Origin of the sequence: Streptomyces olivochromogenes (assembly GCF_021538895.1) — a bacterium.
GTDB lineage: Bacteria > Actinomycetota > Actinomycetes > Streptomycetales > Streptomycetaceae > Streptomyces > Streptomyces olivochromogenes_A.
Genome location: NZ_JADDRL010000015.1, coordinates 57,672 through 112,621, shown reverse-complemented (window position 1 = coordinate 112,621; position 54,950 = coordinate 57,672). Strand labels below are relative to the sequence as shown.

At 71.3% G+C, this 54,950-nt stretch carries 57 protein-coding genes (2 of these 57 cut by a window edge); 22 read left to right on the top strand and 35 right to left on the bottom strand.

Translation table 11 applies throughout. The features are described from left to right. From IPZ69_RS10280 to IPZ69_RS10265, 4 genes are all read left to right on the top strand, one after another. Nucleotides 1-443: the 3' portion of a hypothetical protein gene (locus IPZ69_RS10280; protein ID WP_235453731.1), read on the top strand. It extends 109 nt beyond the left edge of the window; the window shows 443 of its 552 coding nt (coding positions 110-552); its start codon lies off the left edge, out of view; its stop codon occupies nt 441-443. A 193-nt stretch (nt 444-636) separates the two neighbouring features. Then, nucleotides 637-1,287, top strand: coding sequence for a class F sortase (locus IPZ69_RS10275; RefSeq protein ID WP_235453730.1), 651 nt, complete (start codon nt 637-639; stop codon nt 1,285-1,287). Nucleotides 1,288-1,322: 35 nt separating this feature from the next. Continuing rightward, entirely contained in the window at nt 1,323-1,796 is a 474-nt protein-coding gene (locus IPZ69_RS10270) for an SRPBCC domain-containing protein (protein ID WP_235453729.1), read from the top strand. 175 nt (nt 1,797-1,971) lie between these two features. Next, nucleotides 1,972-2,478, top strand: a complete 507-nt coding sequence (locus IPZ69_RS10265; RefSeq protein WP_235453728.1) for a hypothetical protein — start codon at nt 1,972-1,974, stop codon at nt 2,476-2,478. A gap of 45 nt (nt 2,479-2,523) precedes the next feature. Here IPZ69_RS10265 and IPZ69_RS10260 read toward each other — a convergent pair whose 3' ends face one another. The 4 genes from IPZ69_RS10260 to IPZ69_RS10245 all read right to left on the bottom strand — a co-directional run bounded on the left by IPZ69_RS10260 (nt 2,524) and on the right by IPZ69_RS10245 (nt 7,016). After that, on the bottom strand, nt 2,524-3,600 hold the full coding sequence (locus tag IPZ69_RS10260; protein WP_235453727.1) for a glycerophosphodiester phosphodiesterase family protein: 1,077 nt from the start codon (nt 3,598-3,600) through the stop codon (nt 2,524-2,526). A gap of 124 nt (nt 3,601-3,724) precedes the next feature. After that, nucleotides 3,725-4,366: a GNAT family N-acetyltransferase gene (locus IPZ69_RS10255; RefSeq protein WP_235453726.1), complete on the bottom strand. Its 642-nt coding sequence runs from the start codon at nt 4,364-4,366 to the stop codon at nt 3,725-3,727. An 83-nt stretch (nt 4,367-4,449) separates the two neighbouring features. Beyond that, entirely contained in the window at nt 4,450-5,439 is a 990-nt protein-coding gene (locus IPZ69_RS10250) for an aldo/keto reductase (protein WP_235453725.1), read from the bottom strand. A gap of 125 nt (nt 5,440-5,564) precedes the next feature. Beyond that, entirely contained in the window at nt 5,565-7,016 is a 1,452-nt protein-coding gene (locus IPZ69_RS10245) for a purine-cytosine permease family protein (RefSeq protein WP_235453724.1), read from the bottom strand. Between the two features lie 229 nt (nt 7,017-7,245). Here IPZ69_RS10245 and IPZ69_RS10240 point away from each other — a divergent pair, with 229 nt between their 5' ends. From IPZ69_RS10240 to IPZ69_RS10230, 3 genes are all read left to right on the top strand, one after another. Beyond that, complete coding sequence (locus IPZ69_RS10240; RefSeq protein ID WP_235453723.1) at nt 7,246-9,933, top strand: LuxR family transcriptional regulator; 2,688 nt, start codon at nt 7,246-7,248, stop codon at nt 9,931-9,933. A 74-nt stretch (nt 9,934-10,007) separates the two neighbouring features. After that, nucleotides 10,008-10,529 carry a hypothetical protein gene (locus tag IPZ69_RS10235; RefSeq protein WP_235453722.1) on the top strand — a complete coding sequence of 174 codons (522 nt, stop codon included), beginning with the start codon at nt 10,008-10,010 and terminating at the stop codon, nt 10,527-10,529. Nucleotides 10,530-10,699: 170 nt separating this feature from the next. Continuing rightward, nucleotides 10,700-10,906, top strand: a complete 207-nt coding sequence (locus tag IPZ69_RS10230; RefSeq protein ID WP_235453721.1) for a hypothetical protein — start codon at nt 10,700-10,702, stop codon at nt 10,904-10,906. A gap of 24 nt (nt 10,907-10,930) precedes the next feature. On the opposite strand, the gene IPZ69_RS10225 is transcribed toward IPZ69_RS10230, so the two are convergent. After that, nucleotides 10,931-11,593: an ion channel gene (locus tag IPZ69_RS10225; RefSeq protein ID WP_235453720.1), complete on the bottom strand. Its 663-nt coding sequence runs from the start codon at nt 11,591-11,593 to the stop codon at nt 10,931-10,933. Nucleotides 11,594-11,855: 262 nt separating this feature from the next. Between IPZ69_RS10225 and IPZ69_RS10220 the strand changes: the two genes are divergently transcribed. The 3 genes from IPZ69_RS10220 to IPZ69_RS10210 all read left to right on the top strand — a co-directional run bounded on the left by IPZ69_RS10220 (nt 11,856) and on the right by IPZ69_RS10210 (nt 13,601). Further along, nucleotides 11,856-12,494, top strand: a complete 639-nt coding sequence (locus IPZ69_RS10220) for an HdeD family acid-resistance protein (protein ID WP_235453719.1) — start codon at nt 11,856-11,858, stop codon at nt 12,492-12,494. A gap of 120 nt (nt 12,495-12,614) precedes the next feature. Further along, nucleotides 12,615-13,085, top strand: a complete 471-nt coding sequence (locus IPZ69_RS10215; RefSeq protein ID WP_235453718.1) for an SHOCT domain-containing protein — start codon at nt 12,615-12,617, stop codon at nt 13,083-13,085. Nucleotides 13,086-13,142: 57 nt separating this feature from the next. Beyond that, complete coding sequence (locus IPZ69_RS10210) at nt 13,143-13,601, top strand: DUF7144 family membrane protein (protein ID WP_235453717.1); 459 nt, start codon at nt 13,143-13,145, stop codon at nt 13,599-13,601. Between the two features lie 78 nt (nt 13,602-13,679). Here the strand turns inward: IPZ69_RS10210 and IPZ69_RS10205 are convergent, their stop codons facing one another. The 5 genes from IPZ69_RS10205 to IPZ69_RS10185 form a co-directional block, all read right to left on the bottom strand. Further along, nucleotides 13,680-14,843: a methyltransferase domain-containing protein gene (locus IPZ69_RS10205; protein WP_235453716.1), complete on the bottom strand. Its 1,164-nt coding sequence runs from the start codon at nt 14,841-14,843 to the stop codon at nt 13,680-13,682. A gap of 294 nt (nt 14,844-15,137) precedes the next feature. Beyond that, nucleotides 15,138-15,632 carry a DUF6415 family natural product biosynthesis protein gene (locus IPZ69_RS10200; protein ID WP_235453715.1) on the bottom strand — a complete coding sequence of 165 codons (495 nt, stop codon included), beginning with the start codon at nt 15,630-15,632 and terminating at the stop codon, nt 15,138-15,140. Then, complete coding sequence (locus IPZ69_RS10195; protein WP_235453714.1) at nt 15,629-15,838, bottom strand: hypothetical protein; 210 nt, start codon at nt 15,836-15,838, stop codon at nt 15,629-15,631. Before IPZ69_RS10195 ends, IPZ69_RS10200 begins: the two co-directional genes overlap by 4 nt. A gap of 381 nt (nt 15,839-16,219) precedes the next feature. Continuing rightward, nucleotides 16,220-17,407, bottom strand: coding sequence for a helix-turn-helix domain-containing protein (locus tag IPZ69_RS10190; RefSeq protein WP_235453713.1), 1,188 nt, complete (start codon nt 17,405-17,407; stop codon nt 16,220-16,222). Nucleotides 17,408-17,509: 102 nt separating this feature from the next. Beyond that, nucleotides 17,510-18,151, bottom strand: coding sequence for an HAD family hydrolase (locus IPZ69_RS10185; protein WP_235453712.1), 642 nt, complete (start codon nt 18,149-18,151; stop codon nt 17,510-17,512). 227 nt (nt 18,152-18,378) lie between these two features. On the opposite strand from IPZ69_RS10185, the gene IPZ69_RS10180 reads away from it, so the two are divergent. Further along, complete coding sequence (locus IPZ69_RS10180; RefSeq protein ID WP_235453711.1) at nt 18,379-18,654, top strand: PadR family transcriptional regulator; 276 nt, start codon at nt 18,379-18,381, stop codon at nt 18,652-18,654. Then, nucleotides 18,651-19,310, top strand: coding sequence for a hypothetical protein (locus IPZ69_RS10175; RefSeq protein ID WP_235453710.1), 660 nt, complete (start codon nt 18,651-18,653; stop codon nt 19,308-19,310). Before IPZ69_RS10180 ends, IPZ69_RS10175 begins: the two co-directional genes overlap by 4 nt. Before the next feature lie 917 nt (nt 19,311-20,227). Here IPZ69_RS10175 and IPZ69_RS10170 read toward each other — a convergent pair. Next, nucleotides 20,228-21,682, bottom strand: a complete 1,455-nt coding sequence (locus IPZ69_RS10170; RefSeq protein WP_235453709.1) for a glyceraldehyde-3-phosphate dehydrogenase — start codon at nt 21,680-21,682, stop codon at nt 20,228-20,230. A gap of 119 nt (nt 21,683-21,801) precedes the next feature. Then, on the bottom strand, nt 21,802-22,017 hold the full coding sequence (locus IPZ69_RS10165) for a hypothetical protein (protein ID WP_235453708.1): 216 nt from the start codon (nt 22,015-22,017) through the stop codon (nt 21,802-21,804). A 172-nt stretch (nt 22,018-22,189) separates the two neighbouring features. Between IPZ69_RS10165 and IPZ69_RS10160 the strand changes: the two genes are divergently transcribed. Together IPZ69_RS10160 and IPZ69_RS10155 are read left to right on the top strand one after the other, a co-directional pair. Next, on the top strand, nt 22,190-23,149 hold the full coding sequence (locus IPZ69_RS10160) for a LysR family transcriptional regulator (protein ID WP_235453707.1): 960 nt from the start codon (nt 22,190-22,192) through the stop codon (nt 23,147-23,149). Between the two features lie 149 nt (nt 23,150-23,298). Further along, nucleotides 23,299-25,221, top strand: a complete 1,923-nt coding sequence (locus IPZ69_RS10155) for a collagenase (RefSeq protein WP_235453706.1) — start codon at nt 23,299-23,301, stop codon at nt 25,219-25,221. A 66-nt stretch (nt 25,222-25,287) separates the two neighbouring features. On the opposite strand, the gene IPZ69_RS10150 is transcribed toward IPZ69_RS10155, so the two are convergent. The 9 genes from IPZ69_RS10150 to IPZ69_RS10110 form a co-directional block, all read right to left on the bottom strand. Further along, nucleotides 25,288-25,890 (bottom strand): GTP-binding protein, encoded by a 603-nt coding sequence (locus IPZ69_RS10150; protein ID WP_235453705.1) that lies wholly within the window; start codon nt 25,888-25,890, stop codon nt 25,288-25,290. Nucleotides 25,891-25,988: 98 nt separating this feature from the next. Beyond that, complete coding sequence (locus tag IPZ69_RS10145; protein WP_235453704.1) at nt 25,989-26,348, bottom strand: DUF742 domain-containing protein; 360 nt, start codon at nt 26,346-26,348, stop codon at nt 25,989-25,991. Nucleotide 26,349: 1 nt separating this feature from the next. After that, nucleotides 26,350-26,781 (bottom strand): roadblock/LC7 domain-containing protein, encoded by a 432-nt coding sequence (locus IPZ69_RS10140; protein WP_235453703.1) that lies wholly within the window; start codon nt 26,779-26,781, stop codon nt 26,350-26,352. A 1-nt stretch (nt 26,782) separates the two neighbouring features. Continuing rightward, a complete protein-coding gene (locus IPZ69_RS10135) occupies nt 26,783-29,335 on the bottom strand; it encodes a sensor histidine kinase (protein ID WP_235453702.1) in 2,553 nt (850 codons plus the stop codon). Nucleotides 29,336-29,402: 67 nt separating this feature from the next. Next, the gene (locus IPZ69_RS10130) at nt 29,403-30,416 is read right to left on the bottom strand and encodes a sugar ABC transporter substrate-binding protein (RefSeq protein ID WP_235453701.1); all 1,014 of its coding nucleotides are present in this window, start codon (nt 30,414-30,416) and stop codon (nt 29,403-29,405) included. Nucleotides 30,417-30,840: 424 nt separating this feature from the next. Next, nucleotides 30,841-32,508 (bottom strand): multicopper oxidase family protein, encoded by a 1,668-nt coding sequence (locus IPZ69_RS10125; protein WP_235453700.1) that lies wholly within the window; start codon nt 32,506-32,508, stop codon nt 30,841-30,843. An 84-nt stretch (nt 32,509-32,592) separates the two neighbouring features. Then, on the bottom strand, nt 32,593-33,057 hold the full coding sequence (locus IPZ69_RS10120; protein ID WP_235453699.1) for a hypothetical protein: 465 nt from the start codon (nt 33,055-33,057) through the stop codon (nt 32,593-32,595). Between the two features lie 160 nt (nt 33,058-33,217). Beyond that, the gene (locus IPZ69_RS10115; protein WP_235453698.1) at nt 33,218-33,880 is read right to left on the bottom strand and encodes a hypothetical protein; all 663 of its coding nucleotides are present in this window, start codon (nt 33,878-33,880) and stop codon (nt 33,218-33,220) included. A 42-nt stretch (nt 33,881-33,922) separates the two neighbouring features. Continuing rightward, nucleotides 33,923-34,297, bottom strand: coding sequence for a hypothetical protein (locus IPZ69_RS10110; protein ID WP_235453697.1), 375 nt, complete (start codon nt 34,295-34,297; stop codon nt 33,923-33,925). A gap of 276 nt (nt 34,298-34,573) precedes the next feature. Between IPZ69_RS10110 and IPZ69_RS10105 the strand changes: the two genes are divergently transcribed. The 3 genes from IPZ69_RS10105 to IPZ69_RS10100 are packed head-to-tail and all read left to right on the top strand — an operon-like array spanning nt 34,574 to nt 35,976. Further along, nucleotides 34,574-35,413, top strand: a complete 840-nt coding sequence (locus tag IPZ69_RS10105; RefSeq protein ID WP_374293123.1) for a lysozyme — start codon at nt 34,574-34,576, stop codon at nt 35,411-35,413. Nucleotides 35,414-35,455: 42 nt separating this feature from the next. Then, the gene (locus IPZ69_RS46915) at nt 35,456-35,584 is read left to right on the top strand and encodes a hypothetical protein (protein ID WP_268834423.1); all 129 of its coding nucleotides are present in this window, start codon (nt 35,456-35,458) and stop codon (nt 35,582-35,584) included. Then, nucleotides 35,581-35,976 (top strand): (2Fe-2S) ferredoxin domain-containing protein, encoded by a 396-nt coding sequence (locus tag IPZ69_RS10100; protein WP_235453696.1) that lies wholly within the window; start codon nt 35,581-35,583, stop codon nt 35,974-35,976. Before IPZ69_RS46915 ends, IPZ69_RS10100 begins: the two co-directional genes overlap by 4 nt. A gap of 18 nt (nt 35,977-35,994) precedes the next feature. Here IPZ69_RS10100 and IPZ69_RS10095 read toward each other — a convergent pair whose 3' ends face one another. Next, the gene (locus IPZ69_RS10095) at nt 35,995-37,338 is read right to left on the bottom strand and encodes an MFS transporter (protein ID WP_235453695.1); all 1,344 of its coding nucleotides are present in this window, start codon (nt 37,336-37,338) and stop codon (nt 35,995-35,997) included. Between the two features lie 139 nt (nt 37,339-37,477). Between IPZ69_RS10095 and IPZ69_RS10090 the strand changes: the two genes are divergently transcribed. The 3 genes from IPZ69_RS10090 (at nt 37,478) to IPZ69_RS10080 (ending at nt 39,715) form a co-directional block, all read left to right on the top strand. Further along, nucleotides 37,478-37,837: an ArsR/SmtB family transcription factor gene (locus IPZ69_RS10090; protein ID WP_235453694.1), complete on the top strand. Its 360-nt coding sequence runs from the start codon at nt 37,478-37,480 to the stop codon at nt 37,835-37,837. Between the two features lie 109 nt (nt 37,838-37,946). Then, nucleotides 37,947-38,990 carry a permease gene (locus IPZ69_RS10085; protein ID WP_235453693.1) on the top strand — a complete coding sequence of 348 codons (1,044 nt, stop codon included), beginning with the start codon at nt 37,947-37,949 and terminating at the stop codon, nt 38,988-38,990. Beyond that, a complete protein-coding gene (locus tag IPZ69_RS10080; protein WP_235453692.1) occupies nt 38,987-39,715 on the top strand; it encodes a TIGR03943 family putative permease subunit in 729 nt (242 codons plus the stop codon). Before IPZ69_RS10085 ends, IPZ69_RS10080 begins: the two co-directional genes overlap by 4 nt. A gap of 112 nt (nt 39,716-39,827) precedes the next feature. Here the strand turns inward: IPZ69_RS10080 and IPZ69_RS10075 are convergent, their stop codons facing one another. From IPZ69_RS10075 to IPZ69_RS10050, 6 genes are all read right to left on the bottom strand, one after another. Then, nucleotides 39,828-40,283 carry a tellurite resistance TerB family protein gene (locus IPZ69_RS10075; RefSeq protein WP_235453691.1) on the bottom strand — a complete coding sequence of 152 codons (456 nt, stop codon included), beginning with the start codon at nt 40,281-40,283 and terminating at the stop codon, nt 39,828-39,830. A 135-nt stretch (nt 40,284-40,418) separates the two neighbouring features. Continuing rightward, entirely contained in the window at nt 40,419-41,243 is an 825-nt protein-coding gene (locus IPZ69_RS10070; RefSeq protein ID WP_235453690.1) for a transthyretin-like family protein, read from the bottom strand. 173 nt (nt 41,244-41,416) lie between these two features. Beyond that, complete coding sequence (locus tag IPZ69_RS10065) at nt 41,417-41,785, bottom strand: ArsR/SmtB family transcription factor (RefSeq protein WP_235453689.1); 369 nt, start codon at nt 41,783-41,785, stop codon at nt 41,417-41,419. A gap of 204 nt (nt 41,786-41,989) precedes the next feature. Beyond that, on the bottom strand, nt 41,990-42,364 hold the full coding sequence (locus tag IPZ69_RS10060; protein ID WP_235453688.1) for a hypothetical protein: 375 nt from the start codon (nt 42,362-42,364) through the stop codon (nt 41,990-41,992). 224 nt (nt 42,365-42,588) lie between these two features. Further along, nucleotides 42,589-43,308: a DUF4232 domain-containing protein gene (locus IPZ69_RS10055; protein WP_235453687.1), complete on the bottom strand. Its 720-nt coding sequence runs from the start codon at nt 43,306-43,308 to the stop codon at nt 42,589-42,591. A gap of 287 nt (nt 43,309-43,595) precedes the next feature. Beyond that, the gene (locus IPZ69_RS10050; RefSeq protein ID WP_235453686.1) at nt 43,596-44,291 is read right to left on the bottom strand and encodes a type 1 glutamine amidotransferase domain-containing protein; all 696 of its coding nucleotides are present in this window, start codon (nt 44,289-44,291) and stop codon (nt 43,596-43,598) included. A 410-nt stretch (nt 44,292-44,701) separates the two neighbouring features. Here IPZ69_RS10050 and IPZ69_RS10045 point away from each other — a divergent pair, with 410 nt between their 5' ends. Together IPZ69_RS10045 and IPZ69_RS10040 are read left to right on the top strand one after the other, a co-directional pair. Beyond that, nucleotides 44,702-45,817, top strand: coding sequence for a GNAT family N-acetyltransferase (locus IPZ69_RS10045; protein WP_235453685.1), 1,116 nt, complete (start codon nt 44,702-44,704; stop codon nt 45,815-45,817). A 185-nt stretch (nt 45,818-46,002) separates the two neighbouring features. Beyond that, nucleotides 46,003-48,675 (top strand): glycosyl hydrolase, encoded by a 2,673-nt coding sequence (locus tag IPZ69_RS10040; RefSeq protein ID WP_235453684.1) that lies wholly within the window; start codon nt 46,003-46,005, stop codon nt 48,673-48,675. A 79-nt stretch (nt 48,676-48,754) separates the two neighbouring features. Here the strand turns inward: IPZ69_RS10040 and IPZ69_RS10035 are convergent, their stop codons facing one another. The 7 genes from IPZ69_RS10035 to IPZ69_RS10005 form a co-directional block, all read right to left on the bottom strand. Next, complete coding sequence (locus IPZ69_RS10035) at nt 48,755-49,198, bottom strand: acetyl-CoA synthetase (protein WP_235453683.1); 444 nt, start codon at nt 49,196-49,198, stop codon at nt 48,755-48,757. 79 nt (nt 49,199-49,277) lie between these two features. Further along, on the bottom strand, nt 49,278-49,559 hold the full coding sequence (locus IPZ69_RS10030) for a hypothetical protein (RefSeq protein WP_235453682.1): 282 nt from the start codon (nt 49,557-49,559) through the stop codon (nt 49,278-49,280). Nucleotides 49,560-49,701: 142 nt separating this feature from the next. After that, on the bottom strand, nt 49,702-51,189 hold the full coding sequence (locus tag IPZ69_RS10025) for an HAD-IA family hydrolase (protein WP_308407442.1): 1,488 nt from the start codon (nt 51,187-51,189) through the stop codon (nt 49,702-49,704). A 14-nt stretch (nt 51,190-51,203) separates the two neighbouring features. Beyond that, nucleotides 51,204-52,280: an ABC transporter ATP-binding protein gene (locus IPZ69_RS10020; protein WP_235453681.1), complete on the bottom strand. Its 1,077-nt coding sequence runs from the start codon at nt 52,278-52,280 to the stop codon at nt 51,204-51,206. A gap of 3 nt (nt 52,281-52,283) precedes the next feature. Next, nucleotides 52,284-53,102 carry an ABC transporter permease gene (locus tag IPZ69_RS10015; RefSeq protein WP_235453680.1) on the bottom strand — a complete coding sequence of 273 codons (819 nt, stop codon included), beginning with the start codon at nt 53,100-53,102 and terminating at the stop codon, nt 52,284-52,286. Next, on the bottom strand, nt 53,087-53,986 hold the full coding sequence (locus tag IPZ69_RS10010) for an ABC transporter permease (RefSeq protein ID WP_235453679.1): 900 nt from the start codon (nt 53,984-53,986) through the stop codon (nt 53,087-53,089). Before IPZ69_RS10010 ends, IPZ69_RS10015 begins: the two co-directional genes overlap by 16 nt. Further along, nucleotides 53,983-54,950, bottom strand: the 3' portion of a protein-coding gene (locus tag IPZ69_RS10005) for an ABC transporter substrate-binding protein (protein WP_235453678.1). It continues 193 nt past the right edge of the window; the window shows 968 of its 1,161 coding nt (coding positions 194-1,161); its start codon lies beyond the right edge, outside the window — the gene reads right to left on this strand; its stop codon occupies nt 53,983-53,985. The genes IPZ69_RS10010 and IPZ69_RS10005 overlap by 4 nt, the downstream gene beginning before the upstream one ends.

Below are 54,950 nucleotides of genomic sequence, written 5' to 3'. Positions count from 1 at the left end.
CCTCCCACAGCCGTGGCGACTCGTCCGGCAAGGGTGATGACTCGTCCCACGGTCGTGACGATTCTTCCTACAGCAAAGAGAACGGTGATGACAGCAGCCGCGACAAGCCGAGTGGCGGAATGCACACCGGTGGCGGCTTCCTCGCCCTCGTCGGCAGCGACGACTGGAGTTCGGACAGCGGCGACAACAGCAAGTACGACCCGGAGACGTACAAGGACAAGGGTTCCGACGGCAACCAGGAGAAGGGCTCGGGCTCGGACAGCGGCCGCGACAAGGACTCGTGGGGTGAGGACGACAGTGGCAAGCCCAACGGAGGCATGCACACCGGAGGCGGCGCGCTCGCCGACCAGGGTGTCAGCACCGGCGGGCTCGCCGTGCTGGCCGTCGGCGCCACCGGCCTCTACGTGCTGCGCCGGAGGAAGGCCGCCCAAGCGGCGTCCTGATCGTCGTCCGACCATCTAGGCCCTGTCGTCAAACTCGCGTCGTCCGCCCGGAGGGCGGGCCTGGCGTCGCGGGGCAGACGGGAGTTCGACGACAGGACCTAGGGGCCGCGGCCGCCGCCGCACACCGTGTCGGCGGCCGTTTCGCCCGCCGCCGTGACCACTGTGCTGCCGTGCCCGAGTGAGGTGGAATCCGATGGCAGCTCCTCCGTCCTCCCCGGCCTCCGCCGAGCCGGCGCCGCCCGACGAGGGCTCAGGCCCCGGCGGACTCCTGGTGATGTGGGGCGCAGCGTTCCTGCTCCTGGCCGTCGCCCTGATGGGCGGTCACGGAAAGTCCGCCGACTCCTCGAAGGCCGGCGCGGCCTCGGCCACCGCGCACCCGGCCGGCAAGCACCTGCCCCCCTCCCAGCCGACGCGCCTGCTCATCCCGAAGATCGACGTGGACGCCCCGTTCACCGCGCTCACCCTCGGCCCGTCGGGGCAGCTCCAGCCCCCGCCCGCCGGCAACGTGAACCTGGTGGGCTGGTACGCCGACGGCGTCTCCCCGGGCGAGGCGGGCACGTCCATCATCGCCGGGCACGTCGACACCACGACCTCGGCCGCCGTCTTCGCGAACCTCGACGAGCTGGAGACCGGCGACCGCTTCTCCGTCGAGCGGGCCGACGGGAACGAGGCGACGTTCGTGGTGGACAGCGCCGAGACGTTCGCGAAGGACGACTTCCCGAGCAGCCGTGTCTACGCCGACACCCCCCGCGCCGAGGCCCGCCTGATCACCTGCGCCGGCGACTACGACCACACGGCCAAGGACTACACCGAGAACCTGGTGCTCTTCGCCCACTTGGTCTGAGCGGTCCGGGAAGCCGGGCGGAGTAGGTTGAGCCCATGTACGCGACGCGAGTCACCCAGCGTGTGCAGGCGCCCCCGGCGGCCGTCTACCGGGCTCTCGTCGCCCCGGACGCCGTCGCCGCCTGGCGCGTGCCCGACGGCATGACCGCACAGGTCCACGCGTTGGAGGCCCGCGAAGGCGGCGCGTTCCGCGTGTCCCTCACCTACGACGCGCCGGACGGTTCCGGGAAGTCCGGCGGGCGCACGGACACCTACCGGGGGCGTTTCGTGCGTCTCGTACCGGACGCGCTGGTCGTCGAGGAGATCGAGTTCGAATCCGCGGACGACGCCTTTCGCGGGGTGATGACGATGACCACGCGGCTCACCGAGGCGGAGGGCGCGACGGACGTCACCATCGAGCACGAGGGCATCCCGGACGACATACCCCGGGCGGACAACGAACTGGGCACCCGCATGGCCCTCGGCAAACTCGCCCGGCTGGTCGAAGGAACCGGACCGGGCACGGTCTGACCGGAAATCACGGCGGCGAGACCGAAAGACAACGCAACCTTTCGCGCATTTCGCCGTACCAGTGATTTTCCCGGGCGAATCGGAACCAGCGCGCAGGCGCACGCGGTCTTCAGATCCGTCACCGGCCGGGATCGACCCGGCCGCAATGCCTTCGAACCGGGGGAACGGAACACCCATGTCCATGCGTATGCGCAGCCGCAAGGCCCTGCTCACCGCCGCGACCGTCACCGCGGCCCTGTCCCTCGCCGCCGTGACGCCGGCCCTCGCCGGGACCGGCACGACTCACTCCACCCGCGCGACGTCCGGGTCCGCCGCCCACGGGGACCCGCGCGGCGTGACCCAGCGCGTGGCCGACTTCTACGGCGCGTACATCGACGCCGTCTGGGACGGCGAGGACCCGGCGGCCGCCGCCGACGCCAAGGCGCTGCGCTCCTTCTACCTGTCCGCCGCGGCCCAGCGGAAGGTCGCCGCGTACGAGGCGAGGGAGCACGCCGACGGCATCCTGTTCGCCCAGAACGTGCCCGTGAAGTGGAAGGTCGACTACACCGGCTCGGGCGCCGGCCACGCCACCAGCCGGGTCACGCTCACCTGGGGCGACGGCCCGCACGCCCAGGTCACGAAGATCGACGTGCAGTCCGACCTGAGGACGCGCAAGATCACCGAACTCAGGCCGGCCCGCTGACCGCACGGCCCGTCCCGTGCGCCGGGGCGGGCCCGCCGCGTCCGGTCAGCGCGGGAAGTACGGCCTGGGCAGGCGCATGCCGCGTTCGGCCATGATCCGGCGTACGTGGTTGGGGTAGTTGGTGATGATGCCGTCGATGCCCATGTCCATCAGGGCCTCCACGGTGGCCGGGTCGTCACAGGTCCAGGGGACGACCTTGAGGCCTCGGGCGTGCGCCTCGGCGACCATGGCCGCGTCGGAGTAGAAGCGGAAGCCCGGGTCGCCGACCTTGCCGTTCTGCGGGAAGCCGTAGTTGGGGGAGAGGGTGGTGACGCCGGGGAGGGTCGCGGCGGCCTTGACGAAGTCGCCGCCGTAGTCGTCCGCGTCGATCCCGCCGAGCCAGGGGGACGCGCCGGGCCGGCCGACCTGCAAGAAGTCGTAGTTCGTCAGCGCCACCAGCGGCCACCGGGGCGCCAGTCGGTGCATGAGCTTCAGCGCGCCCCAGTCGAAGGACTGGATGGTGACCTGGTTCTCGATGCCCGAGCGGTGGATCTCCTCGTACACGCGGCGCACGAACACCTCGCGGGGCGCGGTCTGTTCGGGCGCCCCGGCCTCGACCTTCGTCTCGATGTTCAGCTTGACCCGCTTGGCGTGGTAGCTCTTGACCAGGTCCAGGACGTCCTTGAGCTCGACCATCCGGAAGCCCTTCACGACCTCCTGCTCGGGGAAGCCGGGCAACTGCTGGTAGCCGCAGTCCATGGTCTTGATCTGGGCCAGCGTCAGGTCCTTGATGTACTTCCCGACGTACGGGTACATCGGGTCGCCGGGCGTGACGGGCCCGGTGTCGCGGCACTTGACGGCGCTGATCTGCCGGTCGTGGTTGACGACGACCTTCAGGTCCTTGGTGACATGGGTGTCCAGCTCCAGCGTGGACACCCCGAGGCGCATCGCCTTGCCGAATCCTTCCAGGGACTCCTCGGTGGTCATGCCGATGCCGCCCCGGTGGGCCTGCAGGTCGAAGTGGGTCTTCTGGGGCGGCACATGAGCCGTGGCGGGGTGGTCTGCCGTCGTCGCCTGGGCGGCCACCGGGAACGCGAACACCGGCACCAGGGCCAGGCCGGCGAGGATGTGTCTTGCGGACATCGAAACCTCACTCGTGTCGGTTCGGGCGAACAGACGACGGTAGTCCGGCCCCGGGCATGCGGAAGGGCCTGGGCGTGATGCTCCTGTGAACGGCGCATTTCATGTGCCCGTCGTCTCCCCCGGGTCAGAAGTCGATCCGCATGACCACCCGCCGCGGCGTCGGCCGGGTCACCTCGCGAAATCCGGCGTCGGCGAAGACCCCCACGCTGCCCACGTGGAGTTCGCCCCAGGTGATCTCAAGACCGGGGCGGGTGATCATCGGGTAGGCCTCCAGGGCGCGGGCCCCCCGGCCTTGGGCCAACGGGACCGTGGCGCGGGCCAGCGCGTAGGTGATGCCCCGGCGGCGGAAGTCCTTGCGGACGAGGAAGCAGGTCACCGCCCAGACCCCGTCGTCCGCAGGGTCCTCCTGCCGTCCCGTCCACGGGACCCGGGCCCGCACCAACTGGGGGTACGCCGTCCGGGGTTCGACCGCGCACCAGCCGACGGGCACACCGTCCAGGTGGGCCACCAGACCACTGGTCGCCCGCGCCCCCGGCCCCACGCGCTCGCATCCGCTCTGCTCACGCAGCCGCTCGGCGCGCTCCTCGCGGGGCATCGACGCCCAGTGGGAGACCCGGATCTTGAATCGCTGGCACCGGCAGTCGGCGGTCTGCGTCCGCTCGCCGAAGATCGTCTCCAGGTCGTCCCACGACGCCCGGTCGGCGGGCACCACCGACAGCCGCCCGGCCTCCGGTTCCCCCGGGTCCCGCTCGTCCTTCACCGTCATGGCGGCAGGCTACGCGGTGTTCCGGACGTTCAATGTCCGGAACACCTGGGGGACTTGCCGGGGGAGCCGGGCGGCGGCCGCGGCTACTTGTTCACCGTCTTCATCCCGGCCTCGTTGTACCGCTCCCCGGCGGCCCGCGGGAGTTCGGCGTCGATGCGGGCCAGGTCGTCCTTCGTCAGCTCGACGCCGACCGCGCCGGCGTTCTCCTCCAGGTAGGTGCGGCGCTTGGTGCCCGGGATCGGGACCAGGTCCTCGCCCTGCGCCAGCACCCAGGCGATCGCCAGTTGCGCCGGCGTCACGTCCTTCTCGGCGGCGATCTCCTTCACCTTGTCCGCCAGCGCGAGGTTGGCCCGCAGGTTGTCGCCGGTGAAGCGGGGGCCGGTGCGCCGGAAGTCGCCCTCGTCGAGGTCCTCGGGGGAGGAGAAGCGGCCCGCGAGGAAGCCGCGGCCGAGCGGCGAGTAGGGGACGAACCCGATGCCCAGTTCCCGGCAGGCGGGCAGGACCTCGGCCTCCGGGTCCCGCGTCCACAGCGAGTACTCGGTCTGCACCGCCGTGATCGGGTGGACGGCGTGCGCCCGGCGGATGGTCGCCGCCGCGGCCTCGCTGAGACCGATGTGACGTACCTTGCCCTCCGCGACGAGCTCCGCCAGGGCGCCGACCGTCTCCTCGATCGGCACGTTCGGGTCGACGCGGTGCTGGTAGTAGAGGTCAATGTGGTCCGTGCCGAGCCGCTTGAGCGAGCCGTGGACGGAGCTGCGCACATGCTCGGCGGAGCCGTCCTGCGGGCCGACGGTGCTCATGTCGCCCGGAACGGCGTCGTCCATGCGGTAGTTGAACTTCGTGGCGATCACGTAGTCGTCACGGTGCCCCTTGATCGCCCGGCCGACGAGGCTCTCGTTGGTGAGCGGCCCGTACATCTGCGCCGTGTCGAGGAAGCTGACGCCCAGCTCCCGTGCGCGGTGGATCGTCCTGATGCCCTCGTCCTCGTCGGTCGCGCCGTAGAACGCGGACATACCCATGCAGCCGAGGCCGATGGCCGATACCCGCAGGTCTCGCAAACTGCGCTGTTCCATGATTACCAGTCTCTCCGTACTGAGGTGTCCCGGCCAGGAACGTCGTCCGTTCGAGTGGGACGCTACGACTTGGAGTGCGCTTCATGGCAAGCGCGCCCGGCGGGGACCCGGTCCGGTCCGGGCCGTCACGGCTCGCGGTGCTCGTGCGCGGCCTGCTCCAGTTCCTCCGCCTCGGCCCGGGCCAGCCGCTCCTCGGCGTCGACGTCGATGGACCGGGTCAGCAGCCAGTACAGGAGCGCCGAGACCGGAAGCCCGATGAACAGCGAGATGTCGGCACCGCCCAGTGCCTCGGCGGCGGGGCCGACGTAGAGCGTGCCCACCGAGAAGAACGGGATCATGACGGCGAAGCCGACCAGGTAGGCGATGATGCCGTGCCAGCCCCAGCGCCCGTAGATGCCGTGCGGATTGAAGATCTCGGCGATGGCGTAGTGCCCGCGGCGCACCACGTAGTAGTCCATCAGGTTCACCGCAGTCCACGGGATGAACAGATAGAGCACCAGCAGCAGGAAGTTGTTGAAGTTCGCAAGGAAGTTGGAGGTCGCCGCCAGCGCGCCGACCAGGGAGAGCGCCGCGGTGAGCCCGAGGGTCAGCAACCGAACGGTGAGCGTCGGCCGCACCCGCTTGAATGAGTCGATGGCGCTGATCAGGGTCAGCGAGCCGCCGTACATGTTCAGCGCGGTGACCGACACCAACCCCAGGGCGGCGAACAGCAGCACGACCGCGCCGAAGCCGTCGAAGACCTCGTCACCCGCGGCGTTGATCGAGCGGATCGTATCGAAGTCCTCACCGGCCCAGGCGGCGAGCAGCGTCCCGAGGGCCATCAGCCAGATGCCGCCGAGCGCGGACCCGAAGTAGGTCCAGTAGAAGGTCTTGCGGACCGTCACGTACGGCGGCAGGTAGCGCGAGTAGTCCGAGACGTAGATGGCCCAGCTGATCTGGTAGCCGGCCACCACGCCGAACTGGGCCAGGAACGGCGTCCACTTGAAGCCGCCGAGGTCGAAGGAGCCCGCGGGGTAGTGCAGGTTCACCAGGACGCCCACGGTGAAGATCCCGAAGACGACGAGGAAGGTGTACGTCAGGACGCGCTCGGCCCGGTGGATGATGTCGTAGCCCACCAGCGCGACGACGAGCGCGATCGCCGTGACCACGACCACCCACAGTTTGACGCTCCCGTGCAGCGTGGTGTGCAGCGCCTCCCCGGCGAGGACGGTGTTGAACACGTTGAACCCCGCGTACTGGACATAGGCGAAGAGCCAGACCAGCAGGGCGCCGACGTATCCGAACTGCGGCCGTGACTGGATCATCTGGGGCAGGCCCAGCTGTGGGCCCTGCGCGGAGTGGAAGGCCATGAAGAAGGTGCCGATGAGGGTGCCGGCCACGATCGCGATGAGCGACCAGAGCAGATTGCCGCCCTCGGTGATGCTGATCAGCCCGACGGCCAGCGTGGCGATCTGGGCGTTCGACATGAACCACAGCGGGCCGAGGTGCCACAGCTTGCCGTGCCTCTCGTCCAGCGGCACGTAGTCGATGGACCTGATCTCCAGGCCCGAGACCCGGGGCTCTGAGGGTGCGGTCACGGTGCCTCCCGAGGCCGGGGCCGGGTTGCCTCTGTGGTCACATTCATTCCCCGGCGCAACAGATCGGGAACACCGGCCGGCCCGGGCCCGCGCTGCGGAGCGGCCGCTACGGCGGTACCCCGGCCCCACAACCGCGGGCGCCCCGGCGATCTGCGGCCGAGGAGGAAAGCTGGGATCATGAGGGGCGGCGGCCACGCTGACGGTGGCCACGACACGACGGACACGGGCGGTGAGCGCCGTGACTGCGATCCCCGAGGACCCGGTGGGGTCGACGGACGCGTACGTCGATCCGACGGGCGAGCCGTTCCTGCGCACGCGGTTCGCCCTGCCGAAGGTACCCGCCACCTTCCTGCGGCGGGAGCGCCTGGCCGACCACCTCGACCAGGCTCTTCTCACGCCGCTGACGGTGGTCAACGGCGCGGCCGGGGCCGGCAAGACGCTGCTGGTCGCCGACTGGGCCGCGGGCCTGACGGAGACCGTCGCCTGGCTCACCAACGACGCCGGCGACCAGGGCCCCGGCATGTTCTGGGCGTACGTCCTGCAAGCCCTGCGCGCCGCGGGGGTGGCGGTGTCCGACGAGGTCGGCTGCCCGGCGGACGCCGGCCTGGTGGACCACAAGCTGCTGGCCCGGCTCGCCGCCGAGCTGAGCGGCCGCGAGCGGCCCGTGGTCCTGGTGCTCGACGAGTACGACCACGTGACCGCCCCGGAGATCGCCGACCAGCTGGAGTCCGTCCTGCAGCACGCCGAGCAGGGACTGCGGCTCGTCCTGGTCACCCGTACCGAACCGCTGCTGCCGCTGCACCGCTACCGCGCGGCGGGCGGCATGACCGAGATACGCGACGCCGAGCTGGCCTTCACGCCCGAGGAGGCCGCCGCCCTGCTGGACCGGCACGGTCTGCGGCTGCCCGTGGCGGCCGCGCGCGCCCTGGTGGACCGCACCCGGGGCTGGGCCGCCGGCCTGCGACTGTGCGCCCTCGCCGCGCAGGAGAGCCCCGATCCGGAGACGTACCTGAAGGAGTTCGAGGCCGACCGCAGCACCGTCGCCGACTACCTCTTCGCCGAGGTGCTCAGACAGCAGACGGACCGGACGCAGGACCTCCTGCTGCGCGTCAGCGTCCTGGAGCGCTTCTGCCCCGACCTGGCCGAGGCCCTGACGGGCCGGGGCGGTGCCGGGCCCATCCTGGCCGAACTGCACCGCCAGAACGCCTTCGTCGAACACCTCGGACACACCTGGTACCGGCTGCACCCGCTGTTCGCGGAGATCCTCCGGGCCCATCTGCGGGCGCGTTCCCCGGATCTGGAGCCCGAGCTCCACCGCCGGGCCGCCCAGTGGCTGCGGCGCTCCGGCTCCCTGCCCGAGACCCTGGCGCACGGCGCCGCCGCGGGCGACTGGGAGTTCACCGCCGGCGCCCTCGTCGACGACCTGGCGATCGGACAGCTCTTCACCGGCCTGCGCAGCGACGACCTGGCCGACCTGTTCTCCCGCATGGGCCCCGAGACCACCGGCGCCGCGGCGGAACTGGTCCGCGCGGCCCGCGACCTCTCCCGCCGCGACCTGGACTGCGGCCTGACCCACCTGCACCACGCCGAGCAGCGCCTGGCCACCGGCGAACCCGGCGAACCGGAGGTGGCCGCCTGGCTGAGCTGCGCCCTGCTGGAAGCCCTGGCGGCCCGGCTCACGGGATCCCCCGGCAGGGCCGAGCAGGCCGCGGAGACCGCCGAGGAACTGGAGCACGAGCTGCCCGCCCCCCTCCTCGACAAGCACCCCGAACTCACCGCCCTGCTGCTCACGCACCTGGGCTCGGCACGCCTGTGGGCCGGGCGCTTCGAGGACGCGCGCACCGCCCTGACCGCGGTGGTCGCCTGCCCCGGCGGGGCCTCGACGGCGCTGCCCCGGGAGGAGTCCCTGGGCCACCTGGCGCTGATCGACTACCTCGACGGCTGGCCCGGCCGGGCCGAGCGCAAGGCCCTCGCGGCGATGACCGAGACGGAGCGCTACGGCCTGCCCCAGCCGTCCGGCTCCGGCATCGGGCGGCTGGTCCTGGCCGCCGTGGCCGTGGACCGCGACGAACTGGGCCGCGCCCGCGCCTTCCTCGACGAGGCCGCCGACGCCTGCCGCGTGGCCCAGGACCCCGTGACGGCGGCGGGCCGCGCCATCGCGGCGGCGCGCCTGCTGCTGGCGCGGGGCGACACCCGGGCCGCCGTCGCGGCGGCCGACCCGGCCGTCCGGGCCGACGTGCCCTCCCCGTGGGCGGAGGGCCACACCGCCCTGGTCGCCTCCGCCGTCCATCTGGCCGAGGGCCGGCCGGACAGCGCCGTCGAGGTACTGGAGCAGGTGCCGTACGACGACCAGCCGGCCTGTGCCGTGCAGGCGGCGCGGGCCCGGCTCGCCGCCGGGCACCGGGACGCGGCGATCGACACACTGGACCGCCTGCGCGCCGAGGGCCGGGCCGGTCCCGCGGTGACCGTCCGGGCCATGCTGGTGCGCGCCCAGGCCGCGGACGAGGCGGGGGACACCGACGCCGCCCGCGCCCTCGTCGCCCGGGCGCTCGTGGAGGCCCGCCGCGAACGGCTGCGGCGCCCCTTCCTCGAAGCCGGGCCCCGGGTGCGCCGGCTCCTGGGCACCGGTCCGCTCCAGGAACTGGCCTCCGGCTGGCTCGCCTCGCCCGGCACCCGGCACGGCGGTCCGGCCGGGGAGGCGGCGGAGCACTCCTCGTTCGTCGTGGAGGAACTGAGCGGACGCGAGCGGGACGTCCTGCGGCGGCTGGCCCAGATGATGTCCACGGCGGAGATCGCCGCCGACCTGTACGTCTCGGTGAACACGGTGAAGACGCACCTCAAGAGCGTCTACCGGAAGCTGGCGGTGAACCGCCGCGCCGACGCGGTCCGCCGCGCACGCGAGCTGCGGCTGCTGTGAGCACGCGGAAACAGGCCGCCGACGGCCACTGTCCGAAGGCGGCGATGCCCGCCGCGCGACCCACGGAGACGCCCATGGCCCCGACCGAGGACGCCCCGACCGAGGACGCCCCGGCACCGCGGCGCCGGTCCCACGCCGACTACACCGGTGGCGTCTACGGCTCGATGCTGGCCGCCTCCGTCGTGGTCGGCGCCGGCGCACTGGGCGAGTTCCCGCGGGTGGAACTGGTGCTCCTGCTGCTGCTCACGGGGGTGGCGTTCTGGATCGCGCACGTGTACGCCGAGCTGTTCGGGGCCCGGCTGGCGCTGCAGGCCCTGGACCGGCGGACCGTCCTGCACGTGTGCCGTGACGAGTGGCCCATCGTGAAGGCCGCCGTCCCGCCGGCCGCCGCCGTGGCCGTCAGCCCGCTGCTCGGCCTGGACGTGTACGGCGCCTTCTGGCTGGCGCTCACGGTGGCCGTGGCCGGGCAGGTGGGCTGGTCGATGGCGGCGGCGCGGCGGGCCGGCGCCTCCTGGGGCCTGTCGGCCGTCGCCGGCACGGTCAACCTGCTGCTCGGCCTCGTGATCATCGCGTTCAAGCTCGTGGTCACCCACTGACTGCCGCCTTGCGCCTGACGCCCGTTGTCCGCCAGACGCCCGCCGTCCGCGTCGGCCGGGTGGGCTATCACACGCACCGGGTGAGGCCGGGCGCCGGTCCGGTGGCGGACGATCGCAGACGAGGGCGCGACCCGCCTGCCCCGAGGCAGCCGCCCGCGGGAGAGCAGCTCATGCGCTACGAGATCCGCGTCGAAGGACACATGTCGGAAACGCTGACCAAGGCCTTCCCCGAGCTGGACCACGTGATGATGGCCGGCCAGACGGTGCTGTTCGGCCCGGTCGTCGACGAGGCCGAGTTCTACGGGCTGCTCGCCCGCTGCCAGTCGCTGGGACTGCGGGTAGTGGAGATGCGGCAGCTGCCGGAGTGGCCGCGCTAGCGGCACGCTCGGCGCCCGCCCCGGTCACGACCCGTTCTCCTTGTCCGTCCGCTCCGTCCGCTCCCTGTCCCGTGGCTCCTCCGATCCGAACCGCGGGGCACGGTGCTGCCGGCGCAACCGGATCTCGACCGCACTCGTCAGGACCCGCACCGCGACGCCCAGCAGGAGCAGGCCGCCGACCATCTGGAGCATCGTCAGTATCCGTGCCAGCTGGGAGCTGGCGGTGATGTCGCCGTAGCCGACGGTGGTGAACGTGGTCAGTGTGAAGTACAGCGCGTCCGTCTTGGTCAGCGGCTCGGTGAAGGAGCCGGGGCTGGCGCCCTCCAGCACGTAGTAGGCACTGGCGAACAGCACCAGGAACAGTACGAGCGTGGCGGCCAGGCCCTCGACGGCCTTCAGCCGCGGGTACGGCGAGCGCAGGATGGCCCTGACCTCCCAGCCGAAGAACAGCACCACCGCCAGCAGCCCGCCCGCCAGCAGCGCCGAGGTCCTGAGCGTGTTGCGCTCGGTCATGGGCAGCACGTAGTACGCGGTGACGAGGCCCGTGGTGATGAGGACGATGCGCAGGATGGCGATCAGCGTCGCCAGCGGGGTGGGCCGGAGCCGCGCCCCTCGCCGCCCGTGGACCCGCTTCCGCTTCCGTTGCCGCGGGGCGGGGTCCGGGCGCTCGGCCACGGGATCGCTCATCTCGGATCTCTTCGTTCCATCGCGACGGGCTGCTCCTCGTGCCGGTGCGTTCGTGCCGGTGGGGTCGTGGCGGTGGACTCGCGTCGGCGGCCTCGTGCCGGTGGGCTCGTCCCTCCCACCCCATCTTCGGGGCTGAGCGCGGGGATCACCCGTCGTGGGTGACCCGCCGGGGGACGCCCGGCGGCACGCTGGGGCGGTGAGGCCCTCGCACCGCCCCGTCGGCGGTCCGGAGGCGGCCCGCTCGACCACGCGAGGAGGAGCCATGACCGAGTCGCGTGGCGCGGCGCCGCACACCGGACCGGATCGCCTGTCCGGCGGGGCGGCCCCACGCCCGGCGGACGACCCCGCCGACGCACTGGCGGCACTCGGACGCTCGTGGACGTGGCTGCTCGGCTCCGCGCTCGTCACGCTCGTACCCGGCGTCCTGATCCTGGTCTGGCCGGACGAGACGCTGCACGTCCTGGCGGTCGTGATCGGCCTGTACCTGCTGGTGGCCGGGGTGTTCCGGCTGGTGGCCGCCTTCGGCCGGCCGGAGCACGGCGAACGGCTCCCCGGACTGCTGCTCGCGGTGCTGTACGTCCTGGCCGGCGTGCTGTGCCTGCGGAACCCGCTGCAGACCATCACCGCGCTGTCGCTGATCGTGGGGATCGTCTGGCTGGTGTCGGGTGTCCTCACCCTCTACGTGGCGATCGCCGGCAAGAACCTCCCGCACCGCGGCTTCGTCTTCGCCGCGGCGGCGCTGGCCGTCGTCGCGGGAGTCGTGGTGCTGGCCCTGCCCACCGAGTCCGCCCTCGCGCTGACCCGGCTGCTCGGGCTGTGGCTCGTGCTGCTCGGACTGGTGGAGGTGGCCGTCGCCTTCGCCTGGCGGGCCGCACTGCGCAGGTCGGGCACCCCGGGGTGACGCCCGGAGCGCGACCCGCATGCTCACCCGCCTCGGGTGAGGCCGCCCAGGGCCTGCCGTGCGCACGCTGAAGGCGGCAGAGACCGGCTGCCGGGCACAGGCCCGGAACGGAGGAGACAAATGAGCGCGCAGATGTACCTCGCGTACGACTATCCGCTGCTGAGCGCCTTCTGGACCATGCTGTGGTTCTTCCTGTGGATCCTGTGGTTCATCCTGCTGTTCCGGGTCATCCTCGACGTCTTCCGGGACGACAGCCTGAGCGGCTGGGGCAAGGCCGGGTGGCTGGTGTTCGTGATCGTGCTGCCCTTCCTGGGCGTCTTCGTCTATCTCATCGCCCGCGGCAAGGGCATGGGCCAGCGGGAGTTCGCCAAGGCGCGGGAGCAGCAGCAGGCGTTCGACAGCTACGTCCGGGACACCGCCCAGAGCGGTGAACGGCCCAGTAGCACGGACGAACTGGCCAAGCTCTCCGACATGAAGGCCCGCGGCGACATCTCGGACGAGGAGTTCCGCCGGGCGAAGGAACTGGTCCTGACCGACTACGGCACGCCGGCCGAACGTCCGGGCAAGGTCTCCTCCGGTTCCGGCGGCTGAGCCCCTCCCACGAGACCGAGCCGAGCACATCCCACGAGACGGAAACGAGGCACTGGTATGACCGCGACACCCCCCGCACACGCGCGCTCGACCAAGCAGGTCTGGGCCGGCGGCCTGACGACCTTCGCGGCAGTCATGCTCATGATCGCCGGCGTGCTGAGCGTCTTCCGGGGCATCATGGCGATCGCCCAGGACGACGTCTTCGTCACCACGCCCAACTACGTGTTCAAGTTCGACCTCACCGGCTGGGGCTGGATCCACCTGATCCTGGGCGCGGTCGCGGTGATCGTCGGCCTCGGCCTGTTCCAGGTGTCGACGTGGTCGCGCGTGGCCGGCGTGACAATCGCCGGGCTCATCGTCATCGCCAACTTCCTGTCCCTGCCGTACTACCCGGTCTGGTCGATCGTGATGATCGCCTTCTCGGCGTTCATCATCTGGGCCCTGTGCGTGGTCCGGGGCAGCGAAGCGTCCTCGGCCTCCTCGGCCGGCTCGGCCACTTCGTCCATGCCGTCCTAGCACCCCTCGGCACGCCCCGGGTGAGACCGCCCGGGGCGTCGCCGTGCCGTCGGCTCAGGACTGCTCGCCGTGGATTGCTTACAACTGCCAGGAGTCCTCCGGAGAGTCCAGCCACGCACGTTGCCCACCGTCGCTGGTGACCGTCAGGCCCAGCCGTTCGTAGCCGGGCTCATCGGTCTCCTGCCACCAGCGCAGTGCCCTCGTCATCTCCTCCCACAACCGTCGTGGGCCGGACTGCCACACGGTCGTCTCGCCGCCGTCGCGGAACATGACGCATGCCCAGGAACGGTCTTCGAGTCCGTAGAACCACACCGGCCGGGCACCGTCGCGCGTCGCCGCGGCCACCTGGTAGCAGTCCTGGACCCGCAGCCCGAGCGCGAAGGTCCGGGAGTCGAATCGGCCCTCACCGAGCAGCTCGGGCTCTGTCACCTCCGTGGTGGTCTTCTCCGCGTCCGCCGTGCGGGGTTCATAGGCGGTGTGGCCCTCGAACGGCCGGCGCTGTGAGCGGAGCTTCATGAACTCCACCGGGCCTGTGAAGCGGCCGCCGGCGCCGCCCTCTTGCGCGGACAGACGCACGATGGCGTCAGCATTGCTGAAGTGGGTGCCCCAGGGAGCCACGATGAGCCCGCCCGGCCTCAGTTGCTCCAGCCATGCGGCCGGGATCCGCCGGATGCCGGCTGTGGCGATGATGCGGTCGTACGGTGCTCCCTGTGGGTCGCCGAGAGCACCGTCCCGAGTGATGACCAGGCCGAGCAGTCCGTGGGCCGCGAGACGATCCCGGGCGGTGTCGGCCACCGCCGGATCGATCTCGATGCTCACGACGTTGTCCCGCCCCAGCCGGTGGGTCAGCAGTCCGGCGTTCCAGCCGGTGCCGGTGCCGATCTCCAGAACCTTGTGCCCCTGCTGCACGTCCAAGTCGCGCAGCATCCGGAACACGACTGACGGCATGGACGCTGACGACGTCGGCACACGGACGGACCCGCCGCTCGTCGCGCCGTCGTCCCATTGCGTCACGATCGGCACGTCAGCGTCAGCGTAGGAGGACCACAGGCCCGGTTCCTCGCTCAGGTCAACAGTGACGTGCGTGCCCGAGTCGATGTCGAACGGCCAGATGACCTCAGGCAGGAACGCAGCCCGCGGCACGGCGAGGAACGAGTCCATCCACTCCGGGGCCATGGCCCCGCGCGCTAGGAGGGAGCGGCCCAGTTCGGACCGCTCCTCCGACAGGCCGGACAGCGCCATCAGCCGGCGAACCGCGGGCCACCGTCGGGGGACGGGGGTTCCTCCGGGCCCGGCCACGGCTCGCCCGGCAACTTGTCGCCGCCGTCGCCGCCTGACATACGGATCATGCATTGCTTCATATGAGGGCCTCCCTGAACTAGCAATCGTTACCCTCCCCTTGATAGTGGGGAAGGGCGTGGGACCTCTCTCGCCGGAGTCCTTCCGGGACGCTCGACGGGACGGGGGTTTGATGGGTGCGACCCTCACCCTGCGGTCGCCATGGGGCCCCAGATCACCGGGGCGCGGCGCTGTCGGTCAGCGGCTGCGGCTCGCGCGGCGAGCGCAGGCGGCATGGAGCCGGCCGGAGCGGACGGCGTTGCCCGACGGGCTCGGCAGGTCGTAGGGCACGGGTTCCTCGGCTGCCGGGATCGGCTTGTCGCAGGCCGTACACATCAGGATCTTCGCCAACGTCTCGTAGTGGTCGCACAGGGCAACGACGGAGCGGGCGAGCTTCGTGACGCGCGCGTGTTCGCCGGCCAGCCCAGCGCGCTCCATCAGGCGGAGGCGGCGCTGCGCCTCGGCGACGCCGGCCATGGCCACGGCCGCGACCGTCTCCTCCGGCCGGCGCGCCGCGAGCCCGCCGATCAGGTCGATCAGCTGCCACAGGTTCCGGCTGAACTCGGCGCTGCCTCGCTGCACTTCCTCGTAGCGCAGCAGTACGTCGCCGGCTCTGATGAACTGCTCGGCTGCGGCGCGCATCGCGCCGGTGTCCAACGGGGCCGTCTGCGTCTCGGGAGTGATGGCATTCATCGGCGGGCACCCACCTCGCGGTGCTGCGGACAGGCGCACGGCGGCAGATGGGTGCCGATACCCTCGCGGTGCGGCACGTAGTCGTGGGGCACGCTGACCGAGGCGCGCGGCGCGGACACGACGCCCTCCCGGGTGACCGTGTACACCCGGATCGTCAACTTCGCGCCGGGTGGGCGTTCCGGGGCCGGGGCGATGCCGTTCGTCATGTCGACGCTCCTTTTCAGGTCCGAGCGTTGGCCACTCCCGGGGTCGTTCGCGCGGCCGCCGGGGTCTCTTCGTGCGTTTCCGGTGGCGGTCACGCAGCCGCCTTGGTGATGCCGCAGCCACATGTCCGGATCTGCCACACGCGTGTGCGGACTTGGACCACCCCGTGCCCTGCGGGGCGCAGGCGCTTGTTGACGGCCCCGCAGAGGAAGCACGCCTCGCCGTGCAGGCGGGCAGTGCTCACGCGAAAGTCAACGACCGTCGGTGCGAGCGGGAGTGCGTCGGGCACCCCGGTTCCCATCTGCTGGTTCCTAGGCATGAAACAGATGGTGGGGCTGAGGGAGCGTCACAAGTACCCCACTCAGGGGTAGCGGGCGCAGTCCTCAGGCAGCGGCGCACCACTCGGCGAAGCTGGTCAGCGCTTCAGAGTCGGCGCGCTTCAGCCGACGCAGGGTGGACGTGTCCTCCCGCACCCACGGATGGTCACGAGTGTGCTGGGGGGCAATCCGCCGGGCCACCTTGAGCGATACGAAGGCGTCGTCCGCCAGACCCGCCCACAGTTGCGCACGGGCGAGCTCGATGTAGAACCCGCTGCGGCGCTCAGCGGGGATGTTGGCGGGCGGTTTCCACTCCCGGGCGACGTCGAGCGCCTGGCCGACATGGTCATCACCGAGGCTCACGGCGACGGATACCTCATGAATCCGTACGGAGTCGGGGCCGAAAGCGGTGCCGTAGTAGATGGCCTCGGGGACCTGTGCGGCAAGTGAGCTAGCCTCACGGAGATGCGTGTCCGCACGGGCCGCATTCCGGGCGCGTCCAGCAATGACTGCGGCTCGCATGTGCAGTGCGCCTCGGGAAGCGAACTCAGCTGGGGCCGCTGGCGCCGGCGCCGCGTCGAGGGCGTGTTCGAGGGCGCGTAATCCTGCGCCGTGGGCGCGGGAGGCAAAGAACGTCTCAGTTCGCACGTAGGCGACCGATGCAGTCAGCAACGGGTTGGCGGCGTCCGGGCCGGCCCATCGCATCAGGTCGACCAGACGGGCAGACAGGTCGTGGGCGCCGAGCTTGTAGGCAGCCGCGTCCGCGGATCGGTATGCGCTCACCAGTAACGAGGCGAGTTCGCTGCGCTCGTGGCCCTGGCTGGCGTGGTAGGCACGTGCGAGTTCGGCGAGTAGCGCGGGGAGCCTTCGGGTGATTCGGATGTACTGTGCTGCGAGCCGCCACTGAGCGGCCTCGTCCACCGCCGACCGCAGCTCCTCGACAGGGCGAACTGGCCCGTCCTCGGGATCGTCGTAGGCGGCGATCGCCGCGGAGAGCGCAGGCAGTGCCTCCCGTGCCTGGGAATGGGCTGGGCCGCGGTCGCTGCGAAGGCGCCCGGCGTCGACGCCCAGGGCGTTGGCGATGGATTCCAGGGTGGCATCCGTGACGCCGCGTTCTCCACGCTCGATCTTACGGATCGTCCCCAGCGCGACGCAGGCAGCGTCAGCGAGTTCCTTCTGGGTCAACTTCGGGCGTACGGCGCTTCGGTAGTAGGCGATCCGCCTGCCTACTCCACCCTCGTCATGTGCGGGCATTCTGGCTCCAGTTCGGACATCCACTCCGAACAGTACTCGGGCAGAGACGCGCCGTGTACGGAGAAGACCCCATCATGACCAGTGGGGCCGCTCTGCGGCCGATCAGTGTGCCGCGATGGCGATCAACTCGGTGAGGCTGTCGATCCGCCAGTCGGCGGCCACAGCAACCTGCGGATCGGCGCCCCACAGGTAGCCCCACGGCCCACGCCGGATGTGGGCGGTCTTCAATCCGACCGCCTTGGCCGGGTAGATGTCATTGGCCGGGTGGTCACCCACGTAGAGAGTCCGGTCCGCAGGGGCCTGCGCCGCTTCAAGAACGCGCTCGAAGAACTCCGGCTGCGGCTTGGCCACTCCCCATTCCTCCGACGTGGCGATGGCGTCGGCCGGGAGATCGAGAGTGCACAGCAACTGGCCGGCGCGGATGGTCTGGTTGCCCGCCACGAGGACCCGCACACCCATCTTGCGGAGCGCGGTGAGCGCGGGACGGACATCGTCATAGAGATCCGTCTCGTCGAGTTCCTCTCCCCGGCCGGCTTCGGCGCGTGCACGGTATTCGGCGCCCACGTCGATGCCTGGACGGATGAGGCGCAGTGCCTCGGCGTTGTCATGGCCCTGGGCTACGACGGCTCCGACGAGCGCGGACAGCGTGTGGCGGGGGATACCGAGCCAGTCTGCCCAGGACGCCCAATACCTGTCGTCTCGGGTGATGGTCTCGCCGACATCGAGCACAACGGTGTCAATCACGCTGTGGAGCCTACGGCGCTCAGTGTCCCTGCTCAGGGTGCGGGTGCGCTCTGCATTCGACCCGGCCGCGCGTGCGAGCACGACACCCTCTTTACTCCGTTCTCGATAGATGCTTCTCTGGGAGCATGACGAGCCGCTCAAACTCCGATCCTCACGGGCCACCGCGAGGTACCCCATCCCCGTCAGATGTCCCCCGCCTCACGACGGCGACCATTGCCGTCCTCAACGTGCTGCTCAAGGCGCCAACCAGTGAGCCGCCCTGGGGATTCAGCATCTGTCACGACGCCGACCTGGGACCGGGCACTGTCTACCCGATCCTCGAACGCCTTGCGGACCGCAACTGGGTCCGCAGCTGGGACGAGACCGAGCCGCACCCGGGCCGCCCCCCGCGTCGCTTCTACGAACTGACCGGCACAGGCCGTGAAAAGGCAACGGCGGCGCTCGCCGCCCGTGCAGCAAAGCGGTCACGGTTCGGCCTCCGCCCGCTCGGGGGTTCCGCATGACCCTCCCCGACGCCACCACGCTGCTGACCGGCTTGTTCTTACTCTCCATGCCCAGCGCTTTGATCAGCTATGTGCTGCTCCGCTTCCTCATGACCAAGACTGGACGCAGGCTCCTCAGGTCCAAGAAGGTACGTCAGGAACTGGAGGAAACGCTCTACGAGCTCCACTCCACGGTCTCCTCCCTGCGCGATGAGCTGCGCAACAAGGTCGAGGCCTTGCGGGCGCGCATGCCTGAGCGGACCACGTCAATTGCCGTCTGGATCGCCGGAGCGCGCCGCAACAAGGGGACTGAGTGGCGCGCCCACCTCGTCGGCACACCGGAACGCGGCGAGGCGCCATCTGCCTTGGAGAGACGCAAACTGGCGTTCGGCTTCCTGCGGGCGGCGATCCGCCTTCGGCTGCGCGACTGGTTCGGCTGGGCTTGGATTCCGATCGACTGGGCTCTCCGTACAAAGCTGCGCCGAGAATGGGTCACCGGCATCGCAGTCGGCTCGCACGCGATCTACATCATTGCCAACGACGGTGTACACGCACTCCTGACTGTCGCTCTGCCGTGGCTCGGAGCCTCCGCTGCCATCACGTGGGGGCTCCTGGTCTGGCTTGCGAAGAAGCGAGGGATCGAACTCGCCAGCGACGACGAGCCGCCACAGGGGTAACCCAGTAGACGCGTCTCCCGCCGTGATGCTCTGCGGCGGGAGTCAAGCGTGTCGAGCGCAGCCGCAGGCTCCGCCATCGCCTACCTCGACACGTAGAGAACGACTTGGGTTCGTTCACGGCGGCGCGCCTGTCGGGCCCCCTCGTACGCTCTCGCGGCATGGTCAGCGATGGGGGCGACTACGCCTCCCTCGGCGCCGCCGGTCTCAGCACGATAGCCACCATCGGCGCATGGCTCGCCGCACACCGATCCGCGAAGACAGCAGAAGCGCTGACACGGATCGAACGAGACCGGCGACACGAGGAACGCCGCCCCCAACGCGAACTCACCCTCACCCGCAAGTCCCGAGATCATTCGATGCTCAACATCCACATCGCAGGCCCCGACGAACGGGGCGAGGTCGAGTTCGTCTCCGGCCGCGTCAACCAAGCCGACGAACACGGACGCGCCGTTGGCACGGCGACTTCTTTCGCTGGCCACTGCGGCTCGCAGAACAGGCACTCGTACGGTGGTTGCGTCCGCTCAGCGGCATGCGCCGCGGCCGGATCCGGGCGCACGGTGGCGCCCCGGATGCTGCTCTGGCCGTATGGCTCGCGTGGGTGAAGGAGTGCTGTGAGCGTGCGGGATTCGGCGTGGTCCGAGCGATCAATCTGAACGGTGATTTCCCGGAGGCGGTCAGGCCGTACCAGGCGCTCGGGCGGCTCCTGATCGGGCCACGCGACAGCGCCGAGCGGGCTCCCGCCGAAACCCCCTGAGAACTCCCTCGGCCTCTGAACGATCACTGAGGGCCGCCCCCCGTTTGTGGGTGGCGGCCCTCAGTGCGCCGGCGTTTCACCGATCGCGGTGCAGGTCAGGGCGCTCCTCCGGCCCGGCGTCATCGCGAGCCGGAGCGGAGCCTGCGCCCGCGGACGGTCTCGCTCAGACCGCCGTGGCCGGGTAGGTCGGGTACTCCACCCCGGACACGTGCTGGACGACACGGACGACCTGGCAGGAGTAGCCGAACTCGTTGTCGTACCAGAGGTAGAGGATCGCGTTGTCGCCCTCGACCTTGGTGGCGCCGGCGTCGACGATCGAGGCGTGGCGCGAGCCGATGAAGTCGCTGGAGACCGCGTCGGGGGCGGTGGTGAAGTCGATCTGGCGCTTGAGCGGCGAGGTCAGGGACACCTCGCGGAGGTGGTCGAGGACCTCCTCGCGGTCGGTCTCGCGGGCCAGCTGCAGGTTGAGGATCGCGATCGAGACGTCCGGCACCGGGACGCGGATCGAGCTGCCGGTGATCCTCGCCTTGAGGTCGGGCAGCGCCTTGGCCACGGCGGAGGCGGCGCCGGTCTCGGTGATGACCATGTTGAGCGGCGCGGAGCGGCCGCGGCGGTCGGCCTTGTGGTAGTTGTCCAGCAGGTTCTGGTCGTTGGTGAACGAGTGGACGGTCTCCACGTGGCCGCGCAGCACGCCGAACTCGTCGTCCATCGCCTTGAGCGGCGGGACGATCGCGTTGGTGGTGCAGGAGGCGCAGGACAGGATCTGCTCGTCCGGCTTGATCATGTCGTGGTTGACGCCGTGGACGATGTTGGGGACGTCGCCCTTGCCGGGGGCCGTCAGGACGACCTTGTCGATGCCGGGCCGCAGGTGGTTCGACAGGCCCTCGCGGTCGCGCCACTTGCCGGTGTTGTCGATGAGGATGGCGTTCTTGATGCCGTACGCCGTGTAGTCGACCTCGGTCGGGTCGTTGGCGTAGATCACCTTGATCGCGTTGCCGTTGGCGACGATCGTGCTGTTCGCCTCGTCGACCGTGATCGTGCCCTGGAACTGGCCGTGGATGGAGTCGCGGCGCAGCAGCGAGGCGCGCTTGACGAGGTCCTCGGCGGCCCGGCCGCCACCGCCCCGCACGACGATCGCACGCAGTCGCAGACCGTTGCCGGAGCCGGACTTCTCGATCAGCAGACGGGCGACGAGGCGGCCGATGCGGCCGAAGCCGTAGAGGACGACGTCGCGGCCCTCGCCGCGCTCGATCTTGTTGGCACCCGTGGCGCCCGCGACCGCCTCGGCGGTGAACGCCTCCACCGTGAGTCCACGGTCGTCGGCCTTGTACGTCGCGGCGAGCATGCCGATGTCGATCTGCGACGGACCGAGGTCGAGCGTGGTGAGAGCCTGCAGGAACGGCAGCGTCTCGGTGACCGTCAGCTCCTCGCCGGCGATCTGCCGGGCGAACCGGTGGGTCTTGAGGATGCTGACCACCGACTTGTTCACCAGGGAGCGGCTGTGGAGCAGGACCGTGACGTCCCGCTCCCTGTGCAGCTTCCCGATGATCGGAATCATGGACTCCGCGATCTCTTCGCGGTTCTTCCAGTCGGTGAACGAGTCGTCGTTGACAGTCACAGGAATCTCTTTCGAGCTAGGTGGCGCTCATATGCTAGCGCCACCTCGTTTTCGTCCTTTCAGCGGGTTGTCCTACCGGGGTCCTGTGGTCGTGTGGGTGTCCGGAATACCAGGAAATTTCAGGGATTGAGCTTCATGGGGGCGCAGTGCTTGAGCCCGCTCTTCACGACGCAGTCGACGAGCGGGCCGCCCACCTGGCTGATCACATGAGCGACGGGCTGGTCGGCCGCCCCCGCCTTCGGGGCCGGTGCCGCCAGTGCCGGCGCGGCCGTCGCGGCCAGGGCCGCCCCGGTCAGCAGTACGGCGGCGGGTACGCGCCTCGTGCGCATCGTCACGTCGGTCTCTCCTCACCGGGCGCCTCGCGTGCGGCCCGTCGTGCTGGGTGATATGTCCGTTCAACGAGGTGCGGGGTGCCCCGGACACGGTCGCGGGCCGCATGCTTGTACGGGTGACGGTGCGCCGGAGCGCGTCCCGTCGCCGACGGACCGAAGGATGGGGAGAGGCAGGATGGAGCTGGAGCTTCGGCATCTGCGCGTGCTGTGCGCGATCGCCGACGCGGGAACCGTGGGCCGGGCCGCGGCGGACCTGGGGTACTCCCAACCCGCGATCAGCACCCAACTCCGGCGGATCGAGCGCCACTTCGGCGAGCCGCTGTTCGACCGCGGTGCGACGGGGGTGCGGCTCACGCCGTACGGCGCCGAGGTCGTCGCCCAGGCGCGCGACGTCCTGGCCCGCGCCGACGCCATCGGCCGCCGGCCGGCCGCGGGCGCCGCGGCGACGCGCAGGACCCTGCGCGTGGCGGCGACCAATTCGCCGGTGCTGTCCGGCACGGTGTCCCGGTTCCGGGCCCGGCTGCCCGACGTCGAGCTCTCGGTGAACAGCGTGTACGCCTCCTCGCGGATCGTCGAGCTCCTGGAGGAGGGCGCGCTCGACGCGGGCATCGCCGCCGACTACCCGGGCATGGAGCTGCGGCACTCGGCCGCCGTCACGCACCGCGGGATCGTCACCGAGCCGACCTTCGTGGCCCTGCCGTCGACGCACCGGCTGCGCCACCGCTCCCAGATCGCGCTCGCCGACCTGGCCGAGGACGCCTGGTTCCTGACACCGGACGACGGCGCGGGCTGGCCCGGCATCTTCTACGCGGCCTGTGAGACGGCGGGCTTCACCCCGGTGACCGTCCATGAATTCCTCGGTGACCAGCTGCAGTTGCAGAGCATGATCGCCGACGGGCTGGGTGTGGCCGTGGTCCAGCCGACCCTGCGGCCCATCCCGCACGTGGTGATCAAGCCGCTGGTCGGTACGCCGCTGTGGTGCCGCTATGTGCTGGCCTGGCGCAAGGGCGAGGTGCCCGAGGAACTCGCGGAGGCACTGTTCCAGTCGGCCATCGCCGCGCACCGCGAACTCGTGGCCCAGTCACCGCACTTGAGGACGTGGGCCGCGCGCACCTGGAGCGTGTCCGGGACGTAGCCGAATGCCGGGTGGCACGGCGCGTGTTATGGCCCGCCGGTGTCATGTGCTATGTCACACGGCATTGTTGGGGCGGGCGGGGGTTGGGACAGTGCTGCACACGCCTCACACCCCCATCGAGGCGCATCCATCCGTGGAGGAGCCCCCAGATGCGCAACTGCTCCGCCCTGCCCAGACGCACGCTCGGCGCCCTCGCCGTCTGCGTCACGCTGGCCGGCCTGCTGTCCACGCCGGCCATAGCGGCACCACAGGCCCGGGCCGGCACCGGTGCCGTGACCGCGCCCCGCACACCGGCGCCGGCCCCGCCGCCGACCGGTTCGACCGTCCACGCCGCCGACCGTCCCGCCGTACAGGACAGGCGACTCAGCCCGGCCCAACTGCCGCCCCAGTCACCGACACGCGCCCCGGCCCGTCCCCCGGCCGCCGCGAAGGCGGCCTCCTGCACGCCGGCCGACTTCGGCCGCCGGACCGGAACCGCGCTCGTGTCCTTCGTCAAGGCCTCGACCACCAGCTGCGTCAACACCCTGTTCGGGGTCACCGGCACCGACGCGCGCGACATCTTCCGCGAGTCCCAGATGATCACCGTCGCGAACGCCTTCACCCGGGCCGCGCGCACCTACCGCGGCGACAACGCGGGCCAGGTGTGGCAGCTCGTGCTGTTCCTGCGCGCCGGCTACTACGTGCAGTTCAACAACGCCTCCGACGTGGGCCCGTACGGCCCGCGCCTGGCCTCCGCCACCACACACGGCCTCGACACGTTCTTCGCCCGCCCGCACACCGAGGACGTCACCGCCGCCAACGGCGACGTGCTCGGCGAAGTGGTCATCCTCTCCGACAGCGCCGACCAGCAGGCCCGCTATCTGGACGTCTACCAGCGGCTGCTCGACGACTACGACAGCTCCTACGACGCCGTCCCGAGCATGGTCGCGGCCGTCAACGACGTCTACACACCGCTGTGGCGCGGCAATTGGAACCCGGCCTACGTGGCCGCCGTCGCCGCCGACCCGAGCATCGTCGACACCCTCGACTCGTTCGCGCGCGACCACATGGACCTGCTCGGCACCGACCGTGGCTACCTGGACTCCAACGCCGGCATGAACGTGGCCCGTTACGTCGAGCACCCGGAACTCCAGTCCCAGGCACGACCGCTGACCAAAGACCTGCTCGACGCCTCCGCCATCACCGGCCCCACCGCCGGACTGTGGGTCACGGTGGCGACGCAGGCCGACTACTACGACCGCTCCAACTGCTCGTACTACGGCGTCTGCGACCTGCCCGGACAGCTCACCAGGGCCGCCCTGCCGATCGCCCACGACTGCGACGCGACGCACACCTTCCGGGCCCAGGCGCTCACCGCCGCCGACCTCGGCGCCGCCTGCGCCAGCGTGCTCGGCCAGGACGCGTACATGCACCGGCTCGTCAAGAACGACGGCCCGATACCCGGACAGTACGTGTCGACCATCGACCTGGTCGTCTTCGCGAGCCGCGCCGACTACCAGACCTACGCCGGGGCGATCTACGGCATCAGCACCGACAACGGCGGCATGACGCTGGAGGGGAACCCGTCCGACCCGGCCAACCGGCCGCTTTCGATCATGTACCAGAAGGGCACCGACAACGGCTTCCCGGCCCGGATCTGGAACCTCAACCACGAGTACACCCACTACCTCGACGCCCGTGACGACATGAAGGGCGACTTCGGGCAGCAGATCTCGGTGCCGGACATCTGGTGGATCGAGGGCCTGGCCGAGTACGTCTCCTACGGCTACCGCGGCATGACCGACGCCCAGGCGGTCGCCGAGGCGGGCAGGCACACCTACCGCCTGAGCACGCTCTTCCAGAGCACCTACACCAACAGCGACGTGACCCGCACCTACCCGTGGGGCTACCTCGCGGTCCGCTACATGTTCGAGAAGCACCCGGCGGACATCGACCGCGTGCTCGCCCGCTTCCGCGTGGGCGACTACGCGGGCGGATACGCCGTCTACGCGACCGGCATCGGCACCGGCTACGACGCCGACTTCGACCAGTGGCTCACGGCGTGCGCCGCCGGAGCCTGCGCCAACCCGTAGAACGGACACTCCGGGCGGCGGCGGCCACCAGGCTGCCGCCGCCCTCGCGCGTACCCGCCACCGCCGTCACTCCTGTTCGGCGGCCGCGATCAGGCGGTCGATCAGGGCGATCAGCACGTCCCGGCACGACTCCCGCTCCCGCGCGTCACAGAGCAGCACGGGCGTGCCCTCGGGCAGCGCGAGGGCGTCCCGGACCTCGTCGGGTGTGTAGGGATGCAGCCCGTGGAAGCCGTTGACGCCGACGACGAACGGGATGCGGCGGCGCTCGAAGAAGTCGATGGCGGCGAAACTGGTGCGCGGCCGGCGGACGTCGACGAGGACGACCGCCCCCAGCGCGCCGATCGCCAGGTCGTTCCACATGAACCAGAACCGCTGCTGGCCCGGCGTGCCGAAGAGGTACAGCACCAGGTCGTGGCCGATGGTGATCCGGCCGAAGTCGAGGGCCACCGTGGTGGACCGTTTCTCCTCGATGCCGTCGAGATCGTCGACGTCGAGGCCGGCCGCGGTCAGCGGTTCCTCGGTACGCAACGGGGCGATCTCGCTGACGGCCCCGACCATCGTGGTCTTGCCGACACCGAATCCCCCGGCGATCAGAATCTTGACGGTGTCGGGTGCGGCGAGCGTCCCGGCACAGGAGCCGGGATCTGTCCGGCGGATCTGGCTGACCATGCGTCGCGGTGCCCTTTTCTCTCGGGTCGGCGGGGTCGGGGGTGCCTCGTACGGGGGTGCCTCGTGCGGGGGTGGTGCCGAGGGGTGCCGGGCGGGTCCTAGAGACGGCCGAGACCCTCCCGTACCTTCCGCAGCAGTTCCAGGTCCGGTTCGGTGCGGGAGACGGGGTGCGGCGGGTGGGCGGTGATCCGGCCCGCCTCCAGCAGGTCGCAGAGCAGGATGACGACCACGCTCATGGGCAGGTCGAGGTGGGCGGCGAGCTCCGCGACGGCGATCGGCCGCGCGCACCGCCGCAGGATCCGGGTGTGCTCGGGCTGCAGCCGGCCGGCCCGGACGGGCGGTGGATCCAGCGCCGTCACCGTCGTGATCAGGGTGAAGTCGGCGCGGCTGGGCCGGGTCCGGCCACCGGTGAGGGTGAACGGCCGTACCAGACGACCCGCCGCGTCGCCTCCGCTCACCTCACTCGCCGCGTTCGGAGGCCGCGACGACGCCCGCGCGCGGGGCCGCGCTGAGGTGCTCACCGATCTTCTTCACCAGCATGTTCATCTGGTACGCCACCACACCGACGTCCGCGCCCTGGCTGGTGAGCACCACGAGATGGGCGCCGGGGCCGGCCGCGGTCAGGATCAGGTAGCTGTTGGCCATCTCGATGAGCGCCTGGCGCACCGGGCCGCCCCGGAAGTCCATGCTGACGCCCCGGCTGAGGCTCATCAGGCCGGACGCGGTCGCCGCCAGGCGTTCGGCGTCGTCGCGCAGGAACCCCGTGGACTTGCTGACCACGAGCCCGTCCTCGGACAGGACGACGGCGTGGTTCACCTCGGCGACCCGGTCGACGAGTCCGGTGAGCAACTGGTCGAGCTGGGTGTGCGTGGCGGGGGTGGGGCGGGTCATGTCAGCGTCCTTCATGAGCGGTCGGCGGGCGGTGTCGGGGATCGGGGTCCGGCTGCTCGGGCGGCGCCGAGAGCTCGGCCGCGGCGGGGACGGGTACCTCCGGTTCCGTGGGTGCGGTTGCCTCCTCCTGGTCGTACAGCGCTTCGGTGTCCTCGTCACGCGCCCGGAGCGTTCCGCGCTGGAACCCGGCCAGCGAGGAGGCGGCGCGCTCCGCGGTGAAGTCGTCGAGGGGATCGTCCTTATCCTCCTCCGGGTCGGCGTCGTCGCGCAGTTCGGGGACCAGGCTCGTCTGCGGCACACGGCGCGGCAGCGGGGCGGGCGCGGGTGTGCCGCCCGGCCGGTCGGCGCCCTCTGCCCCGCTCCTCGGCCCGGGAACGCGCGTCGGGAGCGGCTCGCGCCCCTCGTCGCCGGAGCCGGCCGGGACCGGCTCCCGTTCCTCGTCGTCGATGTTCACGGGTGACGGCTCCCGCTCGTCGTCGCCGCTGCGGGCCGCAAGCGGCTCCTGCCCGTCGTCACCGGCACCGGCCGGGCGGGCGTGCCGGGCCCGCCGTACGAGCGGCGGCACGGTCCCGGCCTCCTTCTCGTCGTCGTGCCCGTTCCGGTCGTCCGGCCCCGGGCCCGCCGCGGTGTCGCGTACGACGATGTCGTGCGGCACCAGGACGATCGCCGTCGTTCCGCCGAACGGAGAGGGGCGCAGCGTGACGGCGACGCCGTGCCGGGTGGCGAGCCGGGCGATCACGAACATGCCGAGCCGCAGGTCGTCGGCGAGCGCCACCACGTCGAACTGGGGCTCCACCGCCAACTGGGAGTTCAGGGACGCGTAGTCCTCCTCGGACATGCCGAGGCCGCGGTCCTCGATCTCGATGGCCAGGCCCTTGGCCACCATCGCGGCCCGGACCTCGACCGGGCTCGGCGCGGGGGAGTACACCGTCGCGTTGTCGATGAGCTCGGCCAGCAGGTGGATCACGTCCGCGACGGCGGGCGGGGCGAGGCTCACCTCCTCGTCGGTGTGCACCTCCACCCGCTGGTACTCGGCGACCTCACCGACGGCGCCGCGCAGGATGTCGATCAGCGCGACCGGCGCGCTCCAGCTGCGTCCCGGCCGCTCCCCGCTGATGATCACGAGGTTCTCCTCGTAGCGACGCAACTGGCTGGCGGTGGAGTCCAGTTCGTACAGGCCCCGGAGGATCTCCGGGTCGTCGTGCCGCCGCTCCAGCGCGTCGAGCTTGCCGAGTTGCAGATTGACCAGGTTCTGGCTCTGCCGGGCGATGCCCAGGATGACCTTCTGGAAGCCGCGCCGGGTGTCGGCGAGTTCCACCGCGGTGTGCACGGCCGTGCGCTGCGCGGTGTTGAACGCCTGAGCCACCTGCCCGAGTTCGTCGTCGCCGTAGTCCAGCGGCGGGGTCGCCAGCTCCACGTCGACCCGCTCGCCGCGGTCCAGCCGGGCGACCACGTCGGGCAGCCGTTCCTCGGCCAGGCCGAGGGTGGCCACCTTGAGGCCGCGCAGCCGACGGGACAGGGAACGGGTGATGCGCCAGGACATGCCGACGCACACCAGCAGGGCGACGAGTCCGCCGACGCTCAGCGAGGCCGCGGTCACCAGCAGCCCGTGCGCCTTGTCGGCACTGCGCGCGAGCAGGTCCGACGTCTGCTGCCCGATCAGAGCCGAGTACTGGTCGGACACCTTGATGAGCGCGGCACGCCACTCCTTCTGCACGTCCGGCAGCGGAATCCGCCGGTCACCGGCGTGCGCCGGGCGGGCCGCGAGCACCCGGTCCTCGATGGACTCCAGGGTCCGCCAGTCCGCGCCGCCCAGGATCGTCTCGGTCTGCCGCTTCGCGTCGCCGGTGAGCGAGGGGACGATCTGGTCCTGCACGAGCCAGCGGCGGGTGTTCACCAACTGCGTGAACCCGGCCCACGCCTTGTCGTCCATGGAGCGGGCCGGCCCGGCCAGCGTCAGCTGCGCGTCCTCCTGGGACATCAGCTCGGCCGCGTGCTCCAGCGCGACGAGCGGACCGGCCTGCGAGGTGAGGTCGCCGTCGTCGACCTGGGAGAGCTCCTGGAAGCCGTGGATCTGATCGTCGATGATCGAGGTGTACTGGCCCAGCGCCTGCGCGGCGGTGATGTCGGTGGGGTCGTCCACCTGGCCGCGGTAGTACTCCAGGCTGCCGACCGAGGCGACGACCGAGTACAGCCGGTCCTTGATACGGGCGGGTGCCTGCCGGAGTTCGTCGGCCCGGTCGACCAGCTTGGCGACCGCCCGGTCCGTCTTGTGGCGCTGCGCGTCGAGCGCGGTCCGGGAGCCGTGCCGCGAGGCCAGCCACACGGCCGACAGGCTGCGCTCCCGCTGCAGGGCGAGCGTGGCCTCGGTGCCCATGGCTCCGGTCGAGCGGCTCAACTGCGTCTGCGACCGCAGCCGCAGGCCTTCCGAGAACATCTGTGTCGTCGTCACACCCCACACCGCGGCGAGGGTGACGCTCGGCACGAGCGCCAGCAGGATCAGCGAGAGACGTATGGAGCCGAGCCGGCGCCGGGCACCTGTCCGTGGAGACATGGTCGTCCTAGGGGCGATCAACGAGGGCGGGGGAGGGGCGAATTGCGCGAGGCGGTCGAGAGGTCGGTCAACGGGTCCCGTTGGCGGCGAACTTGGCCACCGAGGCCACGTTCGTCTTGGTCACGAACGCGGGACCGGTCAGGACGGGAGCCACTCCGCCGCCGCTGGTGTTGCCGTTGGTCCGGTACAACCACAGCGAGTCCACGGCGAGATAGCCCTGCAAGTACGGCTGCTGGTCCACGGCGAACTGGACCTCCCCGCCGCTCACCGCCTTGACCAGGTCCTTGCTCAGGTCGAAGGTCGCGACGTGCGCCTTGCCGCCCGCCTGCCGCACCGACTTCACGGCGGCGAGCGCGAACGGAGCGCCGCAGGTGACGACTTCGTCGATGCTCGGGTCCCGCCGCAGCGCCGCCGCGACGGAGTCGGTCACGGCGCCGACGTCGGTGCCGTCCGCGTAGAGGATGTCCGTCCGGCCGCCGAACGCCTTCTTCACCCCGGCGCAGCGCGCCTCCAGGGCGATGTTGCCGCGCTCGTGGATGACGCACAGGGTGTGCTTGGCCTTGAGGTCGTCCAGCTTGTCGCCGACGGCGCGGCCCGCCACGCTCTCGTCCTGGCCGAAGTACTCCAGGGCCCCCGCCGCCCGCCAGGAGTCGATGCCCGAGTTCAGGGCGACCACCGGGATGCCCGCGGCCTTCGCCTGCGCGATCGGGCCCTTCATCACCTCCGGCTTGGCCAGCGTGACCGCGACGCCGTCGACCTTGTCCCGGATCGCGTCCCGCACCAACTCGGCCTGTCCGGCGCCATCGTTGTCATTCGCGTAGGTCAGCTCGACGCCGTCCTTGGCGGCGGCCGCCTCGGCGCCCCTGCGCACCAGGTCCCAGAAGGTGTCGCCCGGGTTGGAGTGGCTGACCAGGGCTATCTTCATCCGGCCGGCGGCGGCCCGGCCGGATCCCGACGTGGACTGCGTGCCGCCCGAACCGGAGCAGCCGGCCACGAGCAGGGTGACGACGACCGCCACGGCGGCCGGCGCCGTGGCGTGCGCCGGTCCGAGGGGAGCGGAACGTGGGAAGGGATTGTTCATGAGGGTGCGGCACCTCGCTGTGCGGCCGAGCATGAGGGGGATGGAGCGCAACCCGTCGCGTGGTCCTGCGCCGCACGGGCGACTCTCCTGGCCGGAGCCAATCGCGTGTGACCGCAGGTAGTCAAGTGTGTGACGTTCGTTAGTGGGTTGCCGCTGCCGCATCGTGATGATCCGTGCGCAGTACGGACGTTGTGGTCCGCTCTCGGGGCGGCGAGGGGCGGGGCGGTGCGGTCCGGGTCAGGGCCCGCTCGCCGGACACCTCTCCGTCGGCCAGTTCTCGGACGCGCACGGCTGCGCACCGAGCGGCCCCGCTCCCGGGGACACCGTGCGCTCGCACCCCCCCGTTGGCGTCCCGCCCCCGGTCGGCAACCGCCGCTTCCCGGCAGCTTCGGCGGGAGGCGGCGGTTGCGTGGTTCGGTCGGGGCTAGGACCGATAGCCGAGGATCGTCATCATGCCGCTTTCCGAGTGGTACTGGTTGTGGCAATGGAGCATCCACAGCCCGGGGTTGTCCGCGTCGAAGTCGACGACGAGCTTGCGGTGCGGCAGGATCAGGGCGGTGTCCTTGCGGGCCCCCACGGCATCGAGACCGGTGAGGGAGAACGTGTGACCGTGCAGGTGCAGGGGGTGCCACATGTCGGTCGCGTTGACGAGGGTGAGCCGGACGCGTTCGCCCGCGCGAACGGGGTGGCGCTGGGTGACCGAGTAGGGCACGTGGTCCATGCCCCAGTCGTACAGCTTCATGCCGCCCGTGAGTCTGATGCGCAGCATGCGGTCGGGTTCACGGTCGCTCAGGGCCACGGACGCGTGCGGCTCCAGGCGCCGTGCGGGGACGAGCTTCCCGTCGAGCTCGCTCGGCCGGGCCGTGGCTGCCGGAACGGTTTTGCTCTTGTTGGTGCGCAGTACGGCGAGCGCGTGGGCCTTTTTGCCCTCGGCGAGCGCGACGAGCGGGAAGACGCCGTCCTTGACGGTGACGAGGACGTCGTAACGCTCGGCCATGCCGATGATGAGGGCGTCGGTGCGGGTGTGTTCGACGGGGTAGCCGTCCGTGTGGGTGACCGTCATCGTGTGGCCGCCGAGGGCCACACGGAAGGCGGTGTCCGCCCCCGCGTTGATGATGCGCAGCCGGATCCGGTCTCCGGGGCGGGCCTGGAACACCGACGGCTGCGTGGGCAGGCGGCCGTTGGCGAGGTAGTACGGGTAGGCGACGCTGCCGCCCTCGCTGTGCAGGATGTGGCTGTAGGAGTTGTGGAGCGCCCGCGAGGGACCGGTGGCCGACTTCCGTGCGGCCGACTTCGATGCCGACTTCGACGCGGGGGCGGACCCGCTGGGCCGCGCGCTGCTGTGCTCGGGACCCATGGCCATGTGGCCCGGGCGCATGCCCATGCCGTCCATCGGCTTCATCCTGCCGTGGACGAGTTCGTTGAAGACACGGTCGGGGGTGGAGCCGTCCACACCGTCGACCCAGTCGTCTAGGACGATCACCCACTCCTTGTCGTACGCGAGGGGTTCCTTCGGGTCCTGGACGATGAGGGGTGCGTACAGGCCGCGGTCGGGCTGCATTCCGACGTGGGAGTGCAGCAGGTAGGTGCCGGGGTGGCTGACGGTGAAGCGGTAGGTGAAGTCCTCGCCGGAGGCGATGGCCGGCTGGGTCAGATCGGGCACCCCGTCCATGTCACAGCGCATGCGCACGCCGTGGGAGTGGAGCGTGGTGGTCGTCGGCAGGCGGTTGGCGAGGTTGATGCTCAGGACGTCACCGGCGGTGATGCGGACCTCCGGGCCGGGCAGCCGGCCGTCGTAGGCCCACGTGGACACCGACCGTCCGCCCAGGTCGACGGTGACCGGGGCGGCGGTGAATCTGAATGTGCGCACAGGTCCGGACCCACGTCTCCGCTCGGCTGCGTGGACCTCGGGGCCCGAGGGGTTGACGTACCCCTTGGGTCCTTGGGGTACGAAGCCGCCCTCCACGCCGACCCCGGACCCGGGGTGGGGGGAGTGCGGGTGCGGGCCGTCGTCGCTGCAGGCGGCCAGCAGTCCCGAGCCGATGGCCGCGATCGGGGCACGGAGCAAGGTACGCCGCGAAGGTGTGTGCATGACTGAATAACACACGTTTTGTGGTGATATGTCCGGGAACTGCGGCGGCGCATTTGGTGGTGTCGGATACCGAGGGCTACCCGGTCAGTCCCACAGAGGGTAGGTCATCACACGTGCGTATCCCTCGGGCCTGTTGTTCGGGTAGGTGAGACTCATTCGGGTGAAGCGCTGGACCCCGGGGTCCTTCTTCCACGCCTCGGGACGGTCCAGCCTGACCGTCACGGAGTACGGGTGGAAGGTGCCCGCCGCGCAGTACGGCTTGCAGTCGTTCACCACGTTCACCCCTTCGGCCGTCGCCGAACTCTGCCCCCAGTGCGACCAGCTCAGCCCGGTGAGGCGGCTGTTGCCGTCGCCGCAGGCCAGGATGAAGTCGGTGGGGTGCACGTTGGGGTTGAACGAGCAGTCGACGAGCACGGGTGCCTGCAGCTGGGCCGCCTGTGGCCGCGCCGGTGTTGATCCCGGCGGAGCGGCGGTGGCCGTCGTCATGGCTGCCGAGAGAAGCGTGCTCGCCCCGAGCAGGAGTGCCGTCCACACCGCTGGTCTGGCCATCGTCGTTCCCACCCGCCTTGCTCTGTTCTCGTGGCCGCGCGCCCGTGCTCCACTCCTGTGGCTCAGCACATCGCGCGCGATCACCTCAGTACCGACGCTACGACCGTCGCGCCGGATCCACCACTCGCACGGAGCAACGACGCCGTCCCCTCGGTGCCGCTCACCGCAGATGCGCCGTGTCGACCGTCGTGTACTGGTCGTCCGACGCGGTCACCAGGATGTAGCCGGGATTGCCGTTGCGGTCCACGTAGCAGGTCAGGAACCGGCTGCTGATGACGGTCTGGCGGACCGGTTGTCTAGCCACCGCCGAACGGCAGTCGGACGCGGAGGGGAGCTTCGTGTCGCTCCACGCGGCGAGTTTGCCGTTCGTGGCGACCAGGTAGCCGCCCGAGACGTAGATGGCGTCGGTGCCCGAGCCGGCCACGACGGGCGGGGTGTGGGCGAAGTCGTAGCCCGTCGGCGCGGTGCCCGGGGCGGCGTCCTTCAGGCGGAACCCGCGCACCAGCTCCGTCGACACCGAGGGCTTCGCGTCGGGCAGCACGGTCGTGGCGGCCAGACCTCCACCGCCGAGGACGGCGACGGCGGTCACCCCGGCGATCACCGGATGCGTGGACGCCATGCTGACCAGGGGTCCGATCACGGGGATCGAGAACTTCAGGTGCGTGTTCTTCTGGGTGACCGTGGAGTGGTCGCCGGCGGTGACCGTCGCCGAGGGGGCGTAGTCCCGTGAGCGGTGGCGCGAGCCGTGCCGCGGCGGCTGGTATGTGTTGTGCTGGACGTTGCCGTCACCGGCTTGGACGCCGCTGGCCTGGCCGTTCTTCATCGTCAGGGTGCTCTCTTCGGGCGGTGGCGGTCGGACGGGCGTCTAACCGAAGGTGTTGTGCTGCGTGTTGCCGTCGCCGATCTGCACGCCCCGGGCGGAGCTCAGGTCGATCCCGTGCCGTGCCGGTCGGGTGTCGGCCCCGCCGATCAGGGCGAGCAGGTGCCGCGCCAGTTCCTCGACATGGGCGTCGACGGCATCGGTGACCACGAACTCGCGCACCAGTTCCCCGGTCGGCGTGCCCGGCTGACGTTCCAGCACCTGGATGCGTTCCAGGGCCCGGGGGCTGCCGGACAGGCGGGCCAGGAGCGCTCGCCGCAGCGCCCGGTAGGCGTCGGAGACGGCACTGGAGGCGGCGCCCGTCAGGCCCGCACTCGCCCCCGTGGCCAATGCCTGCGCCACCAATGTCGCCGGATCCATCCCCGCTACCTCCGCACAGCATCCTCGGTGTCGCCCATGGGCGCTTTCCTGGCGTGACAGGACGAGGACGCTAGCCTTCGGTCCGGCGACTTGCGGTGGCTTGGCGTCAATTGCCGGATAACGTGCGTTTGATCGCCCGGTGGGGGCGGGGTTTGTCGGCCGCTGACAGCCGGAGCCCCGCGCGTCGCGGCGGACCGCTCACCCGAACGGAGTCTCGCCCCGACGGGCTTTCGCGGGGCGGCCCTTCGCATGCGGGGACGATCGATCACGTGTCAGATGGGGTGCGTGAGACCCTACATAGCCGAGCGCGCCCGCCGCGCCTACCTGATCGCGACCGCCCTCCCGGTCGCCGCCTCACTGCTCGCGCTGGTCTCGGCCGTCCCCGCGTCGGCCGATGTCCCGCCGACCCCCGTTCGCGGCTCCGCCTACATGGGCATCGGCGTCGTCGCCCACGACGGCCAGGACGGCACGCCCTCCAGCCCGAAGGCCGGGCAGACGGAGGGCGTGGACGTCGCCAGCTACCAGGGCAAGGTCGCCTGGTCGACCCTGTGGAGCAGCGGCGTCAAGTGGTCCTACTCCAAAGCGAGCGAGGGCACCTACTACACCAACCCCTACTTCTCCTCGCAGTCCAGCGGAGCGCGCGACGTCGGCATGATCCGCGGCGCGTACCACTTCGCCACCCCCGACACCACCGGCGGCGCCAAGCAGGCCGACTACTTCGTCGACCACGGCGGCGGCTGGAGAGACGACGGAAGCACCCTGCCCGGTGTCCTCGACATCGAGTGGAATCCGTACGGCGACGACTGCTACGGCAAGTCGGCGAGCTCCATGGTCTCGTGGGTGCGTGACTTCCTGAACCGGTACAAGTCCCGTACCGGCCGCGACGCCGTCATCTACACCTCCACCAGCTGGTGGAACAGCTGCACGGGCGGCTACAGCGGCTTCGGGTCGACCAATCCGCTGTGGGTGGCCAAGTACGCCTCCACGGTCGGTTCCCTGCCGCCGGGCTGGTCGACGTACACGATGTGGCAGTACACCTCGACCGGACCGACGGTGGGCGACCACGACCGGTTCAACGGCTCCACGGACAGACTGAAGGCGCTGGCCAACGGCTGACCCGCAGTGATCTTCGGCGCCGGACTCGCTACAGTGCCAGCCGTGATCATCCTGTCCCGGCCCGCCCGGAAGCCCGTCGTACCGCGCCCCGTCACCGCGGCGGTGTCCGCCGCCCGTCTCGACGGCCCGCGACCGCCGCATCAGTCGGCGCGGAAGACGGCCGCCCGGTGAGCCGCCGCCCGGTTCCCGCGCAGGGCGCGTCCCGGTGCACGGTCACCGTCTGCCGGGGCTGCTGCTGCGGCACGGAGAAGATCCCCGGAGTCGACCACGCCGCCCAATTGTCTTTCCTGAAAGCAGAGTTGGGGGAGGTCGCCCAGGTCAGGGCGGTCGACTGCATCGACGCGTGCGAGCACGCCAACGTCGTCGTCGTACAGCCCTCCTCGGCCGGTCGGGTCGCGGGTGGGCGGCCGGTGTGGCTCGGGCTGGTCAACGACCCCGACGCGAACGCCGACATCGCCGGCTGGGTCCGGGACGGCGGGCCGGGGCTCGCCGATCCGCCCGGGATCCTCGACCTGTACGTGTTCGCGCCGCCCCGCCGGGTGCGGAAGGCCGTCGAGGGCTGACCGCGGTCCGCGGGGCCGTCACGGGTGGGCGTGCAGCCCGTCCGGCAGGCGGCCGTGACTGTGCCGCCAGGCGCCCCGCACCCGTACGGCGTCCGCGAGATGCGGGTGGTCCGCCCGCAGGCCGGTGTGCTCGTGCACGACCCCGGGCTCGGCCTGCGCCGGCGGCCACAGCCGCACCGCCAGGAGCCCGCCGGCCAGGGCGAGCGCGCCGAGCACGACCACCGCGGATCGCGGGCCCGCCGCCGCGCCGAGCCCGCCGGCCAGCGGGTACGTCAGCAGCCAGCAGCCGTGGGAGAGCGAGAACTGGGCCGCGAACGCCGACGCGAGCCCCTCGGGCGGGGCCGAGCGGCGGATCAGCCGCCCGGTCGGCGTGAGCACCAGCGAGCACGCGGCACCGAAGGCGGCCCAGATCAGCAGCAGCGCGGGCCACCGCCAGCCACCGCCGCGAGCCGTCGTGAGGACGCCGAGGCCGGCGAAGACCAGGGGCAGGGCGAGCGCGCCGCACAGCATCACCGTGCGGTCGCGGACCCGGTCGAGCACCCGGGGCAGCAGCAGGGCGACGACCATGGACCCGCCCCCGTACGCGCCGAGCGCCAGCGACACGTCGGCCGCGCCGCGCCCCAGGTGCGCGCGGACGTAGACGACGCTGTTGACGGTGACCATGGCGCTCGCCGCCGCCACCGCCAGATTGAGCAGCAGCAGGGCGCGCAGCTGGGGGAGGGCGAAGAAGAGGCGGGTGCCGGCGGTGGTCCGGGCGAAGCCGCCGCCGGCGCGCCGCCCGGGCGCCGTGCGCGGTTTCGGCAGGACCGCGGAGATCACGAGCGCCGCCGAGGCCAGGAAACCGGCGACCGTGCCCAGGAACAGCCAGTTGTACGTGACCAGGGTGAGCAGCGCGGCGGCGAGCGCGGGGCTGAACAGGCTCTCCAGGTCGTAGGCGAGGCGGGACAGCGACAGGGCGCTGGTGTAGTCGCGCTCGGCGGGCAGCACGTCCGGGACGACCGCCTGGAAAGTGGGCGTGAACACGGCGGACGCCGACTGGAGCAGGAAGATCAGCACGTAGATCTGCCAGACCTGGTCGACGAACGGCAGGGCGAGGGCGGTCCCCGCGCGGATCAGGTCCGCACCGGCCAGCAGGGCCCGGCGGGGCAGCCGGTCCGCGAGCGCGCCCGCCGCCGGGGCGATCGTCACGTACGCGACCATCTTGATCGCGAGCGCCGTGCCGAGCACCGAGCCCGCGTCGGCCCCCGCGATGTCGTAGGCGAGCAGGCCCAGTGCCACCGTGGCCAGCCCGGTGCCGACCAGGGCGATGACCTGGGCGGTGAAGAGATGGCGGTAGGCGCGGTTGCGCAGTACGGAGAGCATGGGGCGGGTCTCCCGGGTGGGGCGCGATGGGCGCGGCTGTTCTCCACTGTATCCATAGGTGCGCATCTGCGCACATGAGGATTTCGGCTCGCTGCCGAGAGCGTCCGCGGCGGCCGGTTCAGGCCTCTACGCTGTGTGCATGCCTGCTCGCGAGCCCCTGCCACCTGCGCCCGATGCGCATCTGCGTCCGCCGGACAGCACGCGCCTCGCGAAGGCCACCGAGGTGTTCGCGCTGCTCTCCGACGCGACCCGGCTGCACCTGCTCTGGCTCCTCGCCCAGGGCGAGTCGGACGTCGGCTCGCTCACCGAGCGCTGCGCGGCCTCGCGGACGGCGGTCAGTCAGCACCTGGCCAAGCTGCGGCTGGCCGGACTGGTGGAGACTCGGCGCGAGGGGCGGCACGTCTACTACAGCCTTCGCGACGGCCATCTGCGGCGACTGGTGATGGAGGCGCTCAGCCACGCCGACCACCGGGTGACCGGCACGGCCCCGCACGACTGAGCCCGACGGCACGGCTGAGCCCATCAATTCGTAAGGGGCGGCGTGTGCGCGCCGCGATGGCCGTCCGCGTCGCTTATCTTCAGCCAGAAATCCGACATTTGGAGTAAAAATGCCAAAAACGGATGATCTGGTTGGTGTGCCGGGTGTGGAGGCGCAGGGCGGGGTGGCGGTCGCGGGCGTGGGGGCCCTCCGGCGCCGCCGGCTCTCACGGCCCGTCGCCGCCGCGTTCGCCCTCGGCGCGGCGGCGGTGGTGCTCACGGTCACCGGAGTCCAGTGGCTGGACGAACCGGCCGTGGCGGCGTGGCGGACCGTCTGTCTGGCCATCACCGTCCAGGCGCTGCCCTTCCTGCTGCTCGGCACCGTCCTGTCCGGCGCGATCAACGCCTTCGTACCCGCCGATCTGTTCACCAGGGCACTGCCCCGGCATCCGGTCCTCGCGGTTCCGGTGGCCGGTGTGGCGGGCGCGGTGCTGCCCGGCTGTGAGTGCGCCTCCGTGCCCGTCGCCCACAGCCTGATCCGGCGGGGCGTCACCCCGGCCGCCGCCTTCGCCTTCCTGCTCTCCGCGCCCGCGATCAACCCCGTCGTCCTGACCGCCACGGCCGTCGCCTTCCCCAACAGTCCCGCGATGGTCGCCGCCCGGCTGCTCGCCTCGCTCGCCACGGCCGCGGTGATGGGCTGGCTGTGGCTCTGGCTGGGCAAGGACGAGTGGCTGCGGGCCGGTGTCCGGCACACGGGCCACCGGCACGGACACAGCCGCTGGAGCGAGTTCCGGCTCGGCTTCCAGCACGACTTCCTGCACGCCGGCGGGTTTCTCGTGCTGGGTGCCATGGCCGCGGCGACCTTCAACGTCATGGTCCCGCGCTCCGTCCTCGACACCTTCTCCGGTTCGCCCTGGCTCTCGGTGCTCTTCCTGGCCGCCCTCGCCGTGCTGCTCGCGGTCTGCTCGGAGGCCGACGCCTTCGTCGCGGCCTCGCTCACCGGCTTCTCGCCGACCGCGCGGCTCGCGTTCCTGGTGGTCGGCCCGATGGTCGACCTGAAGCTGATCGCCCTTCAGGCGGGCACCTTCGGGCGGGCCTTCGCCTGGCGCTTCTCCGGGGCGACCACCGTGGTGGCGGTCCTCTCCAGCGTCCTGATCGGAGGCGCGCTGCTGTGAAACGTCATGCCCAGGTCCTGCTGCTGGTCCTCACCGGAGTCGGCCTGCTGCACATCGCCCTCTTCACGGACCTCTACCTGCGCTACGTCAAGGAAGGCCTGCGCCCGCTGCTGATCGCCTCCGGAGTCCTGCTGACGCTGCTCGGCCTGGCCGCCGCGGTCCTGGACCGGCGCGCCGACGCCCACGCGCGACACACGCACGGCCACGACCACGCCACCGCGCCCCGTGTCGCGTGGCTGCTGTTCCTTCCCGCCCTCAGCCTGCTCGTCTACGCCCCGCCGGCCCTCGGCGCGTACACCGCCGCGCACTCCGGCACCAAGGCCGTCCGGCAGCAGAAGCGGTTCGACCCGCTGCCCGCGACCTCGCCCGTGCCCCTGACGCTCACCGACTTCACCACCCGCGTCCAGCAGGACCGCACGCTCTCCGTCAGGAACCGCACGGTCCAGCTGACCGGCTTCGCCAGCCCGGCCGGCCAGGGCGGCGGCTGGTATCTGACCCGGATCATCTTCACGTGCTGCGCCGCCGACTCTCAGACGGTCAAGGTCCGGGTGTACGGGACCGAGGTCCCGGCGCCCAACACCTGGCTGCGGGTGACCGGCACCTGGCACGCGAGAGGCACGCTCGGTACGAGGTCGGCGGAGGCGGCCCTCGACGCCCGCGCCCTGCGGCCCATGGCCCAACCGGTCAACGCGTTCACGGACGACCTGCCGCTGACGCCGTCCTGAGCCCGAGTGGGACCCGACGCCTCACCGGCAGCGCTCCCAGCGGTGCCGGCCGGCGCCCCCGAGCCAGGAGGAGGTTCCGCTGAACCTCACCCGGTTCGGGGGCCGCCCGCGCTCAGAGGTCGAACTCGTGCGGCGGCAGGTCGAGCGTGAAGCACGCCTCGCGCACGACGGCCTGCTCGTCCTTGTCGAAGTTGCCGTCGGCGCCACCGATGACGATGCCGATCTGGATGACGGCACGGGCCTCGGCGGGCTTCTTCTTGGCCTTGGCGACCTCCTGCAACACACTCACCTTGCCGAACGCGAAGTCGGCCGTGAGCTTGTTGAGGTTCTCCTCGAAGCGGCGGCGCAGGTCGTCGGCCGGGAAGTTCTGCAGCACCTCGTTGGTGGCGATCAACTGTGCCACGCGCTGCCGCTCGGAGGGGTCGACGCTGCCGTCGGCCGCCGCGACCAGCGCGCACATCGCCATGCTCGCGTCGCGGAAGGCGCCGCTCTTCAGGTCGTTCTTCTTCGCGACCAGCTGGGTCTGCATCTGAGATGCGGACTCCTTGACGCGGTCCCACAGGGCCATGAGAACTCCAGACGGTTGAGGTTCTACAGCTGCGTAGAAATTATCAGGAGGGGGTGTCGGGCCAGGGCTTCCTCCCCCTCCTGTCTACGTTCGAAGCGCCGCCGTCGTTCCGGCCCGGCGGCCCTGATCGTGGATTTACCTCGACCTGGTGATGTTCTTGACCGGCAGGACCTTGCCGTCGCCGTCGATGTAGTAGTCCTTGGGCGCCGAGAAGAGTACGAACGTGTCGTCGTAGGAACGGATCTTGGTGTGAATGGTGAAGTTGCCCTTCGCGTCGGCGGTGGTCTGCGCGTTGTACTCGTTCTCCCAGTACGTCCGCAGCAGCACGCGGGTGCCGGCGACCGGGCCGTGCCCCGCGGGCCAGGAGACCTTCCCGGTGACGGTCAGGCCGACACCGGGGCGCACCGTGGTCCGGTTGACCCGGTAGGTGAGTTTGCTGTCGATGGTTTTGACGCCGACCGTGGCGCGGGCGAAGGCGAAACGCATGTCCGTCGGATCGGGGTGGTAGGAGGCGTCGAACTCCACCTCGTGAGCCGGGGAGAGAAGGGGGCTGGCGGTGCCTTGCCAGCGGTCGGCCTTGACGCCCGCGAGGGAGAATCGTCCGTTCGCGTCCGTGCGGACGGTGCCCAGGGTGCGGGCCTCCCACTCGGTGGGGTCGATGGGGTCGCCCCACGGGTTCCAGGTGTTGTACATGAGGCCCTCGCCGAGTTCGACCGGCGCGTCGGCCATCGGCGTGCCGTCGGCGCGGGTCAGGGTGCCGGTCAGGTCGACGGTGCGGTGGCCGAAGTCGGTCGACGTCGGGGCGGCGGAGAGCGTCACGACGTACGCCTCCCGCGGCGGGACGTCCGGCGCGGGGGCGTTGCCCGCCCCGTGCGCGGCCGGCGTCCCGACCACGACGGTGGCCAGGGCGAGGGTGGCTATCGCGGTCGGCCGCACGGCGGCCGGAAGACGCTTGGGCACGTGAACTCCGTTGCTGGGAAAGTCCGTTGTCCTGGTGTCGGGTCGTGCCGGCGGTGGCCCGGCGCAGGGTTCGACACGGGGGACACGTCGGGGGTTGTAGGGCGGCACGGAGTGCACGGGGTGGACACACGGCGTTTCTCGGCAGGTCGCCCGCCGTTGTCCGTGGGGAGCGGTCACGGCGGATTCGCACTGCCGTGGGCCACCGGCACCGGGCGGTCGGCCTGGCGCAGCTCGGCCAGCAACTCGTTCTGGCCCGCGAGGAGTTCGGTCAGGATGCGGCGCGCCGCGCGCAGCAGTTCGGCGACGTCGCCGCCGGCGAGCGCGTAGCGGACGGTGGAGCCCTCCCGGATGGAGATGACGATTCCGGAGCGGCGCAGCACGGCGAGCTGTTGCGAGAGGCTCGACGGCTCGATCTCGATCTCGGCGAGCAGGTCCCGTACGGGGACGGGGCCGTTCTGCAGGAGTTCGAGCACCCTGATGCGTACGGGGTGTCCGAGCATGCGGAAGAACTCGGCCTTGGCCTGGTAGAGGGGGACCTGCATGTGGATCGCTCGCTCCCTGCCGCTCTCGTGGGGTGTCTTCTCGATGGCGCGGCGGCCCGCGCGAACCGCCGCCTTCGAACTCCCTCGCGCTGATATTCGCGGCTCCGGGTCCCGCACACCCGTGGCATGTGTGGATCTGGATGTGTCGAGATGAAGAAATCTTCAATCCATGGGCATGCGGAAACCCGGGCGCGTGTGCTGCGGTTACACCTCCAGCTCGGCCGCTACGCGCTTGAGCTGGTGCCGGGCCATGGCCAGGTTGGACCGCGTCTTGTCGAGGACGAGGTACAGGAAGAGGCCGGCACCCATGCGTCCCTGGATGAGCCGGATCAGGTGGTACTGGCTCTCCAGCGTGATCAGGATGTCCTCGATCTCGCCCTTGAGGCCGAGGTGCTCCATCGTGCGGACCTTGGCGCGGATCACGTCGGTGTTGCCCGCCGCGGCCACGTTGAGGTCAAGTCCCTTGCCTCCCCCCAGCGTGCCGAGGGCCATCCCGCTGGTGTAGTCGACGACGGCGGCCCCCAGAGCCCCCTCGATCCCCGCCATCGTTTCCTTGAGGGAGATCTCCACATTCGCCATGGCGCAGCTCCTGCCTGCTCCGCGGACCGGGCTTCTCCGGTCCGTTCGTGTCCCGAACCGTACGGAGAGCGACCGCCGGGGAGACGGCGTGCTCCGGGACTGGTGCAAGGAGCTTCGAAGTGCGCAACTCTGTGCGGGCTTTTGATCGCCGACAGACATCAACTGACGCCGGTCGGCGGGGGCGAGGCGGACCGCCGTACGGTCCGCCTCGCCCCCGGCACGGGTCAGGAGGGCTTCGCCGCGGACACCGCGGTGACGGTGACCGTGTCGTCGCACTCGGCCAACTGGCCGTCCTGTAGGGCGACTTGGTGAGCTCCGGAGCCCGGAAGGCCGATCACCATCGTCGGGTACACGGAGGGCTGCGCGCCGGACTTGCAGTAGCCGTCCGCCTCACCCTGGACCTGGACGAAGGTCAGCTTCGCGTAGGCCTTGCCGCCCGGCGCCAGCCGCACCGGGGACGCCGAGCCCTTGGGGGTCACGGACAGGGGCTTGTTGTGCTGCGGGGAACCGTTGCCCGCAGCGGCCACCGTCGGGTGGCCCTGTACGACGCAGGCCTGGCCGGAGGCGTTCGTGAACTCGACGATCGCCGCGCCGGTTCCGGTGCCGGGCGGGCGGTTGGCGGCCTGGTACGCGACCACGTTCAGAGCGGTCACGGGGCACGTCTTCGCCGTACTGCCGGAGGAGCCGCCGGAACCGGAACCGGAGCCCGTCCCCGTCCCGGTCCCGGTTCCGCCGGAGGTGCCCTTGCCCGGCGCGGACGAAGCGCCCGCGGGGGACGGCTTCGAGGCCGGGGCGCCGGACGCCGCGGAGGCGGTCGCGCTCGACGTCTGCGACGGAGCGCCGCCCGCCGCGTCGTCGTCCGCCTGGCACGCCGTCACCGTCAGCGCGGCCGAGACCGCGGCCACCGCCAGCGCGGCTCTGCGGATGTTGTTTCCGTACTTCATGAGGCCCCCCGATATCGGTTCGCACGGGCCGGCCTGTTCGCCGGCACTCGTCGAGGGAGACAGGACTTTCGGACGCCGGGTTTCCGCTGTTGATCACCTGTGACGTGGCGGTGACAGGAGCGAGGCGCGCGGTGCGGGGGCCCGGGTGCGGCCCGGCGGCGTCCCGGCCTTTTCGGAGCCGGATCCGCTCGGTGGTTCCGCACCGCGTGAACTGCCGCTCACCGGGAAACGTTTGTCCATCGTATGTGCCGATATGCCCTGTCGCACCCCGGGGCGGCGCCCCTGGCTCAGGCCAGCGTCTTGAGGACCTCGGCGGCGAGTGGGGCGGAGGAAGCCGGGTTCTGCCCGGTGAAGAGGTTGCGGTCGACGACCACGTTCGGCGCCCACGGCTCGCCCGCCCGGACGTCCACGCCCGCCTCCACGAGACGGGTCTCCAGGAGCCACTTCGCCCGGTCGGCGAGGCCGGCCTGCGTCTCCTCGGCATTGGTGAACGCGGCAACCCGGTAGCCCGCGAAGGCATTGGAGCCGTCCTCGCGGGTGGCCGCCAGCAGCGCGGCCGGCCCGTGGCAGACGACGGCGAGGGGCTTGCCCGAGCCGAGGGCGTCGACGAGCAGCCGACCGGAGTCGGCGTTGACGGCGAGGTCCTCCATCGGGCCGTGGCCGCCGGGGTAGAAGACGGCCGCATAGTCGCCGAGGTCTACGTCCTCCAGCCTGATCGGGCTGTCCAGTTCGGTCATCGTGGCGAGCGCGGCCGCGATCTCGTCGGCGCCCTCCTGGCCGCCGTTGACCTCCGGCGCCAGGCTGCCGCGGTCCACGGTGGGCACGACGCCGCCGGGGGTGGCGACGACGATCTCGTGCCCGGCGCCCTTGAACGCCCGGTACGGGGCGACGGCCTCCTCGGCCCAGAAGCCGGTCGGGTGCTTGGTGCCGTCGGCGAGGGTCCAGTGGTCGGCGCCGGTCATCACAAAGAGGATCTTCGACATGGGGTTCTCTCCAAGGGGGAGGGGTGTGAGCTCGACGGTAGGCTCGCCCGACATCGGTTTCCAATGTGGAATCCAATGTCTGGCATAGCCATTCCTATGGGTCCGCGGGAACACCCTCCGCGGCCGACGAGTCCGTGGCATTTCGTGGCGCCCGGCACCCTTGACAGCGTGCGTACTGATTCGCGACGTTTGAGCATCGCCAACACATCGGAATCTCGGTCATCGACCGCCGGACGAAGCGCACCCGAGGCGGTTCGGCGGCAGAGAACGAAGTGGCAGGGCGCGGACGACGCGTCATAGGGGGGGAACGATCGCCATGCGATCCAACAGCCGTGATCCATACGCCTTTCCAGCCCGCGCCGACACCGGAATCTCTCCCGCGGAGTTCCCGGAAGGGCGGTCGATCTGAGGTGGACATCACGATCCACAGACCCGGCGAGCTGAGTGCGGCGCTGCGCCGGGACTGGCACCGCGCGATGGACGAGTCGCCGGAGTACGCCAACCCGTTCCTGGCGCCCGAGTTCGCGATCGGGATCGGCAGGTATCGCGCCGGTGCGAAGGTCGCGGTCCTGCGGGAGGGCGGGGAGCCGGTCGGCTTCCTGCCGTACGAGCGCGACGCGTTGGGGGTCGGCCGGGCCATCGGTCTCGGACTGTCCGACTGCCAGGCCCTCGTGCACCGCCCCGGGGTCACCTGGGACGCCCAGGACCTGCTCGGGGCCTGCGGTCTCGCCATCTTCGAGTTCGATCACCTCGTCGAGGAGCAGCAGCCGTTCGCGGGGTACGTCACGGGGCGGTTCTCCTCGCCGGTGATCGATGTGAAGCCGGGTGACGGCGGCTATCCGGAGTGGCTGCGTGCCACGTACCCGGGGCAGGCCAAGACGACGCTGAAGAAGGAGCGGCGCCTCGGCCGGGACGTGGGCGAGGTGCGGTTCGTCTTCGACGAGCGCGACCCGCGGATGCTGCGCACGCTCATGCGGTGGAAGTCCGCCCAGTACCGCAGGACGGGACGGATGGACCGGTTCGCGCGGCCCTGGATCGTCGATCTGGTGGACCATCTCTTCCATGTCCAGGAGGAGCACTTCACCGGTGTGCTGTCCGTGCTGTACGCCGGTGACCGGCCGGTGGCCGCGCACTTCGGCCCCCGGTCGAGCACGGTGCTCGCCGCCTGGTTCACCGCGTACGACCCCGAACTGCACTACTACTCACCGGGGTTGATGATGCATCTGCGCACGGCCGAGGCCGCGGCCCGCAACGGCGTGACGCTGGTGGACCTGGGGCGCGGCGACAAGGAGTACAAGGACTGGCTCAAGACGCGCGAACTGAGTGTGGGGGAGGGGTTCGCCGCGCGTCCGCACCCGGTGGCCGCGGCCTACCGGATGTGGCGGCGGCCGGTGCGCGGCCTGCGCAACACGGTGCTGGCCCATCCACGGCTGCGCGAGCCGGCCGACCGGCTGCTGAAGACGGTCGGCACCCTGCGCACCTCGCGCCGCCCCGTCGCCGGCCCGGTGCGGGACCGGGCCCGCTGAGCACGCGTCCCCGAAGCGGCGAGGACCGGACGCACCCCGGGCCGGGTGCGCCCGGCCGCGCGCGCCCGCGGGCACCCCACCCGTGTGGCAGGTTCTGGTCAAGGGCTGTCCAAATCCCGGACGCTCCCTCCCTCACGTGATCGGGTCTGCGGCGAGATGTGTCCACGCCCGTTCGGGAGGATCCGGTGTCACCAGCAACCCGCACCTCGCCCCGTACTTCAGCGCGCAGGAGACGTTGGCTCACGGCCTGCGCCCTCACCGCGTCCGCCGCCCTGGTCGCGCTCCCCGCGTCCGCCGCGCCGGGCGGCAACAACAGCCCCTTCGGGGCCCGTACCCTCGCGCGACTCGCCGCGCAACGCACGCACTCGGCGCATGCCGTCACCCCCAAGCTGACCGCCGAGGACGACGACGGCAACGAGGCCGACGAGATAGCCGAGGGCGCCGACCAGTACGCCGAGGCCCGCACCTCGCCCGGCATCGTCGCGCCGGGCGCCTACGGCGCCGCCTGGCGGAGCCTCACCAACCTGCCTCGCACCGGCGGAAACTGGCGCGATCTCACCGGTCTGCCCTACGACTCCGACGACGCCCGCTACCGGGACTTCGACTCCAACTCCAGTGGCGGCTCGGGCAGGGTCACCGGCCGGATGGCCGCGATGGCCGCCGACGACGACGGGTACGTGTACGCGGGCAGCGCAGGCGGCGGCGTGTGGCGCTCACGGTCCGGCGGGGGCCACTGGCAGCCCGTCAGCGACCGGCTGCCCTCGCAGTCCACCGGCGCGCTCGCGCTCGACGGGGCCGGGCGGCTGTGGCTGGGCACGGGCGAGGCGACGACCAACGCGGACGCGTACCTCGGCAGCGGCGTGTACGTGCTGTCCGACCCGCACCACGGCACCTTCGCGACGCGCGGCCGGGTCGGCGGCGACGAACTGGAGAGCACCACCATCCACGAGCTGCGCTTCGGCGGCGGCAAGGTGTGGGCGGCGACCAGCCAGGGCGTGTGGAGCCACTCCACGAAGAAGCTCACCGGAGCCTGGAAGCTGGAGTTCGCGCCCAACCCCGACTATCTGCCGGGCGGCACCAAGGCGAACGACCCGTCGGCCGCGTACAAGAACATCGCCAACGACATCGCGATCGACCCGAAGGACCCCTCGAAGGTGGTCCTTGCGGTCGGCTGGCGCAGCGGCGACGACTACAACGGCTTCTACACCAAGGTGCGGGGCACCTGGACGCGGATCACGAGCGGCCTGGGCGACCTGCCGTCCGACGCCGACGGCGTCGGCAACGTCACCTTCGCCCGCTCCGCCGACGGCTCGCGCTACTACGCCATCGACCAGTCGCCGGAGCAGCTGAACACCAACCCGGACAGCGGTCTCGAAGGCATCTTCGTCTCCAAGTCCGGTTCTCCCACCGGCCCCTGGACGAAGATCGCCGACTACAAGGGTCTGGCCGCCAGCGGTTCGGCGCTGACCTCCAGCGGCTACATGCCCGGCATCCAGGCCTGGTACAACCAGTTCCTGACCGTCGACCCGAGCGACGCACGGCACGTGTACGTCGGGCTCGAAGAGGTCTACGAGTCCAAGGACGGCGGCGACACCTGGTCCACGGTCGGCCCGTACTGGAACTTCGGCTTCTCCTGCTGGAGCATCGACCCCGCCAAGCAGACGGGCGACTGCAACCCGACCACCCACTCCGACCAGCACGGCGTCGCGATCGGCCGTCACCACGGCAAGAGCTTCGTGTACGTCGGCAACGACGGCGGCGCCTACCGGCGCCCGGTCGACGGCTCCCAGGACTCCGCCGGGCACGCCACCGACTGGACCTCGCTGAACGACGGCACGATCGACACCCTCCAGTACTACTCCGTGGGCATCGGCAAGGACCTGGCGTACGGCGGTGACTCCGTCACCGGCGGTCTGCAGGACAACGGCCAGTCCCTGCTGCGCGGCAACGACACGGTGATGGGCTCCAACTTCGGCGGCGACGGCGGCGACACCCTCACCGACCCCGCCAACGGGTGCAACATGGCAGAGGAGTACGTCTACCTCGCCGTCCAGGCGACCCAGAACTGCGCGGTCAACGACGGCTCCTGGATCACCGACCCGACCAAGGTGACCTCGTACAACGTCGCCCCGGCGGACAACACGACCAGTGAGGCCCGCTTCATCGCGCCGCTCGCCGCCGACATGCGCAGCAGTTCGACCTGGATCGCCGGCGGCCGCCACATCTGGGTCCAGACCCACGGCTACGCCATCCGCAGCGGCACCGAGTGGAAGAGCCTGTACGACCTCGGCGCCGGCCGCACCGCGACCGCCGTCGCGGCCTCCGGCGGCAAGGTCTACGCGGCCTGGTGCGGCCCCTGCAACAACCAGGGCTTCGCCCGCGGCATCGCCGTCGGCAACGCGGACGGCACCGGCTGGCACGACATCACGCTGCCCGCCACCGGAGCGGACGGCACGGTGCCCAACCGCTACCTCAGCGGCTTCGCCATCGACCCCCACAACGCCGACCACGTCTACCTCGCGGTCAACGGCTTCTCCCGCCACTGGACGGAGGGGCCCGGCGCGGGTGTCGGCCATGTCTTCGAGTCCAAGGACGGCGGCACCACCTGGAAGGACATCTCCGCGAACCTCCCGGACGTGCCGACCAACTCCGCGGTCGTGACACCGAACGGCGGCCTGGCCGTCGCCACCGACCTCGGTGTCGTCTACCGGGCGCCGGGCCGCACGAGCTGGCAGCGGGTCGGCGGGCTGCCGGCCGTCGCCGTGCTCCAGCTGAAGCTGAGCCCCGACGGCAGCACCCTGTACGCGGCGACGCACGGCCGGGGCATCCGCGCCATCAAGGTGCGCGACTGCGACTGACCCGGGGAGGGGGTGATCCCGGCCGCGCTCGGCCGTGTCCGGTCGTGCCCGGCGGCTCACGGGCCGTCGGGTGCCGGGGTCACCCCTCCCGCGCGTACGGCACCACCCGTACGTCGAGAGTGAAGGCGACGCGCGGCGCGCCGGCGATGTCCGGCGCTTTCGCGAGCGCGGTCACCCGGGCCGCTCCGGACCGGGTGACCGCGCAGCGCAGCGAGGCGTGCGCGGTGCCGTCCGGGTCGAGCCGCCAGCCGGAGGGCAGGGCGAGGGCGGGCGCCGAGGTGTGTACGGCCGTCCACCGCTTGTCGTCGATCCGGGGCCTGAGCACCAGAGCCACGACGGTCCCGGGCCGCACGCACAGCGAGCGCACGGCCGGATCACCCGGGGCGACGGTGACCTCCGCGTGCCCGGCGGCGCAGTTCCCGGCCGCGCCGGAGGGCTCGGCCGCACCGCCGGACGCCGAGGTGCCGCACCCCGTCAGGACGGCCACCCCGGTGGCCACGCACACTCCGGTCCACCACCGCATGTCCGTACCTCCCGGCCCGCGCCCGTGTCCACCAGCATGCCCGGACGGACGCTGCGGCGGGGTCGCGTCCGCCGGGCGGTCAGGACGTCTCGGCCACCCCGGCGTGGATCAGCAGGAGCCGGGCCAGGTCACGTGCCTCCGCGGGGGTGAGGGCCGCCCACATGCCCGGTTCCCCGCCCTGAGCCCGGCCGACGTCCAGGGTGACCCGGCTGATGGGCCGGTCCGCCGTCTCCAGACGGAGGCACTTCACCGCTATCGGGCGGCCGCAGGAGGTCACCAGCCGCGTGTCACCGGCCGTACTCGACCGGTCCTGTTCCGTCGTCGCAGTCGTCGTCGCCACAGCCGTCGCCGTCGTCCTCATCGGATCGCCCCTTCCTCGGGATGCTCTACCGGCTCCCGTCGGCGGTCGGTCACCCTGGGACTCGCGTACCTGGCGGGGTATCAGGTGCAGCACCCGGCGGACCCGGTTTGTTCCCGGGGCGCCGGGTCCGGCGGTCGGCGGATCAGGCCCCGCGCACGGCGAACGGCGCCCGGCCCACGGCGAAGACGGTGAGGACGGCCGCGTGGTCCGACGGCCACTCGTTGCCGGCGACGTCCGGCCAGGGGCGCGGCGTGCCGCTCACGACGGTCCGCGAGTCGAGGACCGTGAGCCCCCGGTGCAGGACGAAGTCGATCCGGTCCTGCGGCTCGGTCCGCCCGCTGCCGTCCTCGTGCACCGGGTGGATCGGCGACCAGGTGTGTCCGGGCTCGGCGGCCGGGTCCGGGTGGGCCTCCCGGTAGGAGTCGGCGAACCCCGCCTCCTGCGCGGCCTGGGTCACGGGCCACTCGACGTCTGCCCGGTCCAGGTGGGAGGGGCAGTTGAAGTCGCCGACGAGGACGACGGGTACGGCGTCGTCGGCCGCCTCGGCGATCCGGCCCAGCGTGTCCCGCATCTGCGTGAGGCGTACCTCCTCGTGGGCGATCAGCTCCGCCGCCGGGAGCCCGTCGAACGCGGACTCGTAGGGCCCGTACGGCGTGTAGTGGAGGTGGGCGGTCCAGACGTCCACCTCGCGGCCGGGGGCGACCTCGATCCGTACCCCCGCGGCGCCGTAGAAGCCGACGTCCGGGTCGCCGAAACGGGCGGTGATGGGGTGACGGCTGATGATGCCGAGGTTTTCGCCGGCACGGTGGTGGTGCCAGCCCAGCGCCTCGGCGAGCTCCTGGGCCGAGGTGCCGGCCGTCTCCTGGAGGCCGACGACGTCCGCGCCCGTCTCCAGGACGACCTTGAGCTGCTTGGCCCGGTGGTCGTCGACCGGGGCGCCGCCGAGCCAGAGGTTCCAGGACATGACCCGCAGCTCCGGCGCGACCATGTTCCGCAGCTCCTTCGGTGTGACGCCGACGAGGCTGTCGCGCACGGTCCGGCCGGGCGCGCTGTCGATCGGCGCGAGGGACGGCACGGCCAGGACCGCGCAGCCCGCCGCCTCGGCGGAGGCCACGCCGGTCTCGGTGTCCTCGACCGCCACGCAGCGCACCGGCTCGACGCCGAGGGCCCGGCAGGCGGCCAGGTAGGGGTCCGGGGCGGGCTTGGTCCGGCTGGTGTCGTCGGCCGTGACGGAGACCGCGAACCGCTCGGGCCCGAGCGCGTCGAGCACCACGTCGGCGACCGCGCGCGGGGACGCGGTGACCAGGGCGGTGGGGATGCCGGCGCGGGCCAGCGCGTCCAGCAGATCGAGGGCGCCGGGGCGGGGCACGATGCCCGTGCGGACGCGGTCGGCGAACTCGCGGTGCAGCTCGGCCGCGAGGTCGTCGCCGTCCCGGCCGTCGGCGGCAGCGAGCCAGGCGGCGGTGTGCTCGACGGGGCGGCCGAGCACCTCCGGCTGGTCGGCCTCGCCCAGCGGGCGTCCGGCGACCTGCTCGACCGCCTCCCACCACAGACGCTCGGTGTCGACGAGCGTGCCGTCCATGTCGAACAGAACGGCCTGCAGCGGGAGTGCGGAGGTGTGGGGGGTCACGTTGTTGTCGTTCCTCACTTCTGGATACGTTCGGCCACCAGCACCGGCCGCTCGGGCAGCGACACGCCGACGGCGGATCCGGCGCCGAGCCCGGCGGCCTCGTGGGCGGGCAGGTCGGCCTTGGCCTCGGTGCCGTCGGCGAGCCGTACGGTGACCCGGACGACGGCGCCCAGGAAGGCGGTGGCGACGACCCGGGCGCTGCCCTGCTCGTCGGCCCGCACCTGGACGGACTCCGGCCGCACCAGCACGTCGACCGCGCCGTTCGGTGCCTCGCCGTCGGCCGGCAGCCGCTGCCCGAGCACCTCGACGGTGCCGTCCTTCAGCTCGCCCGGGATCCGGCTCATCGTGCCGACGAACTCGGCGACGAAGGCGGTGGCGGGACGGCCGTACAACTCGGCGGGTTCGGCGCACTGTTCGAGCCGTCCGGCGCGCATGACGGCGACCCGGTCGGCGACCGAGAGGGCCTCCTCCTGGTCGTGGGTGACGAAGAGGGTGGTGATGCCGAGCTCCTGCTGGAGCCGGCGGATCTCCTCGCGCAGGGTCAGCCTGACCTTGGCGTCCAGCGCCGACAGCGGCTCGTCGAGCAGCAGGACGCGCGGGCGCAGGGCGAGGGCGCGGGCCAGCGCGATGCGCTGCTGCTGGCCGCCGGAGAGCTGGTGCGGGAACCGCTCTCCCTTGTCGCCGAGGCCGACCAGTTCCAGCAACTCGGCGGCGCGGGAGCGCCGTTCGGCGGTGCGGACCTTGCGCATGCGCAGTCCGAAGGCCACGTTGTCGACGGCGTTCAGATGCGGGAAGAGGCTGTACGACTGGAAGACCATCCCGGCGTCCCGGCGGTGGGCCGGCACCTGGGTGACGTCCTCGCCGTCCACCAGCACGGCGCCGGAGTCGGGGTGTTCGAAGCCGGCGAGCATGCGCAGCGCGGTCGTCTTGCCGCAGCCGGAGGGGCCGAGCAGGGCCAGGAACTCCCCCGGGCGGACGGTCAGGTCAAGTCCGTCGAGGGCAACGGTGGTCCCGAACTCGCGTCGCAGGCCCCGGAATTCGACGGTGGCGGCCTTCTCGGCGGTCGCCTTCTCAAGCGTGGTGACGGTCATGGTTCAACCCCGGGAGGAAGCGGTTCGGGTGCGTCCGCCGGCACCGGCGAGCACGAGGAGCAGGGCCCAGGTGAGGAGCAGGCTGAGCACGGACACGGCGACGGACATCTGGGCCTGGGAGCCGCCGACGTTGTAGATCCACACGGCGAAGGGCTGGAAGCCCAGCAGTCGGGCGACGGTGAACTCGCCGAGGACCAGGGCCAGCGTGAGGAACGACGCGTTCAGCAGCGCCCCGCGCAGGTTCGGCAGTACGGCCCGGACGAGGGCCTGCGGCCAGGACGCGCCGCAACTGCGCGCGGCCTCGACGAGGGTGCGCACGTCCATGGCACGCAGGCCCGCGTCCAGGGCGCGGTAGACGAACGGCAGGGCCATCACGACGTAGGCGAGGACGAGCACGACCGGGAAGGTCGGGTTCTGGATCGCCACGAACGTCTGGAACAGCGGGGTCCTGGACAGGTGGTCCGGACCCCACTTCAGCACGGTGACGATCCCCGCGACGAACGCGATCGGCGGCACCACCAGCGGCAGCGAGCACACGACCTCCACCACCGGCCGCAGCTTGGGCGCGCCGAGCCGCAGCGCGACCACGGCGGGCACCATCAGCAGCAGGACGACCACGATGGTGGCCACGGCCAGCTCCAGCGAGAGCAGCAGGCTGGAGGTGAAGCCGTCGGCGGACAGGATCTGCGTGTACGCGTCGAAGGTGACGCCGTGGCCGGGCACGTCGACCGTGAAGATCACGGACGCGGCGAGCGGCACCAGGAAGTACAGCGCGGCCAGGCCGAGGACGGCCCAGCGCCAGGGGGTCAGGCGTCGAGCCATCGGGCGCTCCGTCGTTGCAGGGGCAGGTACACGGCCATGACCAGGCCCGCCACCAGCACCATGTCGAGGCTGAGGGCGAGGGCGACGTTCTCCTGGCCGACCAGCACGTTGCCGGAGAGGGCGTCGGCGATCTGCAGCGTGACCAGCGGGACCGCGCTGCCCACCATCGCGGCGGCGGTGGCGTAGGCGGCGAAGGCGCTGCCGAACAGCAGCACGAGACCGCCGAGCAGCGAGGGCGCGAGCACGGGCAGGGCCACGTGCCGCCAGTACTGCACCCCGGTGGCGCCGTTGTTGAGCGCGGCCTCCCGCCACTGGACGCGCAGACCGTCCAGGGCCGGGGTGATGGTGAGCACCATCAGCGGGATCAGGAAGTACAGGTAGACGAGGACGAGGCCCCAGAAGCTGTAGAGGTCCCAGCCCTTGTCCGTGAGGCCCAAGTGCACGGTCAGCACGCCGGCGTTGCCGAGGGTGGCGACGAAGGCGAAGGCCAGCGGGACGCCGCCGAAGTTGGCGAGCACACCGGAGGCGGTCAGCACGGCCTCGCGCAGCGCGCGGGAGCGGGAGCTGACCACGGCCTGCGCGAGCGGCAGCCCGAGCAGGGCACCGAGCACGGCGGAGATCGCCGACAGCTTCACGCTGCCCACCAGTGCGGTGAGGTACGGGCCCTGCAGTGAGGTCGAGAGGTTCTCGGCCGTGTAGGAGGCGGCGCCGGTCGTCTGGTCCTTGACCGTGAAGGCGCCGTCCAGGATGGCCAGGGCGGGCAGCCCGAAGGCGATCGCCGTGAACGCCAGCAGCGGCACCACGGCCAGCCAGCCGGGGGCGCGGCGCCGCCGCTTCGCCGAAGCGACGGGCGCCACGTCCGTACGGGGGAGAGCGGTCGTCATCCGGAGACGGCCTTACCCCAGCCCTGTCCGATGACCGTCTTGGCCTTGCTCTGCTGGGCCTCGGTCGGGAAGGACGGCGTGCCGGAGACCTGGGGGAGCTTGGCGGCGGCGGTCTTGTCGAGGGTGCCGGCCTTCTCCATCGAGGTCATCAGCGCCGGGCGGGCGTAGCCCTTGAGCCACAGGTTCTGGCCCTCGGCGCTGTACAGGTACTCCTGCCACAGGCGGGCGGCCGCCGGGTGCGGGGCGTCCTTGTTGATCGCCTGGGAGTAGAACTGGGCGTACTGGCCGTCGCTCGGGATCGCGACCTTCCAGTCGACGCCCTTGGACTTGAACTCGTCGGCGTAGCCGGCGTTCAGGTAGTCCCAGTCGATGCTGATGGGCGTCTCGCCCTTCTCGACGGTGGCCGGGGTGGACTCGACGGGCGTGTAGTTGCCGTTCTTCTTCAGCTTGGCGAAGAAGTCGAGGCCGGGCTGGATGCTGTCGAAGGAGCCGCCGCTCGCGAGGGCCGCCGCGTAGACGCCGCCGAAGGCCGAGCCGGACTTGGTCGGGTTGCCGTTGAGCGCGACCTGGCCCTTGTACTGCGGCTTGAGGAGATCCTTGAAGGTGGTCGGGCAGGCCTTCACGCGCTTGGCGTCGCAGCCGATGGAGATGTAGCCGCCGTAGTCGTTGAACCAGCGGGCCTGCGGGTCCTTCTGGCCCTCGGGGATCTCGTCGTAGGAGGCCACCTTGTAGGGCGCGAGCAGGCCCTGCTGGGCGGCGCTCAGAGCGAAGGAGGAGCCGAGGTCGAGGACGTCCGGGGCGCGGTCCTGGCCCTTCCGCGAGGTCACGGCGTTGATCTCGTCCTGGCTGGAGCCGTCGGGGCTCTCGTCCTCGATCTTGATGCCGTACTTCTTCTGGAAGCCGTCGATGATGGCGCCGTAGTTCGCCCAGTCGCGGGGCACCGCGATGATGTGGAGCGTGCCCT

What these genes read in the sequence shown, in the direction of transcription:
- IPZ69_RS10275 (WP_235453730.1), top strand. Translation starts at nt 637, where the DNA reads ATGGCAGCTCCTCCGTCCTCCCCGGCCTCCGCCGAGCCGGCGCCGCCC.
- IPZ69_RS10270 (WP_235453729.1), top strand. Translation starts at nt 1,323, where the DNA reads ATGTACGCGACGCGAGTCACCCAGCGTGTGCAGGCGCCCCCGGCGGCC.
- IPZ69_RS10265 (WP_235453728.1), top strand. Translation starts at nt 1,972, where the DNA reads ATGTCCATGCGTATGCGCAGCCGCAAGGCCCTGCTCACCGCCGCGACC.
- IPZ69_RS10260 (WP_235453727.1), bottom strand. Translation starts at nt 3,600, where the DNA reads ATGTCCGCAAGACACATCCTCGCCGGCCTGGCCCTGGTGCCGGTGTTC.
- IPZ69_RS10255 (WP_235453726.1), bottom strand. Translation starts at nt 4,366, where the DNA reads ATGACGGTGAAGGACGAGCGGGACCCGGGGGAACCGGAGGCCGGGCGG.
- IPZ69_RS10250 (WP_235453725.1), bottom strand. Translation starts at nt 5,439, where the DNA reads ATGGAACAGCGCAGTTTGCGAGACCTGCGGGTATCGGCCATCGGCCTC.
- IPZ69_RS10235 (WP_235453722.1), top strand. Translation starts at nt 10,008, where the DNA reads ATGGCCCCGACCGAGGACGCCCCGACCGAGGACGCCCCGGCACCGCGG.
- IPZ69_RS10230 (WP_235453721.1), top strand. Translation starts at nt 10,700, where the DNA reads ATGCGCTACGAGATCCGCGTCGAAGGACACATGTCGGAAACGCTGACC.
- IPZ69_RS10225 (WP_235453720.1), bottom strand. Translation starts at nt 11,593, where the DNA reads ATGAGCGATCCCGTGGCCGAGCGCCCGGACCCCGCCCCGCGGCAACGG.
- IPZ69_RS10220 (WP_235453719.1), top strand. Translation starts at nt 11,856, where the DNA reads ATGACCGAGTCGCGTGGCGCGGCGCCGCACACCGGACCGGATCGCCTG.
- IPZ69_RS10215 (WP_235453718.1), top strand. Translation starts at nt 12,615, where the DNA reads ATGAGCGCGCAGATGTACCTCGCGTACGACTATCCGCTGCTGAGCGCC.
- IPZ69_RS10210 (WP_235453717.1), top strand. Translation starts at nt 13,143, where the DNA reads ATGACCGCGACACCCCCCGCACACGCGCGCTCGACCAAGCAGGTCTGG.
- IPZ69_RS10205 (WP_235453716.1), bottom strand. Translation starts at nt 14,843, where the DNA reads ATGGCGCTGTCCGGCCTGTCGGAGGAGCGGTCCGAACTGGGCCGCTCC.
- IPZ69_RS10200 (WP_235453715.1), bottom strand. Translation starts at nt 15,632, where the DNA reads ATGAATGCCATCACTCCCGAGACGCAGACGGCCCCGTTGGACACCGGC.
- IPZ69_RS10195 (WP_235453714.1), bottom strand. Translation starts at nt 15,838, where the DNA reads ATGACGAACGGCATCGCCCCGGCCCCGGAACGCCCACCCGGCGCGAAG.
- IPZ69_RS10190 (WP_235453713.1), bottom strand. Translation starts at nt 17,407, where the DNA reads ATGCCCGCACATGACGAGGGTGGAGTAGGCAGGCGGATCGCCTACTAC.
- IPZ69_RS10175 (WP_235453710.1), top strand. Translation starts at nt 18,651, where the DNA reads ATGACCCTCCCCGACGCCACCACGCTGCTGACCGGCTTGTTCTTACTC.
- IPZ69_RS10160 (WP_235453707.1), top strand. Translation starts at nt 22,190, where the DNA reads ATGGAGCTGGAGCTTCGGCATCTGCGCGTGCTGTGCGCGATCGCCGAC.
- IPZ69_RS10155 (WP_235453706.1), top strand. Translation starts at nt 23,299, where the DNA reads ATGCGCAACTGCTCCGCCCTGCCCAGACGCACGCTCGGCGCCCTCGCC.
- IPZ69_RS10150 (WP_235453705.1), bottom strand. Translation starts at nt 25,890, where the DNA reads ATGGTCAGCCAGATCCGCCGGACAGATCCCGGCTCCTGTGCCGGGACG.
- IPZ69_RS10140 (WP_235453703.1), bottom strand. Translation starts at nt 26,781, where the DNA reads ATGACCCGCCCCACCCCCGCCACGCACACCCAGCTCGACCAGTTGCTC.
- IPZ69_RS10135 (WP_235453702.1), bottom strand. Translation starts at nt 29,335, where the DNA reads ATGTCTCCACGGACAGGTGCCCGGCGCCGGCTCGGCTCCATACGTCTC.
- IPZ69_RS10130 (WP_235453701.1), bottom strand. Translation starts at nt 30,416, where the DNA reads ATGAACAATCCCTTCCCACGTTCCGCTCCCCTCGGACCGGCGCACGCC.
- IPZ69_RS10125 (WP_235453700.1), bottom strand. Translation starts at nt 32,508, where the DNA reads ATGCACACACCTTCGCGGCGTACCTTGCTCCGTGCCCCGATCGCGGCC.
- IPZ69_RS10120 (WP_235453699.1), bottom strand. Translation starts at nt 33,057, where the DNA reads ATGGCCAGACCAGCGGTGTGGACGGCACTCCTGCTCGGGGCGAGCACG.
- IPZ69_RS10115 (WP_235453698.1), bottom strand. Translation starts at nt 33,880, where the DNA reads ATGAAGAACGGCCAGGCCAGCGGCGTCCAAGCCGGTGACGGCAACGTC.
- IPZ69_RS10110 (WP_235453697.1), bottom strand. Translation starts at nt 34,297, where the DNA reads ATGGATCCGGCGACATTGGTGGCGCAGGCATTGGCCACGGGGGCGAGT.
- IPZ69_RS10105 (WP_374293123.1), top strand. Translation starts at nt 34,574, where the DNA reads ATGGGGTGCGTGAGACCCTACATAGCCGAGCGCGCCCGCCGCGCCTAC.
- IPZ69_RS10095 (WP_235453695.1), bottom strand. Translation starts at nt 37,338, where the DNA reads ATGCTCTCCGTACTGCGCAACCGCGCCTACCGCCATCTCTTCACCGCC.
- IPZ69_RS10090 (WP_235453694.1), top strand. Translation starts at nt 37,478, where the DNA reads ATGCCTGCTCGCGAGCCCCTGCCACCTGCGCCCGATGCGCATCTGCGT.
- IPZ69_RS10085 (WP_235453693.1), top strand. Translation starts at nt 37,947, where the DNA reads ATGCCAAAAACGGATGATCTGGTTGGTGTGCCGGGTGTGGAGGCGCAG.
- IPZ69_RS10075 (WP_235453691.1), bottom strand. Translation starts at nt 40,283, where the DNA reads ATGGCCCTGTGGGACCGCGTCAAGGAGTCCGCATCTCAGATGCAGACC.
- IPZ69_RS10065 (WP_235453689.1), bottom strand. Translation starts at nt 41,785, where the DNA reads ATGCAGGTCCCCCTCTACCAGGCCAAGGCCGAGTTCTTCCGCATGCTC.
- IPZ69_RS10060 (WP_235453688.1), bottom strand. Translation starts at nt 42,364, where the DNA reads ATGGCGAATGTGGAGATCTCCCTCAAGGAAACGATGGCGGGGATCGAG.
- IPZ69_RS10055 (WP_235453687.1), bottom strand. Translation starts at nt 43,308, where the DNA reads ATGAAGTACGGAAACAACATCCGCAGAGCCGCGCTGGCGGTGGCCGCG.
- IPZ69_RS10050 (WP_235453686.1), bottom strand. Translation starts at nt 44,291, where the DNA reads ATGTCGAAGATCCTCTTTGTGATGACCGGCGCCGACCACTGGACCCTC.
- IPZ69_RS10035 (WP_235453683.1), bottom strand. Translation starts at nt 49,198, where the DNA reads ATGCGGTGGTGGACCGGAGTGTGCGTGGCCACCGGGGTGGCCGTCCTG.
- IPZ69_RS10030 (WP_235453682.1), bottom strand. Translation starts at nt 49,559, where the DNA reads ATGAGGACGACGGCGACGGCTGTGGCGACGACGACTGCGACGACGGAA.
- IPZ69_RS10020 (WP_235453681.1), bottom strand. Translation starts at nt 52,280, where the DNA reads ATGACCGTCACCACGCTTGAGAAGGCGACCGCCGAGAAGGCCGCCACC.
- IPZ69_RS10015 (WP_235453680.1), bottom strand. Translation starts at nt 53,102, where the DNA reads ATGGCTCGACGCCTGACCCCCTGGCGCTGGGCCGTCCTCGGCCTGGCC.
- IPZ69_RS10010 (WP_235453679.1), bottom strand. Translation starts at nt 53,986, where the DNA reads ATGACGACCGCTCTCCCCCGTACGGACGTGGCGCCCGTCGCTTCGGCG.